Below are 43,176 nucleotides of genomic sequence, written 5' to 3' on the forward strand. Positions count from 1 at the left end.
GAACTGAGAACAATTAATCTTGACTTGGTAAACATTGTTTAGCCTATTGAGCGCACCTTGAATATCAGTAGCCCAGTCTTTGGCACTTTTATTTTCGATCTCTTCTTTCCAGTGAAATCCGAAACAACCAACCCCGAAACCCTTCTTGATAATATTCAATTCAGCCCTTCTGATTCTTCAATATCGTTGCGGTTTTGCCATGATGCTACATCAAAACAAGTAGGGTCGGTCAGAAGCTTTCGCTTCCGAAACATTACCCAAGGGCCCATCATGCCCCACCCCCTGAACCCCCGTGTGCGCAGCTACGGCACTGACTTTCGTCCCATGCCCCGTGCACCCATATGAACTTTCCAAGCTCTATGCTTCCCTCATGAGCTTCAACGACAACTCACAGCTGGACGCCGGACGGGTCCGCACCGGCGGTGGTGGCGGACGCGGCATCGCCGTGGGAGGCGGGCTGGGCGGCGTCGTCCTGCTGCTGCTCGCGGGACTGTTCTTCGGCCAGGACGGGATCGACGCCGTGACGGGCGGCACCCAGGCGCAGACCACAGGGACGCAGCAGGTCGACTCCGGGCTGGAGGATCGCTGCCGCACCGGAGCGGACGCGAACTCCGACCCCCAGTGCCGCATGGTGGCCACCGTGCAGTCCCTGGACCAGTTCTGGGGCGAGTACTACCCGCAGGCCACGGGTGAGCGGTACGTGCTGCCCGAGGTCATGCTCTTCGCGGGCTCGGCGGGCACGTCCTGCGGGCAGGCGTCCTCCGCCACGGGTCCGTTCTACTGCCCGCCGGACCAGACCGTGTACCTGGACACCGGGTTCTTCGAGCAGCTGCGCACGGACTTCGGTGCGGACGCGGACGCCCTGGCCCAGGAGTACGTGATGGCCCACGAGGTGGGGCACCACGTGCAGAACCTGCAGGGAACCCTGGGGCGCGCCCAGCGCGATCCCCACGGTGCCACGTCCGCGGCCGTGCGGACCGAGCTGCAGGCGGACTGCTACGGCGGCCTGTGGGCCCACCACGCCGTGGAGCCGGGCGGAGCGGTGCAGCTGCAGCCCATCACGCGCGCCCAGCTCTCGGACGCGATCGAGGCGGCCGGCGCGATCGGCGACGACAGGATCCAGGAGGCCGCCCAGGGGCGGGCCAACCCGGAGTCCTTCACGCACGGGACGTCCGCCCAGCGCCAGGCCTGGTTCCTGAGCGGCTACCAGACCGGCGACATCCGCGCGTGCAGCACGTTCTCCGCCGAGGACCTGGACCACCCGGACGCCCTGGCCTGACGCCCGTGGCAGTCAGTGGCGCCGCGCGTCCTCCGCGCGCGGCAGCCACGGGGCCCGCATGGCGTGCGGGCCCAGCTCCGCCACCGATCCGGCGCCCATGAGCAGCATGGTGGTGCGGATCTGCTCCTCGAGCAGCTCAATGACCCGTGACACCCCCTGCTCTCCCCCGGCCATGAGGCCGTAGAGGTAGGCGCGGCCGATCAGCACGAAGTCCGCGCCCGCGCACAGGGCCGTCACCACGTCCGCGCCGGACATCACCCCGGAGTCCAGGACCAGGGGAACGTCCGGACCCACCTCGTCGCGGATCTCCGGCAGCGCGGTGAGGGAAACCGGTGCGCGGTCCAGCTGACGCCCGCCGTGGTTGGAGACCACCAGCCCGTCCGCGCCAATGCTCAGGGCGCGCCGGGCATCCTCGCGCGTGAGGATGCCCTTGACGAACAGCTGCCCGTCCCAGTTCTCCCGGATCCACGCGAGGTGCTCCAGGTTCAGTCCGGGGTCGAACATCGTGGAGATCAGCTCCGCCAGGGCACCGGAGGTGTCCGAGAGCGAGGCGAACTTCAGCGAGTCCGTGGTCAGGAAGTTGAACCACCACTCCGGGCGGTAGGAGGCGTCCAGAACGGTCTTCGGCGTGATCCTGGGCGGGATGGTCATGCCGTTGCGGGTGTCCCGCAGCCGCTGACCGGGCACGGGTGTGTCCACCGTGACCAGCAGCGTGGTCGTGCCCGCGGCCTTGGCGCGCCGCAGCAGGTCCAGGGACGCATCGTGCTCACGCCAGAGGTAGAGCTGGAACCACCGCTGCGCATCCGGAGCGGCGTCCCGGACCTCCTCGATGGAGCGGGTGCCCATGGTGGACAGGGAGAACGGGATGCCGGCACGCTGGGCGGCGCGGACTCCCCCGATCTCACCCTCCGAGTGCATGAAGCGGGTGAATCCCGTGGGGGCGATCCCGAACGGCAGGGCGCTGCGGACACCGGCGATCTCCGTGCTCAGGTCTGCGGTGTCCGTGCCGTGCAGGATCCGCGGCAGCAGCTCCACGGACTCGAACGCCTCCCGGTTGCGCCGGTGGGTGATCTCCTGCCCGGCCGCGCCGTCCACGTAGTCGAAGGCCGGGCGGGGCGTACGACGCCGCGCGATCCGCCGCAGCGCCTCCACGTCCGCGGCCTTCGCGAGCCTCGCGGCGCGCCGGTCCGGATTGAAGGAGCCGAACTTCATGAGCGGTGTGAGTTCGGACAGTTGCGGCAGATGGCGTTCCATGGGGTCCTCCCGGTCGCGAATTCTTGCTCGAAACTATCAGGGGCACCGGACCCGGGTGCACAGGCTCCCCCACGTTCGCCCCCGGTCCGCCCACGTGCCGCGACGCCCGGACCGCAGAGCCGTCGCGGCCGGATGCTGCATGGACCCCGGAGGGCGTCTGCGGCGCGCGCGGACAGCAGGAAGGGCACGACCCCTGCGGATCGTGCCCTTCCCGTGCCCCGTCTCCAGAACGGTGCCCACCGTGGCCCGCGCGTGGCGGACCCGGTGGGATCAGATGTTGAAGCCCAGGGCCCTCATCTGGTCCCGGCCGTCCTCCGTGATCCGCTCCGGACCCCACGGGGGCATCCAGATCCAGTTCACGTGCCACTCGTCCACGGCGGGCGAGAGGTTCTGGGAGACCTGCTCCTCGATGACGTCCTGCAGCGGGCACGCCGCCGTGGTGAGCGTCATGTCCAGGCGCAGGGAGGCATCGTCCTGGTACTCCAGGCCGTAGAGCAGGCCCAGGTCCACGATGTTCACGCCCAGCTCGGGGTCGATCACGTTCTTCAGCAGGTCCGTGATCTCCTCGACCGAGGCCTGGCCGTTGGGCCCGGTGGTCTCCGCCGCGGCGGTGCCGGTGGATTCGCTCATGGCGACCTCCTCAGGAAGTGGTGCGCCGGTGCCTACTTGGCAGCGGCCTGAACGTAGCGGTCGTAGCCCTCGTTCTCCAGCTGCTCCGCGAGCTCCGGACCGCCCTGGTCCACCACGCGGCCGTCGGAGAACACGTGCACGAACTGCGGCTTGATGTAGCGCAGGATGCGCGTGTAGTGCGTGATCAGCATGATGCCCGTGTTGTCCTCGGACAGGGCGCGGTTCACACCCTCGGACACGATCTTCAGCGCGTCCACGTCCAGGCCGGAGTCCGTCTCGTCCAGCAGGGCGATCTTCGGCTTGAGGATCTCCAGCTGCAGGATCTCGTGGCGCTTCTTCTCGCCGCCGGAGAAGCCCTCGTTGACGTTGCGCAGGAGCATGTCGTTGTCGATCTTCAGCTTGTCCATGGCGGTGCGGACGTCCTTGGTCCACGTGCGCAGGGAGGGTGCCTCGCCGTCGATCGCGGTCTTCGCGGAGCGCAGGAAGTTGGAGGTGGTCACGCCGGGGATCTCCACCGGGTACTGCATGGCCAGGAAGAGGCCGGCGCGGGCGCGCTCGTCCACGGACATCTCCAGCACGTCCTGCCCGTCCAGGGTCACGGAGCCGGAGTCCACCTGGTACTTGGGGTGGCCGGCGATCGTGGACGCCAGCGTGGACTTGCCCGAGCCGTTGGGGCCCATGATCGCGTGCACCTCACCGGAGTTGATGGTCAGATTCACGCCCTTGAGGATGGGCTTGGTGCTCTCGTCGTCCAGGATGACGGACGCGTGGAGGTCCTTGATCTCCAGAGTTGACATGCGGTGTTTCTCCTTGGGTCTCGTGGGCACCGGCCCGCTCTCGGGCGCGGTGCGGAATTCTCGGGTCTGACGACGGCGCTGGGCCGGGGTCTCAGCTCTCGGTGCGGGCGAGCTCGTCCTCCAGGGACGCGCGCAGCTGCTCCTCGAGGGCCTCCACGCCCACCTGCTGGATGATCTCGAACAGGAATCCGCGGACCACCAGGCGGCGTGCCTGGTCCTCCGGGATGCCGCGGGACATCAGGTAGTAGAGGTGCTCGTCGTCCAGCTGCCCCGTGGTGGAGGCGTGACCTGCACCGGCGATCAGGCCGGTCTCGATCTCCAGGTTCGGCACGGAGTCCATGCGCGGACCGTCGTTGAGGATCAGGTTGCGGTTGAGCTCGTAGGTGTCCGTGCCCTCGGCCTCGGCGCGGATCAGGACGTCGCCCACCCACACGCCGTGGGCGTTCTCACCCTGCAGCGCGGACTTGTAGTTCACGCGCGACCGGCAGCGCGGCACGGAGTGGTCCACGAACAGCCGGGACTCCAGGTGCTGGCCGTCGTCCACGAACGTGAGGCCGTACATCTCCACGTCGCCGCCGGGAGCGGTGAAGCGGGTGGACGGGGTGACGCGCACCAGGTCACCGCCCAGGCTCACGAGCACATGCTTGAACGTGGCGTCGCGGCCCAGCTTGGCCTGCTGCGAGGACGCGTGCACGGAGTCGTCCGTCCACTCCTGCAGCGAGACCACGGTGAGGTTGGCGCCGTCCGCCACCGAGAACTCGATGTTCTGGGCCAGCACGGCGGTGCCCACGTGGCGCAGCACCACGAGCGCCTTGGAGTTCGCCCCGGCGTCCACCACGATGTGCTGGGCCGCGGGTTCCTCGGACTCACCGGTGAGCGTCACGATCACGGGCTCCGCCACCTGGGCGTCGCGCGGCACGGAGATCACGGTGGCCTCGCGGAACGAGGACCACGCGTTCGCCGAGACCCGGTCCTCCGGGATGCCGGCCGAGCCCACGCGGGAGTCGTCGCGGCCCACGGAGGTGATCTGCACGGCGTCGTCCCCCGAGACGGAGACGGCGGGCGCGGGGCCCTGCAGGGCGGCGTCGTCGAGCCCGCGCAGCCGCTTGATGGGCGTGAAGCGCCAGTCCTCGAGCTTGCTGCTCAGCGGCGGGAAGTCGGCCACGTCGTAGGACGTGGTGCGGCCCGCGCGGGAGGAGTCCGGCACGCCGGAGATGTCCCCGTGCTGGGTGTGGCGGATCTCGGGCTCACCGGCCTGATTGCGGCCCTCCTGCAGGGTCTCGCCCTCCTGGCTCATGCCCGGGATGGCGACGCGGTCCTCGCCGGTGGGCACTCCGTTCACCTGCTCGTCGGCGTCCTGTGCGGCACGGGCGGTCTGATCAGTGGTGGACATATCAGCCAACGGATCCTTCCATTTGCAGTTCGATGAGACGGTTGAGCTCGAGCGCGTACTCCATGGGCAGCTCACGCGCGATCGGCTCCACGAAGCCGCGCACGATCATGGCCATGGCCTCCTCCTCGGGCATGCCGCGCTGCATGAGGTAGAACAGCTGCTCCTCGGACACGCGGGAAACAGTGGCCTCGTGGCCCATGGTGACGTCGTCCTCGCGGATGTCCACGTAGGGGTACGTGTCCGAGCGGGAGATCGTGTCCACCAGCAGGGCGTCGCACACCACGTTGGACTTGGAGTGCGTGGCGCCCTCGCGCACCTGCACGAGGCCGCGGTAGGCGGAGCGGCCGCCGTTGCGGGCCACCGACTTCGACACGATCGACGAGGACGTGTTCGGGGCGATGTGCACCATCTTGGACCCGGTGTCCTGGTGCTGGCCCTCGCCCGCGAAGGCGATGGACAGGGTCTCACCGCGCGCGTGCTCGCCGGTCATGTAGACCGCGGGGTACTTCTGGGTGACCTTGGAGCCGATGTTGCCGTCCACCCACTCCATGGTGGCGCCCTCGTGGGCGATGGCGCGCTTGGTCACCAGGTTGTACACGTTGTTGGACCAGTTCTGGATGGTCGTGTAGCGCACCCGGGCGTTCTTCTTGCAGATGATCTCCACCACGGCGGAGTGCAGCGAGTCGGTCTTGTAGATCGGCGCGGTGCAGCCCTCGATGTAGTGGACGTAGGAGTCCTCGTCCGCGATGATCAGCGTGCGCTCGAACTGGCCCATGTTCTCGGTGTTGATGCGGAAGTACGCCTGCAGCGGGATGTCCACGTGCACACCCTTGGGGACGTACACGAACGAGCCGCCGGACCACACGGCCGTGTTCAGCGCGGCGAACTTGTTGTCGCCCACGGGGATCACGGTGCCGAAGTACTCCTCGAAGAACTCGGGGTGCTCCTTCAGGGCGGTGTCCGTGTCCATGAAGATCACGCCCTGGGCCTCGAGGTCCTCGCGGATCTGGTGGTAGACCACCTCGGACTCGTACTGCGCGGCCACACCGGCCACCAGGCGGTTGCGCTCAGCCTCGGGGATGCCGAGCTTCTCGTACGTGTTGCGGATGTCCTCGGGCAGCTCCTCCCAGGAGCCCGCCTGCTGCTCCGTGGAGCGCACGAAGTACTTGATGTTGTCGAAGTCGATGCCCGACAGGTCCGCGCCCCACGTGGGCATGGGCTTGCGGTCGAAGAACTTCAGGCCCTTCAGACGCAGCTGCGTCATCCAGTCCGGCTCGCTCTTCTTGGCCGAGATGTCCCGGACCACCTCTTCGTTCACGCCGCGGCGCGCCGAGGCGCCGGCGTCGTTCTTGTCGGCCCAGCCGTACTGGTACTGGCCGATCCCCTCGAGCTCCGGGTTCATCTCCAGGATCTCGGAAATCGTGGTGTCGCCTGTCATGGTGCCCGCGGTGTCCGCGGGTTCGATGCGCTCGGTCATGACAACCCTCCCTGTCGTGCGGTTGTGTGGTTGGTGGAGTTCTTGGAACCCGCCGCGCGCAGCTGCAGCGGGACGTGTGTGGTGCAGACGTGGGCGCCCGCGGCCATGGTGGAGAGCCTGCGGACGTCGACGTCCAGCAGCTCGGCGATCATGGCGGTCTCCTGCTCGCAGAACTCGGGGTACTCGTTCGCGATGTCCTGGATGGGGCAGTGGCCCTGGCACAGCTGGGCGGAGCGCAGAGTCACGCCCTTGGGACCACGGGGGGTGACCGTGGTGTGGGACGCCACGAAGCCGTCGTGGCTCATGGCGGCGGTCAGCGCGTTGAGGCGGTCCTCCACGTCCGGACCCGCGGCCTCCACGCTGGGCCGGTAGCGCTCACGCCACCGCTCGACCTCCTCGGTCACGAACCCGTGCACGAGATCCTCACCACCCACCCGGGCCATGGTGGCCAGCGCACGGCTGGCAAGCCCCCGGTAGTCCTGCGCCAGCTGCTCGTGCCCGCCCGGTGCCACCACGTAGCGACGCGCCGGCCGACCAGCTCCCGAGGCGGTGCTGCGCACCATGGAAACCTCCACGAACTGCTCGGACTCCAGGGCGTCCAGGTGACGCCGGACGGCGGCGGGCGTGAGGCCGAGGTCCTTGGCGATCTGCGCGGCGGAGATGGGCCCGTGGGCGAGCACCAGCGAGAGCACCCGCGAGCGGGTGGTGTCATCCTGGTCCGTGCGCACCGCGCTCGTGCGGTCCGTGGCCGGTGAACTCATGCTGGGTGCAACATCCTTCGCGGCGAGTCGGGGAGGTGGCCGAGCCGGTGCAGCTCCGTGCGGCCCGGGCCCCACGGGAACTGGGTTCACCGGTGAGGCACGCAATACATAACGAGGGTATGCGGTAATCCATTCCCCGACAAACGCCCGGAGCACGCCCCGGGGAGGCGCCCACGGAGGCGCGGGCGGGAGTCCCCCACCGGGCGTCATGGCACGGGCCGTCCTAGACTGTCCGGGTGCAGACGCCCCCAGAATTTTCCTCAGTCCCCGCTGCCGCCCCCGATCCGGGGACCGCGGCCCTGCACATCAGCGACCTGGTCAAGACGTTCCCCGGGCGCGGTGAGCCCGTCCGCGCGGTCCGCGGTCTCAGCATGGCGGCCCACGCCGGGCGCGTCACGGCCCTGCTCGGGGCCAACGGCGCGGGCAAGACCACCACGCTGCAGTGCGCCCAGGGCCTCCAGCAGCCCACCTCGGGCACGGTCCGCCTGCTCGGCCAGGACCCCTGGCGGGCCTCCCCGGAGCTGCGCGCCCGCGTGGGCGTCATGCTCCAGGACGGCGGGCTCCCGCAGGCCGTGCGACCCGCAGAGCTGCTGCGCCACCTCAGCAACCTCTACGCGGACCCGGTCCCCGTGACCGAGCTGGTGGAGCGCCTCGGCATCCGGTCCTTCCTCCACACGCCCGTCCGTCGGCTCTCCGGCGGCCAGCGCCAGCGCGTGGCGCTCGCGGCGGCGCTCGTGGGCCGCCCGGACGTGCTGTTCCTGGACGAGCCGTCCGCCGGGCTGGACCCGCGCTCGCGCCAGCTCGTGTTCGACGTGGTCCAGCGCCTGCGGGACCAGGGAACCTGCATCATCCTCACCACGCACCTCATGGACGACGCCGCCCGGCTCGCCGACTACGTGTACATCGTGGACCACGGCGCGGTGGCCGCCCAGGGCACCGTGGCGGACCTCGTGCGCACCGGCCGGGACTCGTCCCTGGTCATGACCATCACCGTCACGCCGGAGCAGCGTCCCGTGCTGCGCGCGGACCCGCCCTGGCGCCGCCCCGGCTACGACGACGTCCGCTGGGTCGTCAAGGACCGCACCGTCACCCTCACCGGCCCGCTCGACGCCGCCCGCGTCCGTGAGCTGACCGCGTGGGCCACCCGCAACGACACCCTGCCGGAGGCGCTGAGCGTGCAACCCCGTTCCCTCGAAGACGTGTTCCTGGACGTGGCCGGGAGGGATGCCCGGTGACCCCCGCAGACGCCGTCACCTCGGCACCCCACCCGCACGAGCGGCGTCGTGCCGCGTCCCTGCCCCGGCGCGTGGTGTCCCAGGCGCGCTTCGAGGCCACCACGATGCTGCGCAACGGGGAGCAGCTGCTGCTGCTCGTGATCCTGCCCGTCATGGCACTCGTGGCTCTCACCATGACCGACCTGCTGGACCCCTACCGCGTGGACGGGGCCTCCCGTGCGGACGTGGCCGTGCCCGGCATCCTGGTGCTGTGCGTGCTCTCCAGCGCCTTCTCGGGGCAGGGCATCCAGACCGGCTTCGACCGCCGCTACGGGGTGCTGCGCCAGCTCTCGACCACTCCCCTGGGACGCTCCGGTCTGATCGCGGGCAAGCTGCTCGCCGTGCTGGCCGTGCTCGCCGTGCAGTACGTGATCGTGGCGGCCGTGGCCCTCTGGCTGGGCTGGCACCCCACCGTGGCCACCGTGCTTGGCTCCCTCCCCCTGCTCGTGCTGGTCGCCGTGGCGTTCACCGGGCTGGGCCTGCTGATCGCCGGAACCCTGCGCGCCGAGGCCACCCTGGCGGTGCTCAACGTGGTGTGGGTGGCGCTCGCCGCGGGCGGTGGTGTGCTCTTCCCCGCGTCCGCGCTGCCCGGCTGGCTCGCCGGGATCGTGTCCTGGCTGCCCTCCTCGGCCGCGGGTGAGGTGCTGCGGGAGTGCTTCCTGCACGGCCGGGTGAGTGCCGCTCCCCTGCTGGTCCTCGCCGCATGGGCGGTGGCGAGCTGGGCGGCCACCGCGCGGTGGTTCAAGTGGGTCTGACCCCCTGAGCGCGCGGTCCCGTCCAGGATGCTCCCACGGCGGGATCGCTACACTGAGGGGGACCCGTCCCCTCTGCCCCTGGATGCCCCGCCATGTCTGACACCGCTCCCCGCACCGCCGTCGATTCGTTCTGGTGGCCCAGCACCGTGACCCCCTGGGTGCGCTTCCTCGCGGTGGCGTCCCTGGTGGCCAACGCGCTGCTGATCTTCACGGGCGGCCTCGTCCGGCTGACCGGTTCCGGCCTGGGGTGCCCCACGTGGCCCCGCTGCACGCCCGACTCCTGGACGAACACGGCGGAGATGGGTGTGCACGGGATCATCGAGTTCGGCAACCGCCTGCTCACGTTCGTACTCACCGTGGTGGCGGTCCTGACGTTCCTGTCCGTGCTGAAGCTGCGCGAAGAGCACCCCAAGCTGTTCCGGCTGGCGCTGCTCCTGCTGCTCGGAATCCCCGTGCAGGCCGTGGTGGGCGGCGTGCTGGTGCACCTGGAGCTGCACCCGCTGCTCGTGGGTGCGCACTACTTCCTCTCAGCCATCATGATCGCGCTGTCCACGCTGCTGGTGCTCAACACCCGGCGCGAGGGCCTCTCGCGAGTGGCCCACGACCAGCGCCCCGGCCAGCTGCACGGCCACACCACCCTGGTGCGCGGCCTCGCGGTCGCCACGGGCGTTATCGCGGCCGTGGTGCTCTACCTCGGCACCCTGGTGACCGGCACCGGCCCCCACGCCGGGGACCAGGACAGCGCGCGGCTGGCCTTCGACTCCGTGGTCATCGCCCGCGCCCACGCGGTCCCCGTCTACCTGCTCACCCTCACGGCCGTGACGGGCATCGTGGTGACCACGGTGAAGTCCCTGCCCCGTGTGCTGCGCAACGCGTACGCCATCATGATCCTGGTGATCATGGCCCAGGGCGCCGTGGGCTACTACCAGTACTTCAACGGCGTTCCGGAGGCCGCCGTGTCCCTGCACATGGTGCTCTCGGCAGTGCTGATCTGGGCGGCCACCCGCGTGGTCTCCATCAGCTTCTACCTCGCGGACGACCACCACGAGCACGCGGCGCCCGTGGACCTGGGCGAGGCTTCACCCGCCTCCGCGCCCGCACAGCCGGTGCGCTGACCGCGAGCCTCCCCGTACGCCGTCTGCCCCCGGTCATCCCGGGGGCAGACGTTTTTCCGTCCTGTGCCGCTGGTGCACGGGCTCCCGACGCTGCCCGGCGCAGCTGGACCTCAGGCTCGCGGCCACGCGGGTGCTCATCCCGCCGACGACACGCCCAGTCGCTGGTGCTCACACCCCCAATAACGACCCGTGCCGCAGATGGTCAGGATTCCGACGACGTCCCGTGGCGCAGTCGCTCAGGCATCCGACGGCGCCGCGGGCCGGCCGCGCAGCTGTGCCACGGCGTCCGCGAGTGCGCGCTTGCCGCTCGAGGGAATGGGCAGCAGCGGACGCCGCGGTGCGCTCGTGCGCACGCCGCAGACCTCCGCGAGGGCGTACAGCACGGACAGGGGACGTTCGTGCCCCATGAGCTGCATGAGGGGGCGCAGCGCGGAGCTCCAGGCCGCCGCATCCTCCGCGCGGCCCTCTCTCACCGCTCGGTGGAACTCCACGAACTCCGGAGCCAGCAGGGCGGCCATCCCGCTGTGCCACGCCGCCGGTGGGTACTCCTCCACGATCAGCTGGTCCCGGCTCACACCGTGGACCGTGCCGGGTTCCGCCTGCTGGGCGAACAGCAGCTGGCGTGAGTGGAACAGCCGCCCGGAGCTCGCCGTGTCCTTGAACGCCACCACGGTGTCCAGCCAGGACAGCTCCGCCGCGAGCTCCACCGGGTACGTGAACCCGGTGGTGGAGGGGTTGTTGTAGAGGCACACGGGCAGCGACACCGCCGAGGACACCGTCTCCACCTGGTCCGCGATCTCCTGCGACACCAGCGGGATGTAGCTCACGGGGCTCAGCACGAGCCCGTCCGCGCCGTTGTTCTCCGCGGCGTAGGCGTGCTGGAGGACCTCACGCGTGGTGATGGCCGAGATGCCGACTCCCACGGGGGTTCCCGAGCCGGAGGCCGCGCGGACGGCGGTGCGCACCACCTCGGACCGCTCGGCGGCGTCGAGGTAGGCGAACAGTCCCGAGGTGCCGAGCACCACGATCCCGTCCACACCGCTGCGTGCCAGCCGGGCGATGCTGCTCTCCAAGGAGTCCAGGTCCAGGGCTCCGCCGGGATGCAGCGGAGTCACGGGGTAGGCGATCACACCGGAGAAGTCCATCGAGAGCATGGGCCCAGTTTAGGCGAGCACCGCGACCGAGCCGGCCGAGCGGCGTCGTCCCCGGGCACGGCGAGACGGCCGGTGGACGGGATGCCCAGGATGGGACGGACCGGACACGCCGGTCAGAGAATGGGACCGCCGAGGAACGGATCCAGGGCCACGCCCACGAACACGAACGTGATGTAGGCGATCGAGCCGTGGAAGACGTACATGGCCTGCTTGAGCGTGGGCCGCCCGGCCCGGGCCAGACCGTAGAGCTTGTGGCAGTGGTAGGTGAACCACGCGCCGGAGAGCAGCGCGATGATCCCGTAGACCCAGCCCGCACCGCCCACGGGGATCAGCAGCAGCGAGCAGATCACGGTGGCCCACGCGTACAGCACCACCTGCGCACCCACGGTCCGCGCGGAGTCCACCGCGCCGAGCATGGGAACCCCCGCGCGGGAGTAGTCCTCCGCGTACTTCATGGACAGTGGCCAGTAGTGCGGCGGGGTCCACAGGAAGATGAACGCGAAGAGCACGAACGCGGGCCACTCGAGCGTGCCGCGCACCGCGGCCCAGCCGATCAGCACGGGCATGCACCCGGCGATCCCGCCCCACACGATGTTCTGCGCGGTGCGGCGCTTGAGGATGATCGAGTAAAAGACGGCGTAGAGGGCGATGGCCACCACGCCCAGCACACCGCACAGCACGCTCACCCCGAGGGTCAGCCAGGCCACGGCCACCGCGGACAGCAGCCACGCGAACACCAGGGCTTCTCGGTCGCTGACCTCCCCGGTGACCAGGGGGCGCTTGGCCGTGCGCCGCATGAGACGGTCCTCGTTGCGGTCGATGTAGCAGTTGAAGGCTCCCGCGGCACCCGCCGCGAGGGTGCCTCCGACCAGCGTGTTGAGCACGAGCCAGAAGTCGGGCACGCCCTGCTGCGCGAAGAACATGGTGGGCACGGTGGCCACGAGGAGCAGCTCGATGATCCGGGGCTTGGTAAGCGCCACGTACGCCTTGAGCTTGCGGCGCGCGGTCATCGGGCCCTGGTACCCCACCGGGGCGACCTCCCCGATGCGGGTCCCGGTCACTCCGTGTCCTTGCGTCGCGGGGGATCCCGAGGAATCCGGGTGCGTCGCGGTATCGAGGTGATTCACGGAATCGATGCTCCAAAGAACGTGTGCGGCCCGCACGGGCGGGAGTCCTGCGGTGCCCGGCGCGGCACTGCGCGCGGGGACACCCGGTCAACAGTATAGCCGCCGGGATTGACACCCGGATGGCGCCCGACCCGGTGCCCGGTGGCCGTTCGCGCTCACAGCGTACGTCCCTGACGGGCACGGCCTCTCGGGACTAAGGTTGAGCGCGGAACTCGCGTTCCGCGGCACCCGGAGGCCTTGCGGCCGGTCGGGCGGCGGTTCGCATCGCACATCCCCACAGGAAAGGGGCGCGCCACCGTGCCGAACCTCGATCAACCGCTGAACTGGACCGAACAGGATGCCCGCGCCGTGGACACCGCGCGTGTCCTCGCGGCGGACGCCGTGCAGAAGGTCGGCAACGGCCACCCCGGCACGGCCATGTCCCTGGCACCCGTGGCCTACCTGCTGTTCCAGAAGGTCATGCGCCACGACCCCTCGGACGACCGCTGGACCGGGCGCGACCGGTTCATCCTCTCCCCCGGGCACACCTCGCTGACGCTCTACCTGCAGCTCTTCTTCTCGGGCTACGGCCTGGAGATGTCGGACCTGGAGTCGCTGCGCACGTGGGGCTCCAAGGTCCCGGGCCATCCCGAGTACCGGCACACCACGGGCGTGGAGATCACCACCGGACCGCTGGGCCAGGGGCTCGCCTCCTCCGTGGGCTTCGCGTACGCCCAGCGCTACACGCGCGGGCTCTTCGACGCCGACGCCGCCCAGGGCACCTCCCCGTTCGACCACCACGTGTTCGTGATCGCCTCGGACGGGGACCTCCAGGAGGGCATCACCTCCGAGGCCTCGTCCCTGGCCGGCACCCAGGAGCTGGGCAACCTGGTGGTGATCTACGACGACAACAAGATCTCCATCGAGGACGACACCAACGTGGCGTTCAACGAGGACGTGCTGGCCCGCTACGAGGCCTACGGCTGGGACACCACCCGCGTGGACTGGCGCAACGGCGGGCAGTACCAGGAGGACGTCCAGGGCCTCTACGACGCGATCGTGGCCGCCACCAAGGTCACGGACAAGCCGTCCCTGATCGCGCTCAGCACCATCATCGGCTGGCCCTCCCCCACCAAGCAGAACACCGGCGGCATCCACGGCTCCGCGCTCGGCGCGGACGAGGTCGCCGCGACCAAGAAGATCCTGGGCTTCGATCCCGAGAAGTCCTTCCAGATCGAGCCCGAGATCATGGACCACGTGCGCGAGGTCGCCCAGCGCGGCAAGGCCGAGCGCGCCGAGTGGGAGAAGTCCTTCGAGCAGTGGCGCAGCGCCCACCCGGACAAGGCGGCCCTCTACGACCGCATCAAGAACCAGGAGCTGCCCGAGGACTACCGCGCGGCGTTCCCCACGTTCCCGGCGGGCAAGGCCATGGCCACCCGCAAGGCCTCCGGGCAGGTCATCAACGCGATCGCGGACACCTTCCCCGAGCTGTGGGGCGGCTCCGCGGACCTCGCGGGCTCCAACAACACCACGATCGACTCCGCCCCGTCCTTCATCCCGGAGAAGCGCTCCACCGAGAAGTGGACGGGCTCCCCGTACGGCCGGGTGCTGCACTTCGGCATCCGTGAGCACGCGGCGGCGGCGATCGTCAACGGCATCGTGATGAGCAGCCAGACCCGCGCCTTCTCGGGGACGTTCCTCATCTTCTCCGACTACCAGCGCCCGGCCGTGCGCCTGGGTGCGCTCATGAAGGTGCCCTCCATCTACGTCTGGACCCACGACTCCATCGGTCTGGGCGAGGACGGACCCACGCACCAGCCCGTGGAGCAGCTGTCCTCGCTGCGCGCGATCCCGGGACTCGACGTCGTGCGCCCCGCGGACGCCAACGAGACCGCGGTGGCGTGGCGGACCATCCTGGAGAGCCACGAGCACCCTGCGGGCATCGCGCTCACGCGCCAGGACCTGCCCACGCTGGCCCGTGAGGACCTGCACCCGGACGCGGAGGGCGAGAAGTTCGCCTCCGCCGAGGGCGTGGCGCGCGGCGGCTACGTGCTGGCCGACAGCGAGGGCACGCCGGACGTGGTGCTGATCGGCACCGGCTCGGAGGTGCAGCTCGCACTGCCGGCCCGCGAGCAGCTCAAGGCACAGGGCGTGTCCGCCCGCGTGGTCTCCATGCCGTGCCGCGAGTGGTTCGACGCCCAGGACGCGCAGTACCGCGAGTCCGTGGTCCCCGCGGGCGTCAAGGCCCGGGTCACGGTCGAGGCCGGCATCCGGATGTCCTGGAACGACCTCCTCGGCGATGCCGGGCGGGCCGTCTCCCTGGAGCACTTCGGCGAGTCCGCGGACTACGAGACGCTCTACCGCGAGTTCGGCATCACCGCAGAGGCCGTGACGGAGGCCGCCCTGGACTCCATCGCCGCCGCGCGCTGAGCCCCACACCCCTGCACCCGTTGCGGGCGGCGGACCCGCCGCCCGCAACGGCCCCAGATTTCCCACGCGACCGGAGGACACAGACATGACCACTCCCACTCAGAAGCTCTCGGACGCCGGCGTCTCCATCTGGCTGGACGACCTCTCCCGCCAGCGGCTCACGAGCGGCAACCTGCAAGAGCTGATCGACACCAAGAACGTGGTGGGCGTGACCACCAACCCCACGATCTTCGCGGCGGCCCTCGCCGACGGCGAGTCCTACCGCGAGCAGGTGGCCGAGCTCGCCGCGGCCGGCACCTCGGTGGACGACGCCGTGTTCCGCATCACCACCGACGACGTCCGTGACGCGTGCGACCTCTTCGCCCCGATCGCCGAGGCCACGCAGGGCCAGGACGGGCGCGTGTCCATCGAGGTGGACCCGCGGCTCGCCCAGGACGCCGACGCGACCTCGACCATGGCCCAGAAGCTCTCGCAGACGATCGACCGGCCGAACGCGCTCATCAAGATCCCGGCCACGGAGAAGGGCCTGCCCTCGATCGCGGCCACGATCGCCGAGGGCATCTCGGTCAACGTGACCCTGATCTTCTCGCTCGAGCGCTACCGCAACGTCATCAACGCCTACATGGAGGGGCTGGAGAAGGCTCTCGAGAACGGCAAGGACCTCTCCACCATCCACTCCGTGGCGTCCTTCTTCGTGTCCCGCGTGGACACGGAGATCGACAAGCGCCTGGACGCCGTCGGCTCGAGTGAAGCTGCGGCACTGAAGGGGAAGGCGGGGCTCGCCAACGCCCGCCTCGCCTACCAGGTCTACGAGCAGTCCCTGGACACGGAGCGCTGGAAGCGTCTCGCGGCCGCGGGCGCCAACCCGCAGCGCCCGCTGTGGGCCTCCACGGGAGTCAAGGACCCTGAGCTGCCCGACACCCTCTACGTGACCGAGCTGGTGGCGCCGAACACCGTGAACACCATGCCGGAGAAGACCCTGGACGCCACGTTCGACCACGCGGAGGTCACCGCGGACACCGTGACCGCCACGTACGAGGAGTCGTCCCGGATCCTCGACGAGATCGGCGCGCTGGGCGTCTCCTACCAGGAGGTCGTGGAGCAGCTGGAGACCGAGGGTCTCCAGAAGTTCGACGCGTCCTGGGACGAGCTGCTCGCCACCGTGCGCACCGCGCTCGACGACGCCCGCTGAGTCCCCGCCCGGCAGCGGCCGGGCCTGCCCGTGCGCCGCGTCCCGTCGGGTTCCCCGGCAGGGCGCGGCGGACGGTCCCACGATCCACCACACCGCCAGCTCGACCAGTCCGAGGAGGCTCCCCGTGAGCTCATTGTCATTGCAGGCCGCAGGATCCGCGCGCGACGCCGTGGACACCCACGTGCCCCGTCTCGTCGCCGACAACTTCGCCTCCAAGCTCTTCGCGCAGGATCCCACGCTCTGGGGTGCCGCGGCAGAGGAGGAGGCTGCGGTCCGGCTGGGATGGACGGACGCCGCAACCGTCTCCCGTCCCCTGATCCCGGAGATCATGGAGCTGCGCGACGACTTCGCCCGCGAGGGCGTCACCCGCTTCGTGCTCGCCGGCATGGGCGGCTCCTCGCTGGCCCCCGAGGTCATCACGCGCAGCGCCGGTGTGGAGCTGTTCGTGCTGGACTCCACCGATCCCGAGATGGTCTCCACGGCCCTCCAGGACCTCGAGCACACCGCCCTGGTGGTCTCCTCGAAGTCAGGTTCCACCGTGGAGACGGACTCCGCCCGCCGCGTGTTCCTCGAGGCGTTCGAACGGGCCGGCATCGACGGCCCGTCGCGCGTCGTGGTGGTCACCGACCCGGGCTCCCCCATGGACTCGGCCTCGCGCGAGGCCGGCTACCGCAAGACCTTCAACGCCGATCCGAACGTGGGCGGCCGCTTCTCCGCGCTCACCGCCTTTGGGCTGGTTCCCTCGGGGCTCGCCGGGGTGGACGTCGCCGCGCTGCTCGACGACGCCGAGGAGGCCGCGGAGATGCTGCGCGAGGACGACGAGAACAACATCGGCCTGCAGCTGGGCGCGGCGCTCGGCGGAACCGATCCGCTGCGCGACAAGATCGTCCTGGTGAACCAGGGCGCACCGTTCGTGGGATTCGCGGACTGGGCCGAGCAGCTGATCGCGGAGTCCACCGGCAAGTCGGGCACCGGTGTCCTGCCCGTGGTGGTGGACGAGGCCGCACCCGAACTGACCTCCGGTGCGCAGGACGTGCTGGTGGTGTCCCTCGTGGACGAGGAGTCCGTGGAGACCGGCTCCGGTGACGGCGTGCGCGTGGCCGGTTCTCTCAGCGGGCTCATGCTGACCTTCGAGGTGGCCACCGCCGTGGCCGGGCGCCTGCTCGGCATCGCCCCCTACAACCAGCCGGACGTGGAGTCCGCCAAGGCCGCCACGCGCGAGCTGCTGGCCTCCTCCCCCGAGCCCTCCCCGGCCGTGGCCACGGACGGGGACGTGGAGATCCGGGGCGACGAGTCCCTGCTCCACGGCGCCACAACCGTGCAGGACGCGCTCACGGCTCTGCTCGAGCAGCTCCCCGAGGACGGCTACGTGAGCGTGCAGGCCTACTTCGACCGCCTGCAGTGGACGCAGCTCGAGGCTATCCGTGACCAGCTGGCGCGGCACACCGGCCGTCCCGTGACGTTCGGCTGGGGTCCGCGCTTCCTGCACTCCACCGGGCAGTACCACAAGGGTGGGCCCGCCCAGGGCGTGTACCTGCAGATCACGGCGGCCACCGACACGGACGTGGACATCCCCGGGATCCCCTTCACGTTCGGAGAGCTCATCAGCGCCCAGGCGGACGGGGACGCGGCCGTGCTGGGCGAGCACGACCGCCCTGTCCTGCGGCTGCGTCTCACCGACCGCGCGGCGGGAGTGGCCCAGCTGCTCGAGGCGGCGTCGGCTCTCTGACACCCGCCACCCACCAGCGACCGGACAGGAAGTCCCGTGCCTGACACCAAGAATCCCAACCCCCTGCGGGACCCGCGCGACCGGCGGCTCACGCGCGTGGCGGCGCCGTCGGCCCTCGTGCTGTTCGGCGTGACCGGCGATCTCGCCAAGAAGAAGCTGCTGCCCGCGATGTACGACCTCGCGAACCGCAGCCTGCTGCCCCCGGCGTTCTCGCTCGTGGGCTTCGGGCGGCGGGACTGGGACGACGCACAGTTCGCGGAGTACGTCAAGGAGAACGTCACGCAGCACGCGCGCACGCCCTACAACGAGGACCTGTGGAACCAGTTCGCCTCGGGCCTGCGGTTCGTGCAGGGTGAGTTCGACGACGACGACGCCTACGACCGTCTCGCGCAGACCCTCGAGGAGCTGGACCGGGACCGGGGCACCCGCGGCAACCACGCGTTCTACCTCTCGATCCCCCCCAAGGCCTTCGAGACGGTGTGCCAGCAGCTCGCGGACCGCGACCTCGCGGACAGCGAGAACAGCACGGGCTGGCGCCGTGTGGTCATCGAGAAGCCGTTCGGTCACGACCTCGAGTCCGCGCGCGAGCTCAACGCGATCGTGGAACGCGTGTTCCGCGCGGACAGCGTCTTCCGCATCGACCACTACCTGGGCAAGGAGACGGTGCAGAACATCCTGGCGCTGCGCTTCGCCAACCAGATGTTCGAGCCGCTGTGGGACGCCCGTTCCGTGGACCACGTGCAGATCACCATGGCCGAGGAGATCGGGATCGGTTCCCGTGCGGGGTACTACGACGGCGTGGGCGCGGCCCGAGACGTGATCCAGAACCACCTGCTCCAGCTGCTCGCCCTGACCGCCATGGAGGAGCCCGCCTCGTTCAGCGCCAGCCACCTGAGGCGGGAGAAGGCCAAGGTGCTGGAGTCGGTGGTGCTGCCCGAGGACCTCGGCGAGCACTCGGCCCTGGGCCAGTACACCTCGGGGCTGCAGGGCGGGGAGTTCGTCAAGGGCTTCCACGAGGAGTCGGACATCCCGGCGGACTCGCGGACGGAGACGTTCGCTGCCCTGCGCGTGGACATCAACAATCGCCGCTGGGCCGGGGTGCCCTTCTACCTGCGGGCCGGCAAACGGCTGGGCCGCCGGGTCACGGAGATCGCCGTGGCGTTCAAGAAGTCCCCCAACCTGCTGTTCCGGGACACGGACCACGAGGAGTTCGGCCAGAACGCCATCGTGATCAGGATCCAGCCGGACGAGGGCGTGACCATCCGCTTCGGCTCCAAGGTCCCCGGCACGCAGTCGGAGATCCGGGACGTGACCATGGACTTCGGCTACGGACACGCGTTCACGGAGTCGAGCCCCGAGGCCTACGAACGGCTGATCTTCGACGTCCTGCTCGGGGAGCCGCCGCTGTTCCCCGACCACTCGGAGGTGGAGCAGTCCTGGAAGATCCTGGACCCCTTCGAGCAGTACTGGAGCGGGCACCGGGTGACCCCTGAGCCCTACGAACCGGGCTCCTGGGGCCCCGCATCGGCGCACGAGCTCATGGCTCGTGACGGACGCGTCTGGAGGCGACCGTGATAGTTGACATGGAGAACACCACCGCCGCGAGCATCGAGAAGAAGCTCAACGAGCTGCGGGACGAGAACGGCGTGGTGACCCTCGGGCGCGTGCTCACCCTCGTGATCCTGGCGCAGGCGGGGCACTCGGAGATGGCCATCGAGGCGGCCAACTACGCGAGCCACGAGCACCCCTGCCGGATCATCGTGCACGTGGCGCACTCCTCCTCGGACGAGACCCGGTTGGACGCCCAGCTGCGCATGGGCGGTGACGCCGGTGCCTCGGAGGTCATCCTCATGCACGGCTACGGCGAGCTCGCGGAGCCCACGGAGACCCTGGTCTCCGCCCTGCTGCTGCCCGACGCCCCGATCGTCGCGTGGTGGCCGCACGACTTCCCGGCGAACCCGAGCGGCAGCTCGATCGGGCGGATCGCCCACCGCCGCATCACGGACTCGTCCCGGGCCGATGAGCCGTTCGAGTCGCTCGAGCAGCTGTCCCGGCAGTACACCCCCGGGGACACGGATCTCGCGTGGACGCGCATCACCAACTGGCGCGTCCAGCTCGCCGCCGTGCTCGACCAGGTGGGCCCCGTGGACGTGCGGGAGATCATCCTCGAGGGCGCCGCGGTGGCCCCGTCCATGGTGCTGCTCGGTGTGTGGCTCTCGTGCCGGCTGGACGCGCCCGCCACGATCGTGAGCGACGACGCCCGCCGTGCCCTCGACCGGGTGTGCCTGGTCACCGAGCACGGGCCCGTGGAGCTCGACCGACCGGGTCGCACCGTGGCCGTCCTGACCCAGCCGGGTCAGCCGCAGCAGCAGATCGCCATGCCCGTCCGGGACCTGAACGCGTGCCTGGCCGAGGAGCTGCGCCGCCTGGACGCGGACGAGATCTACGGGGAGGTCATCACCCAGGGCCTGTCCAGGGCACGGATCACCACGCGCTCGTCGGACGAGCCCGGCGCGGAGGATCCGCTCGACGAGGCCATGGCGGAGGCGGACGACACCGGCGAATCTGCCACGGTTCCGGACGAGACCGAGGGCGCGCCGGCGTCGTCGCGGGAGGGGGCCACCACCGCCGGGGGCCCCGGGGACGAGACACCGGGCACCGGCGCATCCCCTGAGGAGAAGCCGTGAGCGCGCACGACCGGCCAGTCCCCCGGCTCGTGCCCCACGCGGACGACGACCGTCTGGCCGAGGACACCGCCCGTCGGATCCTGGAGGTGCTGGAACGGGCCCAGGACGAACGGGGTGAGGCAACGATCGCCCTGACGGGCGGAGGCATGGGCACCCGGGTGATCCGGGAGGTTGCCACGCACCCGGACGCCCAGCTCGTCGACTGGTCGCGCGTGAACGTGTGGTGGTCGGACGAGCGTTTCCTGCCGGGCGCCGATCCCGAGCGCAACGGCGTGCAGGCCGCCGACGCGTGGAACGAGTCCCTCGCGCTGACGTGGGACCGTGTCCACCCGGTGGCCGGTGCGGACGAGATCGACACGGTGGACGCCGCGGCCGCAGACTACCGGGACGAGCTGGCGGCGGCAGCCGCCGCGGAGGACTCGCTCACCGGGTTGCCGCACGTCGACATCGCGCTGCTGAGCCTGGGTCCGGACACCCACGTGGCATCCCTGTTCCCCGGGCGGCAGGACGTGCTGCGCCACGACGAACCGGTGTTCGCCGTGAGGGACTCCCCCAAGCCCCCGCCCGAGCGGGTGACCATGTCGTTGGCCACCATCAACTCGGCGGACCGTGTGTGGCTCCTCGTCTCCGGTGCCGCCAAGGCGGACGCGCTCGCGCACATCCGCCGTGAGACCTCGCCGGTGGCCGCGCCCGGGAGCGCCGTGCGGGGCATGCACGAGACCCTGTGGCTGGTGACGGAGGACGCGCTGCCAGGTGTCCCGCAGGATCCTGCGGAGGACATCGGCTGACGGTGCAGGCGGCTCCGACGACGGGCGGCGGCCGCCAGGCCGGTGCACCGCCGCAGCTCGTCACCCGCAGTCCGTGTCCCCCCACGTCCTCACTCCCCGGCCGTGCGGAACACAGCGCGGTGCAGTCCGTGCTGCGCCAGTCCTGACACCCGGGCCGTGTGGGGCAGAACCCCCGAGCACGACGAAGGCCCGGACCTCAGGTCCGGACCTTCGTCACGAGTGCGTCCATCTCGACCGCGTTGCCGGGTCGTTCCACCCCGGGGCGCCGTGCCGGGCGTGGCCGGTTGCCGGCCCGCGTGCGGTGCGCCGGGGTCAGGCGGCCGGAGGGCCGAAGCGCAGCACGAGCGCGTAGCACACGATCGACAGGGCCCACACGATGGCGAGCACCGTGGTGATGCGCACCACGTTCTTCTGGGCGGCGCCCGAGGTGTTCAGGGACTGCGTCATGCCGCCACCGAACATGTCGGAGAGCCCGCCTCCCTTGCCCTTGTTGAGCAGGACGAACATGATGCACAGGATGCTGGTCACCACGATGACGACCTGCAGGGCGATCTGGAGGATCTCCACGAATTGCCTCACTTCACGATGGCTGGGACTGCTGCGCGGGTGCCCCCGCGGCCGCGTGAGCGGCCTCCGGCCCGGGGCACAGACGCGGATTCTCGGGACAGTTTACAGGCGGACACTGGGAAACCCCTCGCGCAAGCGCGAGGGGTCCCGAATCGGACCTGGGAAGAGCTTCCTCCCTGGTCCGCCCGCGCGCCGGTCAGCCGGTGACCAGGTGCTGCTCGAAGCGCGCGATCTTGGCGAACTCCTCCGCGTCGAGGCTCGCGCCGCCCACCAGGGCACCGTCCACGTCCGCGCCGGAGAGGATGGACGCCACGTTGGAGGACTTGACCGACCCCCCGTACAGGATGCGCGTGGCGTCGGAAAAGCCCTTGCTGTGCAGCGAGCTCAGCTCGTCACGGATGGCGTGGCACATCTCCTGCGCGTCCTCCGGCCCGGCCACCTCCCCGGTACCGATGGCCCACACGGGCTCGTACGCCACCACGAGACCCTCGAGCTCACCCTCCGAGAGCTCGGCAAGGCTCCCGCGCAGCTGCTCGAGGGTATAGGACACGTGGTTACCGGCCTGGCGCTCCTCGAGGCCCTCCCCCACGCACAGCACCGGGGTCAGCCCGTGGCGGATGGCCGCGCGGACCTTGTCCCGGCACGTCTCGTCCGACTCCTCGTGGATGGCCCGGCGCTCCGAGTGGCCCACGAGGGCGTAGGTGCACCCGAGCTTGGCCAGGAACTGCCCGGACACGTCACCCGTGTAGGCGCCGGAGTCCTGGTCCGAGAGGTCCTGGGCACCGTAGCGGACCTGCAGCCCGTCCCCCTCCACCACGGACTGCACCGAGCGCAGGTCCGTGAAGGGCGGGAACACCGCCACCTCCACGCGCGAGAAGTCGTGCTTGGCGTCCTTGAGCGTCCAGGCGAGCTTCTGCAGCAGGGCGATGCCCTGCGTGTGGTCCATGTTCATCTTCCAGTTGCCCGCGATCAGGGGCGTGCGGTCGAAAGCACCGTTGGTCTGCGTGGTCATGCTGGTTCTCCTTCGCTGTGGGACGGACCGCCGAGGGGTGCTCAGGCTCCGAGCGCGACGACGCCCGGCAGCTCCTTGCCCTCGATAAACTCCAGGGAGGCGCCGCCCCCGGTGGAGATGTGACCGAACTGCTCGTCTCGGTACCCCAGGTTGCGCACGGCGGAGGCGGAGTCGCCGCCGCCGATCACGCTCATGGCGTCCGAGGTGGCCAGCGCCTCGGCCACGGCCTTGGTGCCTCCGGCGAACGCCGCCATCTCGAACACGCCCACGGGACCGTTCCAGAACACGGTCCTGGCCTGCCCGATCCGCTCTGCGAAGAGCTTGGCGGACTCGGGCCCGATGTCCAGACCCAGTCCGGAGTCGCCGATCGAGCCACCCTCGATGTCCGCCACGGGGCGCACCTCGTGCTCGGCGTCCTCGGCGAAGCGGGAGGCGTAGACGACGTCGACCGGCAGCACGATCTCGGTGCCCGCGCTCTCGGCCCGGTCCAGGTAGCCCTTGACCGTCTCGATCTGGTCCTTCTCCAGCAGGGAGGACCCCACGGCGTGGCCCTGGGCGGCGAGGAACGTGAACACCATGCCGCCGCCGATCAGCAGGGAGTCCGCCTTGCCGATCAGGTTGTCGATCACCGCGAGCTTGTCGGAGACCTTGGAACCGCCCATTACCACCACGAACGGGCGCTCGGGATCGGAGATCACCTTGCTCAGCACGTCCACCTCGGTCTTGACGAGGTCACCCAGGTAGCCCGGGAGCTTCTGCGCGATGTCGTACACGGAGGCGTGCTTGCGGTGAACCGCCCCGAAGGCGTCGTCCACGTAGGCGCCGTTTTCACCGGTCAGGGCCGCGAGCTCGGCCGCGAACTCGCCCCGTTCGGCGTCGTCCTTGGAGGTCTCGCGGGGATCGTAGCGGACGTTCTCCAACACGAGGATCTGACCGTCCTGCAGCGCTTCCGCCTTGGCCCGGGCGTCCTCGCCCACCACGTCGGCGGCCACCAGAACCGGCGCCTCGGAGAGCTCAGCGAGACGGTCCGCGGCCGGCTTGATCGAGTACTTGGGGTCCACGGTGCCCTTGGGGCGGCCGAGGTGGGCCATGACGATGACCCGCGCCCCGGCGTCGGCGAGCTTCTCCAGCACCGGCAGCGAGGCCCGCACGCGACCGTCGTCCGTCACGGTGGAGCCGTCCAGCGGGACGTTGAGGTCCGAACGCACCAGGACGCGGCGACCCGCGACCCCCTCCGCAATGAGATCGTCCAAAGACTTGGCCATGTCTGTCATCCCTTTCCCTGTGGTGAACGCTTGCTGACGACAATGGCGCCGGCACCCTCGGGGCACCGGCGCCACTGAGCGGTCTGTCTCAGAGCTTATCGGCCACGTAGGACACGAAGTCCACGAGGCGGATGGTGTAGCCCCACTCGTTGTCGTACCACGCGATGACCTTGACCTGGTTGTCGATCACCTTGGTCAGCGGCGCGTCGAACACGGTGGAGACGTCGTAGCCCTCGATGTCCTTGGACACCAGCGCTTCCTCGGAGTACTCGATGATGCCCTGGAAGGGGCCCTCCGCGGCCTTCTTGACGGCGGCGTTCACGGACTCGACCGTGACGTCCTCGCGGACGTCCACGGTGAGGTCCACGAGCGAGCCCGTGGGGACCGGGACGCGCACGGCGAAGCCGTCCAGCTTGCCCTTGAGCTCCGGGAGCACGAGGCCCACGGCCGCGGCGGCACCGGTGGTGGTGGGAATCATGCTCAGGGCCGCGGCGCGGGCGCGGCGCAGGTCCTTGTGCGGGGCGTCGTGCAGGCGCTGGTCGCCGGTGTACGCGTGAATGGTGGTCATCAGGCCGCGCTCGATGCCGAACTCGTCGTTGATGACCTTGGCCAGCGGGGCCAGGCAGTTGGTGGTGCAGGACGCCGCGGACACCAGGTTCATGGTGGCGGGATCGTAGCTCTCGTGGTTCACGCCGTACACGAAGGTGCCGTCCACCTCCTTGCCCGGGGCGGAGAGGACGACCTTCTTGGCGCCGGCGTCCAGGTGGGCCTGCATCTTGGGGCCGGTGGTGAACTTGCCCGTGGACTCGACCACGATGTCCACCCCGAGCTCGCCCCACGGCAGCTTGGAGGGATCGGCCTCGGCGAAGAACTTCACCTGGTGGCCGTCCACCGACATCACGTCACCGTCCAGGGTGACCTTGGAGCCCAGCCGACCCATGACGGAGTCGAACTCGAACAGGTGCTTCAAGGTCTCCGGGGCGGTGAGGTCGTTCACGGCCACCAGCTCGATGTCGTGGCCGTGGTGGGTGTACAGGGCCCGCGCGAAGCAACGGCCGATGCGTCCGAATCCGTTGATGGCAACCTTGACTGTCACTGCGTTCTCCTCTGCGTGTGGGTGTGCGGCGGACGGTGATCGCCTGGATGTGGGATCAAAACCATTCGGTATGATTCCCACACCCGGAGTGCTCGGCGACCAACGGGCCCACCTGCTCTTCCGTGTCCATTCTAGCGCGTCCGGCGTCGCGAGGACAGTGCTGCGGGGACCGACGCGCCACTTGTTCGCAAACCCCACATGAACCAACATTCACTGCGGGGTCACGGGCGGCTGGTACTATCCGCGCCGCCGCTCCCCGCCCGCCTGGGCCGCGAACTCCGTGGTGGTGGCCACGCCGAGCTCCTCCGCGCGGCGGTCGGCCATGGCCAGCAGCCGGCGGATCCGGCCCGCGATCGCGTCCTTGGTCAGCGGCGGGTCTGAAAGCCGGCCCAGCTCGTCCAGGCTCGCCTGCTTGTTGGCCACGCGCAGCCGCCCGGCCGCGCGCAGGTGCTCGGGGGCGTCCTCGCCCAGGATGTCGAGGGCGCGCTCCACCTTGGCTCCCGCCGTGACGGCGGCCTGCGCGGAACGCCGCAGGTTGGCGTCGTCGAAGTTCGCGAGCCGGTTGGCCGTGGCCCGCACCTCCTTTCGCATGCGCCGGTCCTCCCACTGGAGCAGGGCGCGGTGGGCGCCCAGGCGCGTGAGCAGCGCGGCGATCGTGTCGCCGTCGCGCACGACGACGCGGTCCACGCCGCGCACCTGCCGCGCCTTGGCGAGGACGTCCAGACGGCGCGCGGAGCCCACGAGCGCGAGGGCCGCCTCCGGTCCCGGGCACGTGAACTCCATGGCGGCCGCGCGACCGGGCTCCGTGAGGGAGCCGTGCGCCAGGAACGCGCCGCGGATCACGGCCGCGGACTCCTCCACGCTGCCGTTGACCACCGTGGGGGGCAGCCCGCGCACGGGCCGGCCGTGGGCGTCCAGCAGTCCCGTGCGCCGGGCGAGGGCCTCGCCGTCGCGGGCGACCCGCACCACCCAGGTGCGGTCCCGGCGCAGACCGCCGCCGCTGATCACCCCGAGCTCGCAGTCGTGGCCGAAGACCTCCCCCACCGTGCGTGCTGCGCGGCGTGCCACGGACTCCGTGTCCAGCTCCGCCTCCACCACGATTCGCCCGCCCACGATGTGCAGCCCGCCCGCGAAGCGCAGCAGGGCCGACAGCTCCGCCGCGCGCACCGCGGACTTGCGCACCTGCAGGTGGGCGAGTTCTTCCTTGACCGAGGCGGTCAATGCCATAGACGTCGATCTCCTTGTCGTGCTCGGGCGGGGCCGGGGCTGCCCCGGTCAGTGCTCCGCGTTCATGATCTGCTGGTAGGCCGCGGCCAGTTTGAAGGGGTTGTGCACCGAGCCGCCGTCCTTGTCCCGGAGGGAGTCCCAGTGCACCACCGCGCCGAGCTGCGCCGCGGCGGCCTCCACGTCCTTGGGGGACTCGGCCGCGGACGGGTCCGCGAGCACCACGTCCAGGCGCAGCTCCGGGGCGTAGCGTTTGAGGACCCGCAGCTGGTCCCCCGAGCCCATGCTGAGGGTCTCCGAGTCGCGGGAGAGGTTGAGCGTGACCAGCCGTTTGGCGGGAGAAGCACAGATGGCATCCCGCAGCTGAGGCAGCAGCAGGTGCGGAAGCACGGACGTGTGCCACGAGCCGGGGCCGAGCACCACCCAGGCCGCCTCCTCGATCGCGGTGACGGCCTCCGGGCACGCCTCGGCGTCCGCCGGGCAGAGACGCACGTTGCACACGTCCGCCTCCTTGGCGAGGCGCGCCTGCCCCGTGACCGTGCGCGTGACGGCCTCGGGCGGGCAGGCGACCGTGGGGCTGCTGCCCGGGGAGACGTCCCCCTCGATCACGAGCGGAGTGCAGCTCATGGGCAGCACCTGACCGCGTGCCCCGAGCAGGGCCCCCGCCCAGCGCAGTCCCTCCACGGGGTCTCCCAGCAGCTCCCACAGGGTCACGATAAGCAGGTTGCCCAGGGCGTGGTTGTCCAGTCCCTCGTCCGGGTGCCCCTCGATGCTGAAGCGGTGCTGCATCACGTCGCTCCAGGTGCGGCCCCACTGGGAGTCGTCGCACAGGGCCGCCAGCGCCATCCGCAGATCGCCCGGCGGCAGCACGCCGAGGTCGTTGCGCAGCCGACCGGACGACCCGCCGTCGTCCGCGACCGTGACCACGGCGGTCAGGGCGGGGGCCAGCAGCCGCAGCGCGGAGAGGCTCGCGGAGAGCCCGTGGCCGCCGCCGAGGGCCACCACCGAGTCCGCGTCGGTCAGAGCGTCCCGGGCGGAGGGGTCCAGGGAGTGGTAGGGGTCCACGTCACGCCGGCTGCTCAGGGGCAACCGGGGCAGGGCACCCGTGGTGGGAAGTGAACTCATCGATTCCGTCATGTCTGGGGGCAGGCTACTCGCGGCCCATGTCCCGGTGCTGGATGTTGACGGTCACCCGGGGCGACTTGCTGAGCCGCCGGGCGACCTCCTCGGTGATGGCCACGGAGCGGTGCTTGCCGCCCGTGCACCCGATGGCGATGGTGGCGTAGTGCTTGCTCTCGTTGCGGTAGCCGGCGAAGACCGGTTCGAGCATGGACACGAAGCGGTCCACGAACGTCCGCGCGCCGTCGTTGCCGAAGACGTAGTCCCGCACCTCGGGGTCCTTGCCCGTGCGTGGGCGCAGGGCGGGCACCCAGTGCGGGTTGGGGATGAAGCGGACGTCCGCCACGTAGTTGGCGTCCGCCGGCACTCCGTACTTGAAGCCGAAGCTCATCACGGTGAGGCGCAGCACCACGGGCCCGCTCGTGGAGAACATGTCCGCCACGGCCTTGGTCAGGGCGTGGACGTTGAAGGACGTGGTGTCCAGCACGGAGTCCGCGGTCTCGCGCAGATCACGCAGCAGCTCCCGCTCCGCCTTGATGCCGTCCAGGATCCGCCCGCCGGCCTGCAGCGGGTGCGGGCGGCGCTGGAGCTCGTAGCGGGACACCAGGACCTCGTCCGAGGCCTCCAGGAACAGCACCGAGAAGTCCACGCCCGAGGTCTCCAGGGCGGCCAGCGTCTCGCGCATGTCGTTGAACAGGGCCTTGCCTCGCACGTCGATCACCACGGCGAGCTTGGGCAGCGTCTGCGGGGTGCGGGAGGCCAGGTCCGCGAGGGTCCCCAGCATCTGCGGCGGCAGGTTGTCCACCACGTACCACCCGAGGTCTTCCAGGGCATGGGCCGCGGTGGAGCGGCCGGCACCGGACATCCCCGTGACGATCAGCAGCTCGGCCGTGGGGGGCTTCACCGGCTCCAGCGCGGGGGCCGAGGCATCCGGGGGTGGGGTGCTCATGGGGTGACGGACCGCCTGATCTGCCGACTGCAAGGTTCCCCTCCAGGGTAGACCAGATCAGTCGAGCAGTTCGCCCGTCTCCGTGTCGACCGCGGGCCCGGACGACGCCGCCGCCTGCCCTCCCAGGGCCTGCGCCACCTTGACGGCCAGTGCCGGTCCCACGCCCTTGACCGCGAGCATGTCCTCCGGTGCGGCGGCCCGCAGCTTCTTGACGGAGCCGAAGTGCTTGAGCAGCGCCCTCTGCTTGGCGGGGCCCAGTCCGGGGATCTCGTCCAGCGCGGAGACGGTCATGGCCTTGGAGCGCTTCTGCCGGTGGAAAGTGATGGCGAAGCGGTGGGCCTCGTCCCGGATGCGCTGCATGAGGAACAGGCCCTCGGAGGCGCGGGGCAGGATCACGGGGAACTCGTCGTCCGGGATCCAGACCTCCTCGAGGCGCTTCGCCAGGCCCACCACGTGGACGTCCGTGACGCCGAGGTCGTCCAGCGCACGCTGCGCCGCGGCCACCTGGGGAGGGCCGCCGTCCACCACCACCAGGTTGGGCGGGTACGCGAACGCGCGGGACGTGGGCTCCTCCTCCTGGGCGGCCACCTCCCCCGTGCTCACGCCCTTCTCCGCCGCACGCTTCTGCTGCTCCACGTGGCGCGAGAAGCGCCGGTGGATCACGTCGTACATGGAGGCTGTGTCGTCCCGGGCGGCGTCCCCGGTGATCGAGAACTTGCGGTACTCGGACTTGCGCGGCAGCCCGTCCTCGAACACCACCATGGACGCCACCACGTTGGTGCCCTGCACGTGGGAGATGTCGTAGCACTCGATGCGCATGAGGGCGTCCGGGAGGTCCAGGGCCTCCTGCAGCTGCTGCAGGGACGCCGAGCGCGTGGTCAGGTCCCCGGCCCGGCGGGACTTGTGCAGGGTCAGCGCCTGCCGGGCGTTCTCCGCGACCGTCTCGAGCAGCTGCGCCTTGTCCCCGCGCTGCGGGCGCTGCACCGTGACCTGGGAGCCGCGCAGCTCGCTGAGCCACCCGGCGATCTCGTCCGCCTCGTCCGGCTCCACGCTCACGTGGACAGCGCGCGGGACGGTGTCCTGGCGGTACGCGAGCTCCGAGGTGCGCCGGTGCTGACCCACCACGTCCTCGCTGCCCTGCCGCGCGCTCCGTCTGCGGCCCGACGCCGCCGGGGCCAGTTCCGAGTGCACCTCGCCGTAGACCTGCCGCAGCAGGTGGGTCATCAGCTGGGGGGTGGTGACGTCCTCCACCTTCTCCGTGATCCAGCCGCGCTGGCCCCGGATGCGTCCCCCGCGGACGTGGAACACCTGCACGGCGGCCTCCAGCTCATCCTCCGCGATCGCGAAGAAGTCCGCGTCCGTGGAGTCGGGCAGCACCACCGTGTTGCGCTCGAACACCCGCTCGAGCGCCCCGATGTCGTCGCGGCGCGCCGCGGCGGTCTCGAAGTCCATGGCCTCGGCGGCCTCGTTCATCTGACGGGTGAGCTCCCGGATGTACGGCTTGGCGTGCCCGGCCATGAAGCGGCAGAGGTCGTCCGCGAGGGCCCGGTGGTCCTCCTGGGAGATCTCGCCCACGCACGGCGCGGAGCACTTGTCGATGTAGCCCAGCAGGCACGGCCGGCCGCTGCGCTCGGCACGCTGGTACACGCCCTTGGTGCACGTGCGCACGGGAAACACCCGCAGCAGGGCGTCGAGGGAGTCCCGGATGGCCCACGCCTGGGAGTACGGGCCGAAGTAGCGGTTGCCGGGCTTCTTCTCACCGCGCGTCACCATGGCGCGCGGCACGTCCTCGGACATGGTGACCGCAAGGTACGGATAGGACTTGTCGTCCCGGTAGGCGATGTTGAACCGCGGGGCGAACTCCTTGATCCACGTGTACTCGAGCTGCAGGGACTCGAACTCGGAGCCCACCACGGTCCACTGCACCGCGGCGGCCGTGGTGACCATGGCACGGGTCTTGGGAGCGAGCTGGTGCAGCGGCGCGAAGTACGAGGACAGCCTGTTGCGCAGGTTCTTGGCCTTGCCCACGTAGATCACGCGGCCGTGCTCGTCGCGGAAGCGGTACACCCCCGGGTTGGTGGGGATGTCCTGGCGCGCCGGCCGGTAGCTGGCCGGGTCAGCCACGCCCCAGATCCCTCCCCGCGGACGGCGAGACGTTGTACACGTCCTTGCGGGGCTGGCCGGAGAGCTCCGCGATCGTGTCCATGACCTGCGCCACGAGCTCCTTGCGCATCCTGCCCGTCTGCTGCTCCCCCGCGTGGGCCACCGTGATGGGTTCGCCCACGTGCATCTCGAACTTGGCGGGGCGGATCATCGTGGCGCCCGGCGGCTGCAGCCGCTGGGTCCCGATCATTCCCACTGGGACCACGGGGGCGCCCGTGAGGTAGGCCAGGTACGCCACCCCGGAGTGGCCACGGTACAGGTAGCCGTCCCGCGAGCGGGTGCCCTCGGGGTAGATGCCGAAGACCTTGCCCTCCCGCAGGTGCTCCACCGCGGGCTGCAGGGCCGCCACGGACTCGCTCTGCTGGCCGCGGGCCACGGGGATGATGTCTATGAACTCGAAGGCCTCGCGCATCAACTTCCCCTTGATCCCGGGGCTGTTGACGTACTCCGCCTTGGCGATGAACTTCACGCGCCGCGGCATGAACGCCGAGATGATGACCGAGTCCAGAAAGGTGAGGTGGTTGGACGCGATGATCACGGGGCCGGTCTCGGGCAGCCGGTCCAGGCCGGTGACCACGGGGCGGCACACGACACGCAGGGCCCGCGCCACCGTGGCCTTGGTCAGGTCGTACTTGGTGATCATTGCCCGTGCTCCCTAGAGGTCCGTGTACCGACTGAGCAAGTGTGCCAAATCACCAGGCTCACGGGCGAGCGCGGCACACCCCGTGTCCAGCTCGCCGGGCTGTGCGAAACCCCACCCCGCGCCCAGGCAGTCGATGCCGTGGCTGCGCGCGCCGTCGGCGTCGTAGCTGCGGTCACCGATCATGACCGTGCGCGCCGGATCCGGCGGCAGGGCACCCAGCCGACGCAGGGCCTCACCCACGATGGCGGGCTTGTCGTGCATCTGCCCGGCACCGCTCGTGGGCGGGGCGAGGTCGTCCGAGGCGCCGCTCACGGTCTCGAAGTACTCCCCCAGCCCGAACCTGGACACGACCTCCACCGCGATGTGCTCCGGCTTCTGGGTCGCCACGGCCTGGCGCACCCCGCTCGCGTGCAGCGACTGCAGGATCTCCCCGATCCCCGGATAGATGCGTGTCCGTTCGAGCCCCTCCGTGAGGTAGCCGGAACGGTAGACGGAGACCACCTGGGGGATCTGCTCCTCGGGGACGTCCGTGAAGCGCCGCAGCGACTCTCCGATGGGCGGGCCCACGAACCGCTCCAGGTTCTCGGGCGCCTCGAAGCCGCACGCCCACAGCGCCTCGGCGATGCCCTCCGTGATGGCGCCGGCCGGGTCCAGGACCGTTCCGTCCAGGTCCCACAGCACCACGGGACGCTGACCGCTCACGACGACGCCCCGTGGGCCCCGCCCTGCCCCGTGGCGGCCGCCACGGGTTCCGGGGAGCCGGCCCGGTGGGCGCTCTCACGGGCCGCCGAGTTCTCCAGCACCTCGCGCAGGAACTGCCCGGTGAAGCTGTCCTCGTTCTCGGCCACCTCCTCCGGGGTGCCCTGCGCCACCACGGTGCCGCCCCCGGAACCGCCGTTCGGTCCGAGGTCCACGATCCAGTCCGCGGATTTCACCACGTCCAGGTTGTGCTCGATGGTCATCACGCTGTTGCCCTTGTCCACGAGGCTCTGCAGCACCTTCAGCAGCTTGCGGATGTCCTCGAAGTGCAGCCCCGTGGTGGGCTCGTCCAGCACGTAGATGGTGCGGCCGTTGGAGCGCTTCTGCAGCTCGGCGGCGAGCTTCACTCGCTGCGCCTCACCGCCGGAGAGCGTGGTGGCGGGCTGGCCGAGGCGCACGTAGCCCAGACCCACCTCCACGAGGGTGTTGAGGTAGCGCGCGATCGCGGTGAAGGGCGCGAAGAACTCCGCGGCCTCCTCGATGGGCATGTCGAGCACCTCGGCGATGTTCTTGCCCTTGTAGTGCACCTCCAGGGTCTCCCGGTTGTACCGGGCGCCCTTGCACACCTCGCAGGGCACGTAGACGTCCGGGAGGAAGTTCATCTCGATCTTCAGGGTGCCGTCCCCGGAGCACGCCTCGCAGCGCCCGCCCTTGACGTTGAAGGAGAAGCGGCCCTGCTGGTAGCCGCGCACCTTGGCCTCCTGGGTCTCCGCGAACAGCTTGCGGATCCGGTCGAACACCCCGGTGTAGGTGGCGGGGTTGGAGCGCGGGGTGCGCCCGATCGGGCTCTGGTCCACGTGCACCACCTTGTCCAGGTGCTCCAGGCCGTCGATGCGCCGGTGCCGCCCGGGCACCTGCTTGGCGCCGTTGAGCTGGTTGGCCAGGCTGGTGTAGAGGATGTCGTTGACCAGCGTGGACTTGCCGGACCCGGAGACTCCGGTGACCGCCACGAAGACGCCCAGGGGGAAGTCCACCGTGAGGTTCTGGAGGTTGTTCTCCTTGGCCCCCACCACGGTGAGCTGCCGCTTGCGGTCCACCGGACGACGCCGGGCGGGCACCTCGATCAGTGACCGGCCGGTGAGGTAGTCCGCGGTGATCGACTTCCGGTTCTCGAGAAGCTGCTCGTAGGTCCCGGAGTGCACCACGTCGCCGCCGTGGATGCCCGCACCCGGGCCCACGTCCACGATCCAGTCGGCCTCGCGCATGGTGTCCTCGTCGTGCTCGACCACGATGAGCGTGTTCCCCATGTCCCGCAGCCGCAGGAGGGTGTCGATGAGGCGGCGGTTGTCACGCTGGTGCAGACCGATCGAGGGCTCGTCCAGGACGTAGAGCACCCCGACGAGTCCCGCACCGATCTGCGTGGCCAGGCGGATGCGCTGCGCCTCGCCGCCGGACAGCGTGGCCGCCGCGCGCTCGAGGTTGAGGTAGTCGAGCCCCACGTCGATCAGGAACGTCAGGCGCGCGACGATCTCCTTGAGCACCTGGTCGCCGATCTGCGCGTCACGGTCGCTGAGCTCGAGCTCCTCGAAGAACGTGAGCGACTCCCGCATGGGCAGCCGGGTGGCCTCCGCAATGCTCTTCCCGCCCACGGTCACGCCCAGAATGGTGGGGTTCAGCCGGGCACTGCCGCACGCGGGGCACGCCACCTGGCGCATGTACTGCTCGTAGCGGTCCTTGGCGTGGTCGGACTCGGTCTCCTCGTGCTTGCGCTTGATGTAGCCGTACACGCCCTCGAAGCCCTGCGAGTACTTGCGCTCGCGGCCCCACCGGTTGCGGTAGGCCACGGTGACCTTGTGGTCCTTGCCCTCGAGCACGGCCTTGCGCGCCTTGGCGGGAAGATCCTTCCACGGTGTGACCATGTCGAAGCCCACCTCCTTGCCGAGGCCCGCGAGCAGCCGGTTCCAGTACTCGCTCGTGGCCTTGCCGAGGGACCACGGGGCGATGGCGCCCTCCACGATGGAGAGATCCGGGTTGGGCACCACGAGGTCCTCGTCCACCTCGAGCCGCGAGCCGATGCCGTCGCACTCGGGGCACGCGCCGAAGGGCGCGTTGAAGGAGAACGAGCGGGGCTCGATCTCGTCCGTCTGCAGCTCGTGCTCGTTGGGGCACGCGAGGTTCTCGGAGAACGTGCGCCGCACGTCCTGCCACGGGGACTCCTCCCCCTCGCGGGTCACGAGCTCCACGACCACGCGGCCGTCCGCGAGGTTCAGCGCGGTCTCCACGGAGTCCGTGAGCCGCTGGCGGGCATCCGGCTTGGCGGTGAGGCGGTCCACCACCACGTCGATGGTGTGCTTGTACTGCTTCTTGAGCTTGGGGGCGTCCTCGAGCTGCACGGTCTCGCCGTCCACCACGGCGCGCGCGTAGCCCTGCTGGCTCAGCTGCTGGAAGAGGTCCTGGAACTCGCCCTTGCGGCCCTTGACCACGGGCGCCAGCACCATGAAGCGGGTGCGCTCCGGCAGCTCGAGCAGCTGGTCCACGATCTGCTGGGAGGTCTGCCGGGTGATGGGCTCGCCGCACACCGGGCAGTGGGCCCGGCCGATGCGGGCCCAGAGCAGGCGCATGTAGTCGTAGATCTCGGTGATGGTGCCCACCGTGGAGCGCGGGTTGCGAGACGTGGACTTCTGGTCGATCGACACCGCCGGGGACAGCCCCTCGATGAAGTCGACGTCCGGCTTGTCCACCCGGCCCAGGAACATGCGGGCGTAGGAGGACAGGGACTCCACGTAGCGCCGCTGGCCCTCCGCGAAGATGGTGTCGAACGCGAGGGAGGACTTCCCGGATCCGGACAGACCCGTGAACACCACCATGGAGTCCCGCGGAATGGTGAGGTCCACGTTCTTGAGGTTGTGCTCGCGGGCACCCTGGACCACGATCTCCGTGAGGTCGGAGACCCCTGAGGCGCGGGTGGCGGGGGCGTGCTCCTGCGCGGTCCGTTCCGCGAGAACGGACGTGGAGGGGCGTTCGCTGGACGTTTCGTGGGTTCGCTCTGACACGGCTGCAACTCTAGTACCCGGCCCCGACACGGCAGCAGCCGCCCGGCCCCGGTGCGGGTTCACGCGCGGTGGCGAGCCCGGCCCGTGGGACGACCGGCGGCGTCGTCGGCCACCCCGCCCTGCGCGTGACGCCCGGGGCCCGAGTGCTCCGGCGCCGGGTTCTCAACGGCCACCTCCTCCGCGGCCGACGCCGCCCGGGGCGCCCGCGCGGGGCCCACGTGCTGCTCGCCGCGGCCGCGGCGCAGACCCGTAGCGTCCGGGTCGATCACGGGGATCTGCCCCGTCTCCGCACGCTGCATGCGCAGCCCGGCGGCCTCCACCGGGTCCACCTGCCGGGTCACCACGGTGATCTGGCCCGTGTCCGGGTCCACCTCCGCCACGTCCACGGTGGTGCGCAGCGGGACCTCCTTCATGAGGAGCACGCACAGCAGGGTCACGAGCGAGGCGATGCCCGCCACCAGGAACAGCAGCCCGGTGCCCGTGCCGTACGCCTCGCGCACGGCCTCGAGGGCGGAAGGGGGCAGACCCGCGAAGTCGATCGACGCGGCGTCGGGCGCGGCCGAGGCGTCGATGCCGTGCTCGGCGGCGAAGCCGGCCATCTCCGTGGTGAGGTGGCGCGTGAGCAGCGCACCGAACAGCGAGACGGCCACGGCGCCGCCCACGGTGCGGAAGAAGGCCACGGCGGAGGACGCGGAGCCCATGTCCTTGAGGCCCACGGTGTTCTGGACGGCGAGCACGAGGTTCTGGTTGAGCGTGCCCACACCCAGGCCCACCAGGCAGATGTAGACGCCCACGAGCCACGCGGGGGTGGTGTGGGTCAGCTGCGAGCCGAGGAACAGGCCCACGGCCAGGACCACGGCGCCGACCACGAGGATCCGCTTCCACCGCCCGAAGCGGGAGATCAGCTGCCCGGCGACCATCGAGCCCAGGAAGGACCCCACGACCTGCGGGAGCATGAGCAGACCCGACTCGGTGGGGCTGTACCCCTGGCCGAGCTGGAAGTACTGGCCCAGGTACGTGGTGGAGGCGAACATCGCGGCACCCGTGGCGATCGCCGCGATGATCGCGAGCACCGTGGTGCGCTCCGTGATCACGTGCAGCGGCATGGTGGGTTCGCTCGCGCGGCGCTCGACCGCCACGAACGCGACAGCGCCCAGCACCGCCACGACAGCCAGGAGGACGGACTCCCACGAGCCCCAGTCGAAGAGCTTCCCGGCGAACGAGACCCACAGCAGCAGCGCGGACGTGGCCACGGCGAGCAGCCCCATGCCCAGGAAGTCCACCTGGGGCGTGCGGTCCCGGGTGACCTCGGGCAGGTGCAGGGTCTTCACGATCAGGATGGCCGCGAGGATGGACAGGGGAACCGGGATGAGGAAGCACCACCGCCACCCGAAGGCGTCCACGATGAGCCCGCCCAGCAGCGGACCCACGGACGTGGCCACGGCCATGACGGCGCCCATGTACCCGGCGTAGCGACCGCGCTCACGCGGCGGGATGATGGTGCCCAGGATGGTCTGGGCCAGAGCCATCAGCCCACCCATCCCCACACCCTGGATCACACGGGCCACCACGAGCATGCCGATGCTCGGTGCCAGACCCGCCGCGCCGGAGCCGATCACGAAGATCACGATGGCCATCAGCAGGAGCTTCTTCTTGTCGAAGAGATCCGCGAGCTTGCCCCACATGGGCGTGGTGACCGCGTTGGCCAGCAGGGTTCCGGTCACCGTCCAGGACAGCGCCGTCTGGTCCCCGCCCAGGTCCGCCATGATCACGGGCAGGGCGGTGCCGATGATCGTCAGCGTGACCATGGCCATGAAGAAGGCGGACAGGATGCCGGTCAGCGCCCGCAGGACGTCTCGGTGCTCCTGCTGGCTCGTGCGTGCCGGGCGCGTGCTGCGCGCGGTGTCGTGGGGTGGCGTCACGGGGTGGGCTCCTCTCCGCACCCGGTGCCGCGGGGCGCGCTGGTCTGTGGGGTTCGGGGGCGGTCGGACCACGGCGGCGAGGTCATCCGGGACATCCCGAGCGAGTCGAGGAACAGCTCGGTGATCCGGTTCAGGGACGCGCTCGCGCGCGCCGCCTCCCCCTCGCTGAGGTCCCCGAGGCGCGACACGAGGTTCTCCGCGTCCGCCCGCAGGTTGGTGTCCAGCGCGTGCCGGCCCGCGTCCGTGATGGACACGATCTGCGCACGTCCGTCCTCGGGGTCCGGAGCGCGGGTCACGAGGCCGAGCTGCTCGAGGGTGGCGAGGTGTCGGCTCAGCCCCGAGGCGCCGAGCGTGGACTCCGCCACGATGTCCTTGGCGCGCCGTCCGGGCACGCAGCTGAGCAGCGTGAGGATGTTGGTCTGCACCACGCTCAGCGCCCGGTGGGCCTCGGTGGCCTTGACCACCCTTCGGGTGGCCCGCTGCAGCTCCAACAGGTCGCGGACCAGGTCCTCGGCGGTTTTGTGCGAGACGCCCATGCCTGTCCCCTCCGGGAGTTGGCCGGTGGGCGCACCACTCCCCGTCAATTATTTGCTTCACGCAACTATATATATTCCGCCGCATGCTGTCCACCGCGTTCCCCATCTCCCCCGGGTGGCCTCCCGGGCCCCCGTGGTATTCGCCCGCACCGCTCCCGGCGCCTACACTCGTGGGCATGATCGCCACGCAGACCGAGGTCATCGAACTCGCCCGGATCACCATCCGCCGCATCTCGGTGAGCGAGATGGACAACAACGTCTACCTGCTCACCTCCAAGTCCGAGGGCACCCAGGTGCTCATCGACGCCGCCGACGACGCCCGTGCAATCGCGGGCATGGTCGCCGCCGGCTCCGGGGACTGCTCGGACTGGGGCAACCTGCAGCTGATCGTCACCACGCACTCGCACTGGGACCACGTGCGCGCGCTGGAGGCCGTGGCCACCCACGCCGAGGCCATGACCGCGTGCGGCGCCTCGGACGAGGCCGACATCGCCGTGCCCATGGACCTCACCTTCGAGAACGGTGACACCGCCGAGCTGGACGGCATCGAGCTGGAGGTTCTCGAGCTGCGCGGGCACACCCCCGGCTCGATCGCTCTGGTCTACCGGGATCCCGAGGGTCCCGCCCACATCTTCACCGGGGACTCCCTGTTCCCCGGCGGGCTGGGGAAGACGAACTCCCCCGAGGACTTCCGCCAGCTCTTCCGGGACGTCACCGAGCGCATCTTCGACCGGTTCGACGACGACACCGTGATCCACCCGGGCCACGGCGAGCCCACCACCCTGGGCGCCGAGCGGCCGCACCTGCGGGAGTGGGAAGAGCGCGGCTGGTGAGCTCACCCGCCTCGCCCGCGGATGCCACCGGCCACGACGCCGCCGCGCAGTCCTCCGCGGACCGCGCCGCCTACGTGGCGGTCCTGGTGTTCCCACTGCTCGTGCTCGCGGGCGGACTGGGCGGGTACCTGTTCGCACCGACCGTCCACCAGGCCGCGAGCTGGACCAACCCCCTGCTCGGACTCGTGATGTTCGGGATGGGGCTCACCCTGCGCCCCGCGGACTTCGCGCTGGTGGCCAGGCGGCCGGTGCCGATCGTGCTGGGGGTCCTGGCGCAGTACGTGCTCATGCCCGGGATCGCCGTGCTCGTCACGTGGGCCCTGCAACTGCCGCCCGAGATCGCGGCCGGGGTCATCCTGGTGGGCTGCGCGCCCGGGGGCACCGCCTCCAACGTGGTGTCCTACCTGGCCCGCGGGGACGTGGCGGTGTCCGTGACCATGACCTCGATCTCCACCCTGCTGGCGCCCCTGCTCACTCCCCTGCTGACGCTGTGGCTCGCCGGCGCGTACATGCCGTTGAACGGGGCGGCCATGGCCCGCTCCATCGCCGTGGTGGTGCTGCTGCCCGTGCTCGCCGGCCTGGTGGTGCGTCTCCTGCTGCCCCGGATGATCACCCGGCTGCTGCCCGTGCTGCCGTGGCTCTCGGTGCTCGCGATCTCGGTGATCGTGGCCATCGTGGTCTCCGGGTCCGCGGAGAAGATTCTGCAGGCGGGACTGATTGTCCTGGTGGCCGTGGCGGTGCACAACGCGCTGGGCATGGCACTCGGCTGGCTCGTGGGGCGTCTGTCCGGACAGCCCGCGGCCGTCCGACGCACCACCGCGATCGAGGTGGGCATGCAGAACTCGGGGCTCGCCGCCGGGCTGGCCGCCCAGTACATGTCCCCGCTCGCCGCTCTGCCCGGTGCGGTGTTCTCGGTCTGGCACAACCTCTCCGGGGCCGTGTTCGCGCTGCTGTGCCGCCGCGCGGACGCGAAGGCCGCGCGCGGCGTCGTCGTGGACTGACGCGTCCCGTGTGGGTGTCCCCGGCGGCGGATAGGCTGGCGGGGATGAAACTCCTCGACTCCCTGGCCCCAGACCTCTCCGCCCCCGGTCACCAGTACCTGCGCGGCGACTTCGCATCCAACCCGCTGAGCGAGAACGAGATCTACGAGGGGTTCCTCGGCTGGATCGCCTCCCGGGACATGGAGCTGTACCCGGCGCAGGACGAGGCCGTGCTGGAGGTGGCCAACGGGTCCAACGTGATCCTCGCAACGCCCACGGGCTCCGGGAAATCCACCGTGGCCGTGGCCGCGCACTTCGCTGGGCTTGCGCGGGGGCAGCGCTCCTACTACACCGCCCCCATCAAGGCGCTCGTGTCCGAGAAGTTCTTCGACCTCTGCGAGATCTTCGGGGCGGAGAACGTGGGCATGGTCACCGGGGACTCCGCCGTGAACGCGGAGGCACCCATCGTGTGCTGCACCGCGGAGATCCTCGCGAACGTGGCGCTGCGCGAAGGACCGGACGCGGACCTCGGCCTGGTGGTCATGGACGAGTTCCACTTCTACTCCGACCCCCAGCGCGGCTGGGCGTGGCAGGCGCCGCTCATCGAGCTGCCGCAGGCGCAGTTCCTCCTCATGAGCGCCACCCTGGGGGACGTCACCCGAATCGAGCAGCGGCTCACCGACACCACGGGCCGGGCCACGTCCCTGGTCTCTTCGGGCGAGCGGCCCATCCCGCTGCACTTCTACTACTCCGAACGGCCCATCCACGAGGAGCTGGAGGAGCTGCTCACCACACACCAGGCTCCCGTGTACGTGGTGCACTTCTCCCAGCTGGCGGCCGCGGAGCAGGCGCAGAGCCTCATGTCCGTGGACGTGCTCAGCAAGGCGGAGAAGGAACAGGTCGCGGAGCTGATCAAAGACTTCCGCTTCTCGGCGGGCTTCGGCAAGACCCTCAACCGGCTCGTGCGCCACGGGATCGGCGTGCACCACGCGGGCATGCTGCCCAAGTACCGCCGGCTCGTGGAGCAGCTGGCGCAGACCGGGCTGCTCAAGGTCATCTGCGGCACGGACACCCTGGGCGTGGGCATCAACGTGCCCATCCGCACGGTGCTGATCACCGCGCTGTCCAAGTACGACGGCCGCCGCACCCGCCGGCTCAGCGCGCGCGAGTTCCACCAGATCGCCGGCCGCGCCGGGCGGGCCGGCTACGACACCGCCGGTACCGTGGTGGTCCAGGCCCCCGAGCACGTGATCGAGAACGAGCGCGCCATGGCCAAGGCGCGTGCCAAGCACGGCGACGACCAGAAGAAGCTGCGCCAAGTGCCCAAGAAGAAGGCGCCCGAGGGCTTCGTGTCGTGGAGCCGCAAGACCTTCGACCACCTCGTGGAGGCCACCCCCGAGCAGCTGAGCTCGTCCTTCGCCATCACGCACTCCATGGTGCTCAACATGCTGCAGCGCCCCGGGGACAACATCGCCGCGGGGTACCGGCTGCTCACCTCGGTGGACGAGCCCCGCGCCCGGCAGCGCGCCCTGCTGCGCCACGCCCTGTCCATCCTCAAGGAGCTGCTGCGCGCCGGGGTGGTCGTACGCCTGCCCGAACCGGACGAGACCGGGCGCCGCTACCGCCTCACGGTCGAGCTGCAGGAGAACTTCGCGCTCAACCAGCCCCTCTCCCCCTTTGCGCTCGCGGCCCTGGGCCTGCTGGACCCCGAGTCCGAGACCTATGCACTGGACGTGGTCTCGGTCATGGAGGCCACCCTGGAGAAGCCCCGCCAGGTGCTGAACATGCAGGAGAAGAAGGTCAAGGGCGAGGCGCTGGCCACCATGAAGGCCGAGGGCCTCGAGTACATGGAGCGCATGCGCGAACTGGACGAGATCACCTACCCGCAGCCGTTGAAGGAGCTGCTGGACCAGGCCTTCGAGACCTACCGGGGTTCCGCCCCGTGGGTGTCCCAGTTCGAGCTGTCCCCCAAGTCGATCGTGCGGGACATGTACGAGCGCGCCATGACTTTCGGGGACTACGTGCAGTACTACGGGCTGGCGCGCTCCGAGGGGATCCTGCTGCGCTATCTCTCTGACGCCTACAAGGCCCTTCGCCAGACGGTGCCCGTGGATGCCACCACCGAGACCCTCACGGACCTCGTGGAGTGGCTCGGCGAGAGCATCCGCCAGACCGACAACTCCCTGCTGGACGAGTGGGAGAAGCTCGCCTCCGGCGAGGAGTCCCCTTCCGGGACCAGCGCCGACTCCCTCGCGGAGCTTGTCGCGGAGCAGCCCGAGGGCGTGACCTCCAACCCGCGGGCGTTCCGTGTGATGGTGCGCAACGCGCTCTTCCAGCGCGTGGAGCTCTTCGCGCAGGAGAAGGACAAGGTGCTCGGAGCCCTGGACGAGAAGTCCGGCTGGGACCGCGACCGCTGGGCGGACGCCATGGACGCGTACTTCGACGAGTACGAGGACATCTACACCGACGCCCAGTCCCGCGGCCCCTCCCTGATCCGCATCACCGAGCATCCCGAGGGTCTGCCGGGCTTCTGGACCGTGGTGCAGGTCTTCGACGACCCTGACGGCCACCACGACTGGGGCATCAACGCGCGCATCGACCTGGCCGCCTCCGACGAGGACGGCTTTCCCGCCGTACTCGTGGACAACGTGGGTCCGGTGACGGACACGGGCCGCTGACACCCCGACCATGCAGTCAGAGATGCATCATCACCTACTATGCACGTGGGACCGCATGACCGAGAGGAGCGGCTCGTGTTTGCACTGACCGTGGACCGTCGCGACTCCCGCGCGGACGCCGAGCGGCTTGACATGCGTGAGCACCTCGAGGCGTGCCGCCGGGACCTGCCCCGCCCGCTGGTGGCGTGGGACATCACCGCCGGGGACGAGCTCCAGGCCCTCTACGACGACGCCGCGGCCGCCCTGCAGGCCGCCGTCACCCTGGCCGACGACGGCTCGTGGCACGTGGGACTCGGCGTCGGAGAGGTGGACCGTCCGCTCGCCGACGCGGCGCGGGAGAACACCGGGGCGGCCTTCGTGGCGGCCCGCGAGGCGGTCCAGGCCGCAAAGGACGCCGGTGGCCCCGCCGTGCGCGGCGGCGAGTGGGCCGAACGCGCGGGCGCCCTGCTGGGTCTGCTGTGTGCCGTGCGTGCGCGCCGCACGGACTCCGGTGCCGCGGCCGTGGCCCTGGCCGAGACCGGGATGACCCAGCGGCAGATGGCCGAGCACCTGGGCATCACGCAGTCCTCCGTGTCCCGGCGCCTGGACGCCGCCCTGTGGCACCAGGAGCACGCGG

At 70.3% G+C, this 43,176-nt stretch carries 35 protein-coding genes; 14 read left to right on the forward strand and 21 right to left on the reverse strand.

The features are described 5' to 3' along the window. Nucleotides 1-370 precede the first annotated feature (370 nt). Complete coding sequence (ypfJ, locus tag D9R02_RS03435) at nt 371-1,279, forward strand: KPN_02809 family neutral zinc metallopeptidase (protein WP_039101188.1); 909 nt, start codon at nt 371-373, stop codon at nt 1,277-1,279. Nucleotides 1,280-1,291: 12 nt separating this feature from the next. Here the strand turns inward: ypfJ and D9R02_RS03440 are convergent, their stop codons facing one another. The 6 genes from D9R02_RS03440 to D9R02_RS03465 form a co-directional block, all read right to left on the reverse strand. After that, nucleotides 1,292-2,533: an alpha-hydroxy acid oxidase gene (locus tag D9R02_RS03440; protein WP_101888351.1), complete on the reverse strand. Its 1,242-nt coding sequence runs from the start codon at nt 2,531-2,533 to the stop codon at nt 1,292-1,294. Between the two features lie 270 nt (nt 2,534-2,803). Then, the gene (locus tag D9R02_RS03445; protein WP_019309181.1) at nt 2,804-3,163 is read right to left on the reverse strand and encodes a metal-sulfur cluster assembly factor; all 360 of its coding nucleotides are present in this window, start codon (nt 3,161-3,163) and stop codon (nt 2,804-2,806) included. A 32-nt stretch (nt 3,164-3,195) separates the two neighbouring features. Then, nucleotides 3,196-3,960: a Fe-S cluster assembly ATPase SufC gene (sufC, locus tag D9R02_RS03450; RefSeq protein ID WP_047978246.1), complete on the reverse strand. Its 765-nt coding sequence runs from the start codon at nt 3,958-3,960 to the stop codon at nt 3,196-3,198. 91 nt (nt 3,961-4,051) lie between these two features. Then, on the reverse strand, nt 4,052-5,353 hold the full coding sequence (sufD, locus tag D9R02_RS03455) for a Fe-S cluster assembly protein SufD (protein ID WP_223246065.1): 1,302 nt from the start codon (nt 5,351-5,353) through the stop codon (nt 4,052-4,054). A gap of 1 nt (nt 5,354) precedes the next feature. Then, nucleotides 5,355-6,830 (reverse strand): Fe-S cluster assembly protein SufB, encoded by a 1,476-nt coding sequence (gene sufB, locus D9R02_RS03460; RefSeq protein WP_039101192.1) that lies wholly within the window; start codon nt 6,828-6,830, stop codon nt 5,355-5,357. Beyond that, nucleotides 6,827-7,591 carry a helix-turn-helix transcriptional regulator gene (locus tag D9R02_RS03465; RefSeq protein ID WP_059281216.1) on the reverse strand — a complete coding sequence of 255 codons (765 nt, stop codon included), beginning with the start codon at nt 7,589-7,591 and terminating at the stop codon, nt 6,827-6,829. Before D9R02_RS03465 ends, sufB begins: the two co-directional genes overlap by 4 nt. 236 nt (nt 7,592-7,827) lie before the next feature. Between D9R02_RS03465 and D9R02_RS03470 the strand changes: the two genes are divergently transcribed. From D9R02_RS03470 to D9R02_RS03480, 3 genes are all read left to right on the forward strand, one after another. Further along, the gene (locus D9R02_RS03470) at nt 7,828-8,826 is read left to right on the forward strand and encodes an ABC transporter ATP-binding protein (RefSeq protein WP_101888350.1); all 999 of its coding nucleotides are present in this window, start codon (nt 7,828-7,830) and stop codon (nt 8,824-8,826) included. Next, nucleotides 8,823-9,620 (forward strand): ABC transporter permease, encoded by a 798-nt coding sequence (locus D9R02_RS03475; RefSeq protein WP_101888349.1) that lies wholly within the window; start codon nt 8,823-8,825, stop codon nt 9,618-9,620. The genes D9R02_RS03470 and D9R02_RS03475 overlap by 4 nt, the downstream gene beginning before the upstream one ends. Nucleotides 9,621-9,712: 92 nt before the next feature. Continuing rightward, nucleotides 9,713-10,735 carry a COX15/CtaA family protein gene (locus tag D9R02_RS03480; RefSeq protein ID WP_047978249.1) on the forward strand — a complete coding sequence of 341 codons (1,023 nt, stop codon included), beginning with the start codon at nt 9,713-9,715 and terminating at the stop codon, nt 10,733-10,735. Nucleotides 10,736-10,971: 236 nt separating this feature from the next. On the opposite strand, the gene D9R02_RS03485 is transcribed toward D9R02_RS03480, so the two are convergent. Both D9R02_RS03485 and D9R02_RS03490 read right to left on the reverse strand, forming a co-directional pair. Then, a complete protein-coding gene (locus D9R02_RS03485; RefSeq protein ID WP_039101197.1) occupies nt 10,972-11,889 on the reverse strand; it encodes a dihydrodipicolinate synthase family protein in 918 nt (305 codons plus the stop codon). A 113-nt stretch (nt 11,890-12,002) separates the two neighbouring features. Next, on the reverse strand, nt 12,003-12,899 hold the full coding sequence (locus D9R02_RS03490; protein ID WP_047978267.1) for a heme o synthase: 897 nt from the start codon (nt 12,897-12,899) through the stop codon (nt 12,003-12,005). A 414-nt stretch (nt 12,900-13,313) separates the two neighbouring features. Here D9R02_RS03490 and tkt point away from each other — a divergent pair, with 414 nt between their 5' ends. From tkt to pgl, 6 genes are all read left to right on the forward strand, one after another. Further along, nucleotides 13,314-15,425, forward strand: a complete 2,112-nt coding sequence (gene tkt / locus D9R02_RS03495; RefSeq protein ID WP_121566347.1) for a transketolase — start codon at nt 13,314-13,316, stop codon at nt 15,423-15,425. Between the two features lie 85 nt (nt 15,426-15,510). Continuing rightward, nucleotides 15,511-16,617, forward strand: coding sequence for a transaldolase (gene tal / locus D9R02_RS03500; RefSeq protein WP_019309170.1), 1,107 nt, complete (start codon nt 15,511-15,513; stop codon nt 16,615-16,617). Nucleotides 16,618-16,741: 124 nt separating this feature from the next. Next, entirely contained in the window at nt 16,742-18,346 is a 1,605-nt protein-coding gene (locus D9R02_RS03505; protein WP_102613270.1) for a glucose-6-phosphate isomerase, read from the forward strand. 36 nt (nt 18,347-18,382) lie between these two features. After that, a complete protein-coding gene (zwf, locus tag D9R02_RS03510) occupies nt 18,383-19,921 on the forward strand; it encodes a glucose-6-phosphate dehydrogenase (RefSeq protein ID WP_102613269.1) in 1,539 nt (512 codons plus the stop codon). After that, nucleotides 19,918-21,033, forward strand: coding sequence for a glucose-6-phosphate dehydrogenase assembly protein OpcA (locus D9R02_RS03515; protein ID WP_438819411.1), 1,116 nt, complete (start codon nt 19,918-19,920; stop codon nt 21,031-21,033). The genes zwf and D9R02_RS03515 overlap by 4 nt, the downstream gene beginning before the upstream one ends. Beyond that, nucleotides 21,030-21,821 (forward strand): 6-phosphogluconolactonase, encoded by a 792-nt coding sequence (gene pgl / locus D9R02_RS03520; RefSeq protein ID WP_053069376.1) that lies wholly within the window; start codon nt 21,030-21,032, stop codon nt 21,819-21,821. The genes D9R02_RS03515 and pgl overlap by 4 nt, the downstream gene beginning before the upstream one ends. A 312-nt stretch (nt 21,822-22,133) precedes the next feature. On the opposite strand, the gene secG is transcribed toward pgl, so the two are convergent. From secG to D9R02_RS03585, 13 genes are all read right to left on the reverse strand, one after another. Continuing rightward, complete coding sequence (gene secG, locus D9R02_RS03525) at nt 22,134-22,388, reverse strand: preprotein translocase subunit SecG (RefSeq protein ID WP_039101201.1); 255 nt, start codon at nt 22,386-22,388, stop codon at nt 22,134-22,136. 196 nt (nt 22,389-22,584) lie between these two features. Next, a complete protein-coding gene (gene tpiA, locus D9R02_RS03530; protein WP_047978252.1) occupies nt 22,585-23,400 on the reverse strand; it encodes a triose-phosphate isomerase in 816 nt (271 codons plus the stop codon). 41 nt (nt 23,401-23,441) lie between these two features. Continuing rightward, complete coding sequence (locus tag D9R02_RS03535) at nt 23,442-24,665, reverse strand: phosphoglycerate kinase (protein ID WP_082141990.1); 1,224 nt, start codon at nt 24,663-24,665, stop codon at nt 23,442-23,444. 88 nt (nt 24,666-24,753) lie between these two features. After that, the gene (gene gap, locus D9R02_RS03540; protein WP_019309162.1) at nt 24,754-25,761 is read right to left on the reverse strand and encodes a type I glyceraldehyde-3-phosphate dehydrogenase; all 1,008 of its coding nucleotides are present in this window, start codon (nt 25,759-25,761) and stop codon (nt 24,754-24,756) included. Nucleotides 25,762-25,998: 237 nt separating this feature from the next. After that, nucleotides 25,999-26,988, reverse strand: a complete 990-nt coding sequence (whiA, locus tag D9R02_RS03545) for a DNA-binding protein WhiA (protein ID WP_047978254.1) — start codon at nt 26,986-26,988, stop codon at nt 25,999-26,001. A gap of 48 nt (nt 26,989-27,036) precedes the next feature. Then, nucleotides 27,037-28,110 (reverse strand): gluconeogenesis factor YvcK family protein, encoded by a 1,074-nt coding sequence (locus D9R02_RS03550; RefSeq protein ID WP_019309160.1) that lies wholly within the window; start codon nt 28,108-28,110, stop codon nt 27,037-27,039. 25 nt (nt 28,111-28,135) lie between these two features. After that, nucleotides 28,136-29,053, reverse strand: coding sequence for an RNase adapter RapZ (gene rapZ, locus D9R02_RS03555; RefSeq protein WP_019309159.1), 918 nt, complete (start codon nt 29,051-29,053; stop codon nt 28,136-28,138). Between the two features lie 57 nt (nt 29,054-29,110). After that, nucleotides 29,111-31,177, reverse strand: coding sequence for an excinuclease ABC subunit UvrC (uvrC, locus tag D9R02_RS03560; protein ID WP_059281210.1), 2,067 nt, complete (start codon nt 31,175-31,177; stop codon nt 29,111-29,113). After that, nucleotides 31,170-31,859: a lysophospholipid acyltransferase family protein gene (locus tag D9R02_RS03565; protein WP_059281209.1), complete on the reverse strand. Its 690-nt coding sequence runs from the start codon at nt 31,857-31,859 to the stop codon at nt 31,170-31,172. Before D9R02_RS03565 ends, uvrC begins: the two co-directional genes overlap by 8 nt. Nucleotides 31,860-31,871: 12 nt before the next feature. Continuing rightward, entirely contained in the window at nt 31,872-32,561 is a 690-nt protein-coding gene (locus tag D9R02_RS03570) for an HAD hydrolase-like protein (protein WP_223110159.1), read from the reverse strand. Beyond that, a complete protein-coding gene (uvrA, locus tag D9R02_RS03575) occupies nt 32,558-35,488 on the reverse strand; it encodes an excinuclease ABC subunit UvrA (protein ID WP_438819412.1) in 2,931 nt (976 codons plus the stop codon). The genes D9R02_RS03570 and uvrA overlap by 4 nt, the downstream gene beginning before the upstream one ends. A gap of 182 nt (nt 35,489-35,670) precedes the next feature. Then, the gene (locus D9R02_RS03580) at nt 35,671-37,533 is read right to left on the reverse strand and encodes an MDR family MFS transporter (protein ID WP_102613268.1); all 1,863 of its coding nucleotides are present in this window, start codon (nt 37,531-37,533) and stop codon (nt 35,671-35,673) included. Then, on the reverse strand, nt 37,530-38,069 hold the full coding sequence (locus D9R02_RS03585) for a MarR family winged helix-turn-helix transcriptional regulator (protein WP_059281205.1): 540 nt from the start codon (nt 38,067-38,069) through the stop codon (nt 37,530-37,532). Before D9R02_RS03585 ends, D9R02_RS03580 begins: the two co-directional genes overlap by 4 nt. A gap of 176 nt (nt 38,070-38,245) precedes the next feature. On the opposite strand from D9R02_RS03585, the gene D9R02_RS03590 reads away from it, so the two are divergent. The 4 genes from D9R02_RS03590 to D9R02_RS03605 all read left to right on the forward strand — a co-directional run. Continuing rightward, nucleotides 38,246-38,902 (forward strand): MBL fold metallo-hydrolase, encoded by a 657-nt coding sequence (locus D9R02_RS03590; RefSeq protein ID WP_070638537.1) that lies wholly within the window; start codon nt 38,246-38,248, stop codon nt 38,900-38,902. Further along, on the forward strand, nt 38,899-39,903 hold the full coding sequence (locus tag D9R02_RS03595) for a bile acid:sodium symporter family protein (protein ID WP_070637870.1): 1,005 nt from the start codon (nt 38,899-38,901) through the stop codon (nt 39,901-39,903). The genes D9R02_RS03590 and D9R02_RS03595 overlap by 4 nt, the downstream gene beginning before the upstream one ends. A 44-nt stretch (nt 39,904-39,947) precedes the next feature. Beyond that, nucleotides 39,948-42,560 (forward strand): DEAD/DEAH box helicase, encoded by a 2,613-nt coding sequence (locus tag D9R02_RS03600; protein ID WP_121566350.1) that lies wholly within the window; start codon nt 39,948-39,950, stop codon nt 42,558-42,560. A 75-nt stretch (nt 42,561-42,635) separates the two neighbouring features. Beyond that, on the forward strand, nt 42,636-43,176 hold a 541-nt coding region (locus D9R02_RS03605; protein ID WP_121566351.1), incomplete at its 3' end, for a transcriptional regulator.

The organism is Kocuria rhizophila (assembly GCF_003667225.1).
In the GTDB taxonomy this organism is placed as follows: Bacteria; Actinomycetota; Actinomycetes; order Actinomycetales; family Micrococcaceae; genus Kocuria; species Kocuria rhizophila.

Coding starts and splice junctions, on each gene's coding strand:
- sufD (WP_223246065.1), bottom strand. CDS start 5,353: ATGTCCACCACTGATCAGACCGCCCGTGCCGCACAGGACGCCGACGAG.
- D9R02_RS03535 (WP_082141990.1), bottom strand. CDS start 24,665: ATGGCCAAGTCTTTGGACGATCTCATTGCGGAGGGGGTCGCGGGTCGC.
- tpiA (WP_047978252.1), bottom strand. CDS start 23,400: ATGACCACGCAGACCAACGGTGCTTTCGACCGCACGCCCCTGATCGCG.
- D9R02_RS03480 (WP_047978249.1), top strand. CDS start 9,713: ATGTCTGACACCGCTCCCCGCACCGCCGTCGATTCGTTCTGGTGGCCC.
- rapZ (WP_019309159.1), bottom strand. CDS start 29,053: ATGAGCACCCCACCCCCGGATGCCTCGGCCCCCGCGCTGGAGCCGGTG.
- D9R02_RS03550 (WP_019309160.1), bottom strand. CDS start 28,110: ATGAGTTCACTTCCCACCACGGGTGCCCTGCCCCGGTTGCCCCTGAGC.
- D9R02_RS03600 (WP_121566350.1), top strand. CDS start 39,948: ATGAAACTCCTCGACTCCCTGGCCCCAGACCTCTCCGCCCCCGGTCAC.
- D9R02_RS03590 (WP_070638537.1), top strand. CDS start 38,246: ATGATCGCCACGCAGACCGAGGTCATCGAACTCGCCCGGATCACCATC.
- D9R02_RS03490 (WP_047978267.1), bottom strand. CDS start 12,899: ATGACCGCGCGCCGCAAGCTCAAGGCGTACGTGGCGCTTACCAAGCCC.
- D9R02_RS03445 (WP_019309181.1), bottom strand. CDS start 3,163: ATGAGCGAATCCACCGGCACCGCCGCGGCGGAGACCACCGGGCCCAAC.
- whiA (WP_047978254.1), bottom strand. CDS start 26,988: ATGGCATTGACCGCCTCGGTCAAGGAAGAACTCGCCCACCTGCAGGTG.
- ypfJ (WP_039101188.1), top strand. CDS start 371: ATGAGCTTCAACGACAACTCACAGCTGGACGCCGGACGGGTCCGCACC.
- tal (WP_019309170.1), top strand. CDS start 15,511: ATGACCACTCCCACTCAGAAGCTCTCGGACGCCGGCGTCTCCATCTGG.
- D9R02_RS03440 (WP_101888351.1), bottom strand. CDS start 2,533: ATGGAACGCCATCTGCCGCAACTGTCCGAACTCACACCGCTCATGAAG.
- D9R02_RS03485 (WP_039101197.1), bottom strand. CDS start 11,889: ATGCTCTCGATGGACTTCTCCGGTGTGATCGCCTACCCCGTGACTCCG.
- D9R02_RS03585 (WP_059281205.1), bottom strand. CDS start 38,069: ATGGGCGTCTCGCACAAAACCGCCGAGGACCTGGTCCGCGACCTGTTG.
- sufC (WP_047978246.1), bottom strand. CDS start 3,960: ATGTCAACTCTGGAGATCAAGGACCTCCACGCGTCCGTCATCCTGGAC.
- D9R02_RS03465 (WP_059281216.1), bottom strand. CDS start 7,591: ATGAGTTCACCGGCCACGGACCGCACGAGCGCGGTGCGCACGGACCAG.
- D9R02_RS03565 (WP_059281209.1), bottom strand. CDS start 31,859: ATGATCACCAAGTACGACCTGACCAAGGCCACGGTGGCGCGGGCCCTG.
- sufB (WP_039101192.1), bottom strand. CDS start 6,830: ATGACCGAGCGCATCGAACCCGCGGACACCGCGGGCACCATGACAGGC.